The sequence below is a fragment of the Gordonia sp. VNK21 genome (genome assembly GCF_046098115.1).
Lineage (GTDB): Bacteria > Actinomycetota > Actinomycetes > Mycobacteriales > Mycobacteriaceae > Gordonia.
The window spans coordinates 17,308-61,009 of the sequence record NZ_JBJURU010000016.1 but is presented as its reverse complement, the minus strand read 5'-3'; the positions used below and the strand labels follow the sequence as shown (position 1 = coordinate 61,009).

Annotated in this window: 38 protein-coding genes, 1 tRNA gene and 2 pseudogenes; 21 read left to right on the top strand and 20 right to left on the bottom strand. The window is 70.0% G+C overall.

What is annotated here, in order from left to right:
- Positions 1–1,282: pseudogene (locus ACJMNC_RS16160) on the top strand (glutamate synthase-related protein); the annotation flags it as partial.
- Positions 1,283–1,344: 62 nt separating this feature from the next.
- Here the strand turns inward: ACJMNC_RS16160 and ACJMNC_RS16155 are convergent.
- The 7 genes from ACJMNC_RS16155 to ACJMNC_RS16125 all read right to left on the bottom strand — a co-directional run bounded on the left by ACJMNC_RS16155 (position 1,345) and on the right by ACJMNC_RS16125 (position 7,924).
- Complete coding sequence (locus tag ACJMNC_RS16155) at positions 1,345–2,238, bottom strand: vitamin K epoxide reductase family protein (protein WP_408948986.1); 894 nt, start codon at positions 2,236–2,238, stop codon at positions 1,345–1,347.
- Positions 2,239–2,244: 6 nt separating this feature from the next.
- Positions 2,245–2,997 carry a DsbA family protein gene (locus ACJMNC_RS16150; protein WP_408948985.1) on the bottom strand — a complete coding sequence of 251 codons (753 nt, stop codon included), beginning with the start codon at positions 2,995–2,997 and terminating at the stop codon, positions 2,245–2,247.
- A gap of 74 nt (positions 2,998–3,071) precedes the next feature.
- The gene (locus ACJMNC_RS16145) at positions 3,072–3,830 is read right to left on the bottom strand and encodes a DsbA family protein (protein ID WP_408948984.1); all 759 of its coding nucleotides are present in this window, start codon (positions 3,828–3,830) and stop codon (positions 3,072–3,074) included.
- Complete coding sequence (locus tag ACJMNC_RS16140) at positions 3,827–4,330, bottom strand: hotdog fold domain-containing protein (protein WP_408948983.1); 504 nt, start codon at positions 4,328–4,330, stop codon at positions 3,827–3,829. Before ACJMNC_RS16140 ends, ACJMNC_RS16145 begins: the two co-directional genes overlap by 4 nt.
- 30 nt (positions 4,331–4,360) lie before the next feature.
- Positions 4,361–5,134 (bottom strand): succinate dehydrogenase/fumarate reductase iron-sulfur subunit, encoded by a 774-nt coding sequence (locus tag ACJMNC_RS16135; protein WP_408948982.1) that lies wholly within the window; start codon positions 5,132–5,134, stop codon positions 4,361–4,363.
- Between the two features lie 50 nt (positions 5,135–5,184).
- Positions 5,185–7,170, bottom strand: coding sequence for a fumarate reductase/succinate dehydrogenase flavoprotein subunit (locus tag ACJMNC_RS16130; protein ID WP_408948981.1), 1,986 nt, complete (start codon positions 7,168–7,170; stop codon positions 5,185–5,187).
- A 1-nt stretch (position 7,171) separates the two neighbouring features.
- On the bottom strand, positions 7,172–7,924 hold the full coding sequence (locus ACJMNC_RS16125) for a succinate dehydrogenase (RefSeq protein WP_408948980.1): 753 nt from the start codon (positions 7,922–7,924) through the stop codon (positions 7,172–7,174).
- A 151-nt stretch (positions 7,925–8,075) separates the two neighbouring features.
- Here ACJMNC_RS16125 and ACJMNC_RS16120 point away from each other — a divergent pair, with 151 nt between their 5' ends.
- From ACJMNC_RS16120 to ACJMNC_RS16095, 6 genes are all read left to right on the top strand, one after another.
- Positions 8,076–9,581 carry a trypsin-like peptidase domain-containing protein gene (locus ACJMNC_RS16120; RefSeq protein ID WP_408948979.1) on the top strand — a complete coding sequence of 502 codons (1,506 nt, stop codon included), beginning with the start codon at positions 8,076–8,078 and terminating at the stop codon, positions 9,579–9,581.
- A gap of 34 nt (positions 9,582–9,615) precedes the next feature.
- A complete protein-coding gene (locus tag ACJMNC_RS16115) occupies positions 9,616–10,170 on the top strand; it encodes a molybdenum cofactor biosynthesis protein B (protein ID WP_408948978.1) in 555 nt (184 codons plus the stop codon).
- A gap of 447 nt (positions 10,171–10,617) precedes the next feature.
- Positions 10,618–11,247, top strand: a complete 630-nt coding sequence (locus tag ACJMNC_RS16110) for an MspA family porin (protein WP_408948977.1) — start codon at positions 10,618–10,620, stop codon at positions 11,245–11,247.
- 27 nt (positions 11,248–11,274) lie between these two features.
- A complete protein-coding gene (locus tag ACJMNC_RS16105; protein ID WP_408948976.1) occupies positions 11,275–11,907 on the top strand; it encodes an MspA family porin in 633 nt (210 codons plus the stop codon).
- A gap of 48 nt (positions 11,908–11,955) precedes the next feature.
- Positions 11,956–12,645 (top strand): MspA family porin, encoded by a 690-nt coding sequence (locus ACJMNC_RS16100; RefSeq protein ID WP_408948975.1) that lies wholly within the window; start codon positions 11,956–11,958, stop codon positions 12,643–12,645.
- A 282-nt stretch (positions 12,646–12,927) separates the two neighbouring features.
- Positions 12,928–13,611, top strand: a complete 684-nt coding sequence (locus ACJMNC_RS16095; protein WP_408948974.1) for a heme oxygenase (biliverdin-producing) — start codon at positions 12,928–12,930, stop codon at positions 13,609–13,611.
- A 148-nt stretch (positions 13,612–13,759) separates the two neighbouring features.
- Here ACJMNC_RS16095 and mscL read toward each other — a convergent pair whose 3' ends face one another.
- The 3 genes from mscL to ACJMNC_RS16080 all read right to left on the bottom strand — a co-directional run bounded on the left by mscL (position 13,760) and on the right by ACJMNC_RS16080 (position 17,152).
- Positions 13,760–14,722, bottom strand: a complete 963-nt coding sequence (mscL, locus tag ACJMNC_RS16090) for a large conductance mechanosensitive channel protein MscL (RefSeq protein ID WP_408948973.1) — start codon at positions 14,720–14,722, stop codon at positions 13,760–13,762.
- Positions 14,723–14,942: 220 nt separating this feature from the next.
- Complete coding sequence (locus tag ACJMNC_RS16085) at positions 14,943–15,644, bottom strand: SAF domain-containing protein (RefSeq protein ID WP_408948972.1); 702 nt, start codon at positions 15,642–15,644, stop codon at positions 14,943–14,945.
- Positions 15,645–15,901: 257 nt separating this feature from the next.
- Entirely contained in the window at positions 15,902–17,152 is a 1,251-nt protein-coding gene (locus tag ACJMNC_RS16080; protein ID WP_408948971.1) for an IS110 family transposase, read from the bottom strand.
- Positions 17,153–17,388: 236 nt separating this feature from the next.
- Between ACJMNC_RS16080 and nhaA the strand changes: the two genes are divergently transcribed.
- Positions 17,389–18,609 (top strand): Na+/H+ antiporter NhaA, encoded by a 1,221-nt coding sequence (nhaA, locus tag ACJMNC_RS16075; protein ID WP_408948970.1) that lies wholly within the window; start codon positions 17,389–17,391, stop codon positions 18,607–18,609.
- Between the two features lie 95 nt (positions 18,610–18,704).
- Positions 18,705–19,025 (top strand): FmdB family zinc ribbon protein, encoded by a 321-nt coding sequence (locus ACJMNC_RS16070; protein WP_408948969.1) that lies wholly within the window; start codon positions 18,705–18,707, stop codon positions 19,023–19,025.
- 4 nt (positions 19,026–19,029) lie between these two features.
- Here ACJMNC_RS16070 and ACJMNC_RS16065 read toward each other — a convergent pair whose 3' ends face one another.
- Both ACJMNC_RS16065 and ACJMNC_RS16060 read right to left on the bottom strand, forming a co-directional pair.
- Entirely contained in the window at positions 19,030–19,278 is a 249-nt protein-coding gene (locus ACJMNC_RS16065; protein ID WP_408948968.1) for a hypothetical protein, read from the bottom strand.
- A 72-nt stretch (positions 19,279–19,350) separates the two neighbouring features.
- Positions 19,351–19,983, bottom strand: a complete 633-nt coding sequence (locus ACJMNC_RS16060; protein ID WP_408948967.1) for a 5-formyltetrahydrofolate cyclo-ligase — start codon at positions 19,981–19,983, stop codon at positions 19,351–19,353.
- Between the two features lie 132 nt (positions 19,984–20,115).
- On the opposite strand from ACJMNC_RS16060, the gene ACJMNC_RS16055 reads away from it, so the two are divergent.
- The 6 genes from ACJMNC_RS16055 (at position 20,116) to ACJMNC_RS16030 (ending at position 26,031) form a co-directional block, all read left to right on the top strand.
- Positions 20,116–21,006, top strand: a complete 891-nt coding sequence (locus tag ACJMNC_RS16055) for a UTP--glucose-1-phosphate uridylyltransferase (protein WP_408948966.1) — start codon at positions 20,116–20,118, stop codon at positions 21,004–21,006.
- A gap of 119 nt (positions 21,007–21,125) precedes the next feature.
- Positions 21,126–22,430 carry a gephyrin-like molybdotransferase Glp gene (gene glp, locus ACJMNC_RS16050; RefSeq protein WP_408948965.1) on the top strand — a complete coding sequence of 435 codons (1,305 nt, stop codon included), beginning with the start codon at positions 21,126–21,128 and terminating at the stop codon, positions 22,428–22,430.
- 49 nt (positions 22,431–22,479) lie between these two features.
- On the top strand, positions 22,480–23,133 hold the full coding sequence (locus tag ACJMNC_RS16045; protein WP_408948964.1) for a GNAT family N-acetyltransferase: 654 nt from the start codon (positions 22,480–22,482) through the stop codon (positions 23,131–23,133).
- 16 nt (positions 23,134–23,149) lie between these two features.
- A complete protein-coding gene (locus ACJMNC_RS16040; RefSeq protein WP_408948963.1) occupies positions 23,150–24,154 on the top strand; it encodes an SHOCT domain-containing protein in 1,005 nt (334 codons plus the stop codon).
- A 175-nt stretch (positions 24,155–24,329) separates the two neighbouring features.
- Positions 24,330–25,727, top strand: coding sequence for a gephyrin-like molybdotransferase receptor GlpR (glpR, locus tag ACJMNC_RS16035; protein WP_408948962.1), 1,398 nt, complete (start codon positions 24,330–24,332; stop codon positions 25,725–25,727).
- Between the two features lie 130 nt (positions 25,728–25,857).
- Complete coding sequence (locus ACJMNC_RS16030; protein ID WP_408948961.1) at positions 25,858–26,031, top strand: hypothetical protein; 174 nt, start codon at positions 25,858–25,860, stop codon at positions 26,029–26,031.
- A gap of 119 nt (positions 26,032–26,150) precedes the next feature.
- Here ACJMNC_RS16030 and ACJMNC_RS16025 read toward each other — a convergent pair whose 3' ends face one another.
- Entirely contained in the window at positions 26,151–26,939 is a 789-nt protein-coding gene (locus tag ACJMNC_RS16025) for a hypothetical protein (protein WP_408948960.1), read from the bottom strand.
- 179 nt (positions 26,940–27,118) lie between these two features.
- Between ACJMNC_RS16025 and ACJMNC_RS16020 the strand changes: the two genes are divergently transcribed.
- A tRNA-Ala gene (locus ACJMNC_RS16020) sits at positions 27,119–27,194 on the top strand.
- 50 nt (positions 27,195–27,244) lie between these two features.
- Here ACJMNC_RS16020 and ACJMNC_RS16015 read toward each other — a convergent pair.
- Positions 27,245–28,432: pseudogene (locus ACJMNC_RS16015) on the bottom strand (winged helix DNA-binding domain-containing protein).
- Between the two features lie 329 nt (positions 28,433–28,761).
- Here ACJMNC_RS16015 and pgsB point away from each other — a divergent pair.
- The 4 genes from pgsB (at position 28,762) to ACJMNC_RS15995 (ending at position 34,291) form a co-directional block, all read left to right on the top strand.
- Positions 28,762–30,219 carry a poly-gamma-glutamate synthase PgsB gene (pgsB, locus tag ACJMNC_RS16010; protein ID WP_408948959.1) on the top strand — a complete coding sequence of 486 codons (1,458 nt, stop codon included), beginning with the start codon at positions 28,762–28,764 and terminating at the stop codon, positions 30,217–30,219.
- Complete coding sequence (locus ACJMNC_RS16005; RefSeq protein ID WP_408948958.1) at positions 30,216–31,217, top strand: poly-gamma-glutamate biosynthesis protein PgsC/CapC; 1,002 nt, start codon at positions 30,216–30,218, stop codon at positions 31,215–31,217. The genes pgsB and ACJMNC_RS16005 overlap by 4 nt, the downstream gene beginning before the upstream one ends.
- On the top strand, positions 31,214–33,025 hold the full coding sequence (locus tag ACJMNC_RS16000; protein ID WP_408948957.1) for a gamma-glutamyltransferase: 1,812 nt from the start codon (positions 31,214–31,216) through the stop codon (positions 33,023–33,025). The genes ACJMNC_RS16005 and ACJMNC_RS16000 overlap by 4 nt, the downstream gene beginning before the upstream one ends.
- A 105-nt stretch (positions 33,026–33,130) precedes the next feature.
- Entirely contained in the window at positions 33,131–34,291 is a 1,161-nt protein-coding gene (locus ACJMNC_RS15995; RefSeq protein WP_408948956.1) for a lipase family protein, read from the top strand.
- Between the two features lie 592 nt (positions 34,292–34,883).
- Here ACJMNC_RS15995 and ACJMNC_RS15990 read toward each other — a convergent pair.
- The 4 genes from ACJMNC_RS15990 to ACJMNC_RS15975 all read right to left on the bottom strand — a co-directional run bounded on the left by ACJMNC_RS15990 (position 34,884) and on the right by ACJMNC_RS15975 (position 39,600).
- On the bottom strand, positions 34,884–36,662 hold the full coding sequence (locus ACJMNC_RS15990; RefSeq protein WP_408948955.1) for an alpha/beta hydrolase: 1,779 nt from the start codon (positions 36,660–36,662) through the stop codon (positions 34,884–34,886).
- Complete coding sequence (locus tag ACJMNC_RS15985; protein ID WP_408948954.1) at positions 36,659–36,943, bottom strand: hypothetical protein; 285 nt, start codon at positions 36,941–36,943, stop codon at positions 36,659–36,661. Before ACJMNC_RS15985 ends, ACJMNC_RS15990 begins: the two co-directional genes overlap by 4 nt.
- 137 nt (positions 36,944–37,080) lie before the next feature.
- A complete protein-coding gene (locus ACJMNC_RS15980; RefSeq protein WP_408948953.1) occupies positions 37,081–38,577 on the bottom strand; it encodes a 4Fe-4S binding protein in 1,497 nt (498 codons plus the stop codon).
- 9 nt (positions 38,578–38,586) lie between these two features.
- Positions 38,587–39,600 (bottom strand): AurF N-oxygenase family protein, encoded by a 1,014-nt coding sequence (locus ACJMNC_RS15975; protein ID WP_408948952.1) that lies wholly within the window; start codon positions 39,598–39,600, stop codon positions 38,587–38,589.
- A gap of 148 nt (positions 39,601–39,748) precedes the next feature.
- Between ACJMNC_RS15975 and ACJMNC_RS15970 the strand changes: the two genes are divergently transcribed.
- Entirely contained in the window at positions 39,749–41,452 is a 1,704-nt protein-coding gene (locus ACJMNC_RS15970; RefSeq protein ID WP_408948951.1) for a cation:proton antiporter, read from the top strand.
- Between the two features lie 21 nt (positions 41,453–41,473).
- On the opposite strand, the gene ACJMNC_RS15965 is transcribed toward ACJMNC_RS15970, so the two are convergent.
- Together ACJMNC_RS15965 and ACJMNC_RS15960 are read right to left on the bottom strand one after the other, a co-directional pair.
- A complete protein-coding gene (locus tag ACJMNC_RS15965) occupies positions 41,474–42,685 on the bottom strand; it encodes an MFS transporter (RefSeq protein ID WP_408948950.1) in 1,212 nt (403 codons plus the stop codon).
- Positions 42,686–42,821: 136 nt separating this feature from the next.
- Positions 42,822–43,688: a universal stress protein gene (locus ACJMNC_RS15960; protein WP_408948990.1), complete on the bottom strand. Its 867-nt coding sequence runs from the start codon at positions 43,686–43,688 to the stop codon at positions 42,822–42,824.
- Positions 43,689–43,702 lie beyond the last annotated feature (14 nt).

The window sequence follows — 43,702 nt, the reverse complement described above, 5'->3', positions numbered from 1 at the left end:
GGACTCCTACTTCGGTTTCGGGACCGACAACGACGTGGAGAATCTGGACGGGCGCGCGGTGATCAAGCACCGGACCTTCGCCGGGGCCGGCCTGCACAGCCTCGAGGGGCGCCGCTGCCGTCGGCCAAGATCCTGGGGTCCGCGCGCGGCCGCCGGCACGCCTTCCGGCCGTCGTCGGTGGTCAACATCTCCGCCATGAGTTTCGGGGCGCTCTCGCACACCGCGATCGAGGCGCTCAAACGCGGGGCGGCGAGCGCCGGTGCGCTGCACAACACCGGGGAGGGGTCCATCTCGCCGTATCACCGCAACGGCGGCGACCTGGTCTTCCAGATCGGGACCTCGTACTTCGGCTGCCGGGACGAGGCCGGCCGCTTCGATCTGGATCGACTCGCGGCGGTGGTCGCCTCGGCCCCGGTGAAGGCCATCGAGATCAAACTCTCCCAGGGCGCCAAACCCGGCCTGGGCGGTCTGCTGCCCGGCTCCAAGGTCACCCCGGAGATCGCGCAGATCCGCGGCATCCCGGTGGGTGAGGACTGCGCCTCACCGAGTCGGCACACCGCCTTCCACGACATGGACTCCATGCTCGACTTCGTCGAACTCATCGCCGACGCGACAGGACTGCCGGTGGGAATCAAGGCCGCCGTGAGCCACCTCGAGTTCTGGGACGACCTCGTCGCGCTGATGGCCGACGGCACGCGCGGCGTGGACTTCGTGACGATCGGCGGCGGTGAGGGCGGCACCGGTGCGGCGCCGCTGATCTTTGCCGACTCCGTCTCCTATCCGTTCCGGATCGGCTTCACCGAGTTCTACAAGCGGTTCGCCGCGGCCGGTCTCACCGACGCGGTGACCTTCATCGGTGCCGGAAAGCTCGGCATTCCGGAGAACGCGGTTGTGGCCTTCGCGCTCGGGGTGGACATGGTGAACGTCGGCCGCGAGGCGATGCTCTCCGTCGGCTGCATTCAGGCTCAGCGCTGCCAGAGCGGCAAGCCCGGCGGGTGTGGCGACGCAGGACGCGCGCCTGGCCCGCGGGCTCGACCCGGATGTGAAGGCGGTGCGCGCCGAGAACTATCTGGTGGCCCTGCGCCGGGACCTGCTGAAGATCACCGAGGCCGTCGGGGTGGCGCACCCGGTGCTGATCGGTCCCGACGATGTGGACCCGGTGGATCAGACGGTCTCCACCGCGCCGCTGCGGGAGATCTACGGCTACCAGCCCGGCTGGGGTGTTCCCGGGGAGCGGGTGCGCGAGCAGATCACCGCGGTCATGGCGCAGTTCGCGCACTGAGCGGACGCGGCGGCTCAGCAGACGGAGGGCTCAACAGACGGGCGGCTCAACAGACGGGCGGCTCAGAAGAGGGTCTTCCAGTAGTACCAGAAGCGCTCGCCGGCCATCAGGATGATGATCGCGTACCAGACCACCAGCACCACCCAGGCGCCGTCGCGCAGCGCCGTGGAGACCCGGCCCCGGCCGAGAGCCTGCCGGAAGCTGAGCACCAGGATGATCGGGGTGACGGTCCAGACCACCATGCAGTACGGGCACAGCGCGTTGATCCGGTAGATCGACTGGAACGCCAGGTAGTTGACGAAGATGAAACCCAGTGTGGTGGCGAGGGTCTGGCCGATCCAGTACCAGCGCGGCAGCTTCACCCGCCCCAGCGCGAGCACACCGGTGGTGATGATCACCGCGAACGCCGGCAGCCCCAGCACCGTGTTGGTGAAACCGAAGAAGCTGGCCTGCTCGGTCTTCATCACGGTGCCGCACGACAGGATCGGGTTGATGCTGCACGAGGGGACGTAGTTCGGATCCAGGGCCAGCTCGATCCGTTCGAGCACCAGCGCCGACGACGCCACCAGGCCGATGATGCCGCAGGCAAGCATCACCACCGAGGCGGTGATGGAGGTGCGCAGCGGCTCCAGCAGACCGCCGAGCGCCGACGACTCGCCGGCCGGACGCTCACCGGCCGCGGCCTCCGCCGTTACATCCGAAGCCGGTGCATCCGGCCCCGGTGCATCCGACACCGCCGCGGCCTCCACCGGTGCGGTGGCCACCGAGCCGGTCTGCCCCGAGACAGTCTGCTCAGACCCAGTCTGCTCAGACCCGGTCTGCCCCGACCCGGTCTGCCCCGACCCGGTCTCGCGGGACCCGGTCACCGAACTCGCGGCGACCGGTGCATCGCCGGTGGTATCCGGCGCGTCGCCGGTGGTGGCCCGGCGGTCGTCGTCGTTGCTCTGCTCGCTCATGGTCGGTTACTGCGCGGGAGCCGAGGCGGCGGCCAGCACGGCGGCTTCGAAGGCCTCCGGGGTGCTCAGCTCCACCTTCTTGCCGTTGATCTTGACGGTCGGGGTGCCGGCGAAGCTCGAGTCGGAGACCACGGCGTCGTTCTGCTGCTGCAGCCACTGACCGTACGACTTGTCGTCGATGCACGAGTTCACGTCGGGGGCGCCGGCCTCCTTGGCCAGTTCCTTGAGCTTGGCGTTGCTCAGACCCTCGCCGCCCTCGTCGGGCTGGTTCTGGAAGAGCAGGTTGTGGAACTTGAGCCAGGTGCTCATGTCGCCGTCCTTGCCGGTGGCCTCGGCCACGCACAGCGAGGCGTTGGCCGAGCGGCTCGAGTACTTGGTGGTGGAGCCGCCGTTGTCGAGGAAGGTGATGGTCTTGTAGTCGATCGCCACGTTCGGGTTCTCGGCGAGCTTGGCCAGGGTGGGACCGTAGGAGGTCTCGAACTGGTGGCAGGCCGGGCACTGGAAGTCCTCGATCAGGGTCACCACGGCGGCCGGATCGGTGCCGGCCGGAGCCTTGGTGACCCGGATCGCGCCGTCCTTGGTCACCACGGTGGGCACCTCGCTGCCGCCGACCGCGTCGGTGTCGTCGGAATCTTTGTTCACGGCCCAGATGATCACCACGGCGGCCACGGCGATCAGCACGATGGCAGAGATGATCATGATGAGCAGTGACCGGCGCCGCTCGGCGGCCCGCGGGTCGATGACACGGTTCTGACTCACGAATCAGGTCCTTCGGTGTATGGCAGTGCCGGCGCTGCGGCCGGAAAGGTACGCCCCAACAGTACCGGTGCCGATCAGCGCTTGGCCGCGTCGACCGCTTGTTTGAGGTCCTGCGGGCTGCTCAGCTCGTGACGTTTCCCGTTGACGAGCACGGTCGGAGTGCCCTGGAAATCGGAATCGTCGAGCTGCTGGTCGGTGTTCGCGGTGACGGCCGCGCCGAAGCGTTGCTGCTCGACGCAGATGTCCAGACCGGGGAAGTCGCCGTCGGCCAGGGACACCAGCCGGGCGTCGGACAGGCCGTCGCCGCCTTCGCGGGGCTGCTTCTCGAACAGCTCCTCCTGGTAGTCGGTCCAGTCGTCGATCCACTCCGCGTCGCGCGAGTCCGCACCGATCGACCAGGCGCAATAGAGGGCGTTGGCCGCCCGCGAGGAGTACTCGTCGTTGCTCATCCGGTCGAGGAAGGCGATCACCCGGTACTGCAGCTGCACGTCCGGATCGTCGGACAGATCGTCGAGGGTGTCCTCGTAGACCTCGTGGAACTGCTTGCACGCCGGGCAGGCCATGTCCTGCACCACGGTGACGGTGACCGGCGACGACGGATTGCCTGAGACCGGGAACTCGCGCGGGACCTCCGCGGTGCCCGACGGCGTGCTGCTGTCCGGGACGCCCGAGGTGCTCGAGGTGCTCGAGGTCCTGGTATCACCGGTGGTGCCGGTCCGGACCTTGGACAGCTCCGGGACGGCGGTGCCGTCGACGCTGCTGCAGGCGGTCAGGGTCAGGGCGGCCGCCGCCGCCAGAGCTGCCGCGGCGCTACGCCGCCTCGGGGCCCTCATGCCGGGGTCACCCAGGTGGTGATCTCGGCGTGGACCACCTCGGTGCCGGCGGTGTCGCAGATCCGGACCGGGACCACCACGTCGACGCCCTCGGTGATCGCGGAGAAGTCGATCGGCTCGGGCAGTTCGGCTTCGGCGGTGAGCCGGGTGCCGGCCTTGGCCAGATACTGCACGGTCATCCCCTTGGGGATCCACCGGTGCGAGGTGGGTGTGGTGGCCTCCATCAGCATGCCCATCGAGGCCTCGGCCAGGTTGCAGGCGGCGATCGCGTGAAAGGTGCCGATGTGATTGTGCACGCCGAACCAGTTGGGGGAGGTCACCCGGCAGTAGCCGGGACGCATCTCCTGCACCAGCGGCAGCACGGTGCCGAAGTAGGGGACCCGGGCCACCATGCCGAGCGAGAACAGGGTGTTGCCGAGCAGATTGTCGGGCAGCTTCTTGCGCAGCGCATAGGTGGCGCTGGCGCGCTGGGCGGCCGCGGAGTCGGGCTTTCGCGTCATGCCGGTCATCGTAGGCCAGCGCCGGAGCGGTCAGTCGTCTTTGCGGCGCCACCCGCGGCGCAGCCGCTCCCGGCTCACCGCGGCCACCGCCGACAGTTCGATACCGGCCGGGCACACCTGCGCGCATTCCCCGAACGACGAGCACGGACCGAACTCGGCCTCCATGGCGGCGGTCATCGCGCCGGCGCGGCGGCCGCGTTCGGCCCGGGCATAAGTGAGCTCGGCCAGATGCAGCAGTTTGGCGCCGGTGAACAGATGCGCCGAGCCGTTGGGGCAGGCCGCCACGCAGGCGCCGCAGCCGATGCAGGCGGCGAAGTCCAGCGCGGTCTCGGCGCGCTGGTGCGGTACCGCGGTGGCGTCGGCGTCGCCGGCTTGACCGGCGTCCACGGCCACGTGCCCGCCGGTGGCGATCACCCGGTCGAGCGCCGAGCGGTCCACCACCAGATCTTTGACCACCGGGAAGGCCGCCGAGCGCAGCGGCTCGATGCGGAAGACGTCGACGTCGGGGAACTGCCGCAGATGCTGACGGCACGACGGCGTGTTGGCGGTCGGCCCGTGCGGGCGCCCGTTGACGGTGACCCCGCATTCGCCGCAGACGCCCTCACGGCAGTCCGAGTCGAAGGCGATCGGTTCGGTGCCCTCGGCGACGAGCCGGTCGTTGAGCAGGTCGAGCACCTCGAGCAGACTCATCTCGTCGGTCACCCCGTCCACCCGGTAGCTCTCGAAGCGTCCGGGTGCCTGCCCGTGCGCCTGCCGCCACGCCTGGACGGTCACGGTCCGTCCGGCCTGCTGGTCCCCGGTCATCGCGCCCTCCCCGTCATCACTGCGCTGCCTGTCATCGGTGCTTCCCCCGGTCATCGGTAGTTCCGGGTGGCCAGCGGCACCGCGGTGAAGTGCAGGGGTTCGCGGTGCCGCACCGCGGTGCCGTCCGGGCGGGTCTCCCACGCCGAGGCGAAGCACCAGTGCTCGTCGTCGCGCAGGGCCTCGCCGTCGCCGGTCTGATGGTCGACGCGGAAGTGCGCCCCGCACGATTCGTCGCGGTCGAGGGCGTCGACGCACATCAGCTCGGCCAGCTCCAGGAAGTCGGCCACCCGGCCGGCCTTCTCCAGTTCCGGGTTGAGCGTGCCGGGGCTGCCGGTGACCCGCAGCTGCGACCAGAATTGCTCGCGCAGCTCGCCGATCTCGCCGAGGGCGGTGGTGAGCGAGTCGGTGCTGCGGGCCACTCCGCAGCCGCGATAGAGGATCTCGCCGAGCTCCCGGTGGAAGACCCCCGGCCCGACGGTGCCGCCCACGCCGGTCAGCGCGTCGATCCGCTCCTGCACCTGCTGCGCGGTGGTGATCACCGCCTCGTCGTCCTGGGCGAGCGGCGGGGCACCGAGCAGCCCGGCCAGATAGTCCGGCACCGCGTAGGGGAGGGTGAACCAGCCGTCCACGCAGGCCGAGAGCAGCGAGTTGGCACCGAGCCGGTTGGCGCCGTGATAGCCCCAGCCGGCCTCACCGCCCACGAAAAGCCCGGGAATGGTGGTCATCTGGTCGTAGTTCGACCACAGTCCGCCCATCGTGAAGTGGGCGGCCGGGGCGATGCGCATCGGCTGCCGGTAGGGGTCTTCGCCGGTGGCGTCGTGGTACATCGAGAACAGATTCCCGTAGCGTTCGGCGATCGTGTCCCGGCCGTGGCGGGCGAGGGCGTCGGCGAAGTCGAGGTAGACGCTGTTGCGCAGCGGCCCTACTCCGTGCCCGCTCTCGATCTGTTCGCGGGCGGCCCGCGAGGCCACGTCGCGCGGAGTGAGGTTGCCGAAGCGCGGGTATTTGCGTTCGAGGTAGTAGTCGCGTTCGGCGTCGGGGATCTGGCCGGGCGGCCGGTCGTCGCCGGCGGCGGCCGGCACCCAGATGCGTCCGTCGTTGCGCAGCGACTCGCTCATCAGGGTGGTCTTGGACTGCCAGGGCGCGCTCACCGGCAGCGCGGTGGGATGGAATTGCACGAACGACGGCGACGCCAGCAGCGCCCCGCGCCGGTGCGCCCGCCAGGCGGCGGTGGCATTGCACTGCCGGGCGAGGGTGGACTGGTAGAAGACGGTGCCGTAGCCGCCGGTGGCGAGCACCACGGCGTGAGCGGTCTGGGCGCTGAGCTCGCCGGTCACCAGATCCCGCACGACTATGCCCTGGGCCCGCCCGTCGGCGACGATCAGATCGAGCATCTCCTGCCGGGTGTGCAGCGTGACGGTGCCGGCCGCGACCTGCCGCAGCAGCGCCTGACTGGCGGCCACCTGCAGCTGCTGGCCGGTCTGCCCGCGCGTGTAATAGGTGCGCGAGACCTGCACCCCGCCGAAGCTGCGGGTGGCCAGGGTGCCGCCGTATTCGCGGGCGAACGGGGCGCCGATGGCGTCGAGGTGGTCGATCACCCGCACCGATTCCTCGGCGAGGCGGTAGACGTCGGCCTCCCGCGCCCGGTAGTCGCCGCCCTTGACGGTGTCGACCACGAAGCGGTGCAGGGAGTCGTTGTCGACGGTCCGGGCCCGGGCGGCGTTGATGCCGCCCTGCGCGGCCACGCTGTGCGCCCGCCGCGGCGCATCGTGGTAGGTGAACGAGTGCACGGTGTAGCCGAGTTCGCCGAGGGCGGCGGCGCAGCCGGCGCCGGCCAGGCCGGTGCCCACCACGATCACCGTGAAGTTCCGACGGTTCAGCGGGCCGACGAGCCGGTAGTCGTCGCGGCGGCGCTGCCAGGCGGTGGCCGGATCCCCGTCGGGCGCACCGGAGTCGAGCAGGTTGTGGGCGATCCGGTACCCGCCGCCCGGATCGGAGGCGGTGTGGGAGGCGGACGGCTCTGCGGCGTCACTCATCTCAGCTCACCACCCCGGTGAGGACGGCGACCGGAATGCTGATGTTGCCCACGGCCACGGCCCCGGCGATCACCGCACCGGCGAGCGCCCAGTAGCGGCGCACCCGGTGGCCGGTGACGCCGAAGTCGTTGGCGGCGGTGAGCAGTCCGTGCACCAGGTGCAGGCCCAGCAGCACCATCACCACGATGTAGAACAGCGCCATCGGCCAGCGGGAGAGGCTCTCGACCAGATTGTGGTAGGCGTGCGCCGTCTCCGGGGTGGCCGGCTCGAAGTTCTCCGGGGCCACCGGCGCGGTGCCGGTGGTCAGATCCAGGATGTGCACCACGATGAACACCAGCAGCACCAGCCCGGTGTAGGGCATCAGGGTGGCCGGCAGCCGCCGCCAGCCCATGCCGGTGCGCCGGAACCGGCCGCGGGCGCGGCGGGCCCGGACCACCAGCACGATCGACGCCCCCACGTGGGCGAGCAGACAGAGCAGCAGCACGGTGCGCAGGATCCACAGCATCCCCTCGTAGGGCAGCAGCGGCTCGAACAGGGTGCGCAGCCAGTGCGCGTACGGGTCGAAGTGCTCGGCGCCGGTGTAGGCCTTGAGGTTGCCGATCATGTGCACCAGCACGAACAGGGCGAAGACGGTGCCGGTCACCGCCATGGTCACCTTCAGGGCGATACTCGACGGCCGTGGTGCCCGGGCGGGGCTGCGCGGCGCATCCGCGCGCGGTGCCGGGACGACGGCGATCTGGGGAGCTGATCCCATACGCCACTCCTGTGAACTGGTGATCTCCTACTGACCGTAGTACACAGGTGGCGGCCGGGCAGGCCCGGCGCGCCCAGATGTCCGCCGACCAGTGGACTCTCCACAGGACTGCTGAGGAATTCTCACAGGAAAGTCGCTTAGGGTTATCCGCATGACCAATGGCGGAAGCGACAGTTGGTGGGGGCCCGAGGGTTCCGAGGGACGGGATCCGTCCGGGGCCGGCGATCCGACGGGGGAGACGCAGCAGTTCGACACCGGCCAATTCCGGGCGGCGGGGCAGTCCCCGCCCGAATCCGGGGCCGGTAGCGGCTCGGTCCCGACGTCACCCGGATACGGCGCCGGTGCCTCCGGTTCCGATGCTCAGGTGCCGCGCACCACCCCGCAGTCCTATCAGTATCCGTATGCGACGGGCTCGTTCCCGGCCTCGGTGGATCCGGTGACCAGTCCGCAGCCGGTGCCCACCGCGGCGCAGACCGCCCCGTACGGGGCCGCGCCCGGTGCGTCGGGCCAGCCGTACGGCGGTCAGGTGCCGCCGCAGCAGCCCGGCGGATCCGGCTCGGGTTCGGACGGACGGTCGGGCCGACGCTGGCCGATGATCGCCCTCGCCACCCTGCTGGTGGCCCTGGTGGCCGGTGGTGTCGGCGGTGCGATCGGCGTGATGGCCGGTCGCGACGACGACTCGTCGTCCACCCGGTCGGCCGCGCTGCCCACCAAGACCATGACCAACCAGCCCGAGGCCGCGCCGGGATCGGTGCAGGATGTGGCCGCCCAGGTGCTGCCGTCGGTGGTGTCGATCACCGTGGCGGCCGGCAACGAGGTGGGTTCGGGTTCGGGAGTGGTGCTCAGTGAGGACGGCACCATCTTGACCAACAACCATGTGGTGAGCGCCGGCGGCAGCCGCCCGGCCTCCGAGGTGCTGGTGAGCTTCAACGACGGCTCCCGCGCCAAGGCCCGGGTGATCGGTGCCGACTCCACCTCCGACATCGCCGTGCTCAAGGCGGAGAAGACGGGCCTGCGCCCGATCACCGTGGGCACCTCCAAGAACGTGTCGGTGGGCCAGGACGTGATCGCGATCGGTTCGCCGCTGGGCCTGGACGGCACGGTGACCACCGGCATCATCAGCTCGCTGAACCGGCCGGTGTCCACCTCGGGCGCCGACGGCTCGGTGGAGTCGGTGATCGACGCCATCCAGACCGACGCCGCGATCAACCCCGGCAATTCCGGTGGCGCACTGGTCAACTCGTCGGGCGCGCTGATCGGCATCAACACCGCGATCGCCACCCTGGGCGAGTCGTCGGGGTCGGGCGGCTCGATCGGGCTGGGCTTTGCCATCCCCATCGACCAGGCCATGCGAGTGGCCCAGCAGCTGCTCGACGGCGGCAAGGTGACCATGGCCAGCCTGGGGGTGACGGTCCGCGAGAACAGCGACCTCACCTCGCCGGGCGCCCTGGTGAACTCGGTCTCGCGCGGGGGCGCCGCCGCCTCGGCCGGGATTCCGGCGGGCGCACTGATCACCTCGGTGGACGATCGCAAGATCGCCTCCTCGGAGGCACTGATCGCGGCGATCCGCTCCCACGCGCCCAACGATCAGGTGACGATTGGGTACAGCTTCCGCGGTGCGGATAAGACGGTCAGCGTCAAACTCGGCACGGCCTGAGACACTTGAGCGAAGTCGAGGAGAGATGAATACGATGACCGATCTGAATGATCCGGAAGCAGCCCAGGCCGATGCGGCCGCCCGCAGCCTCACCGGGGTGACCGACGATCCCGGTGCCGCCAACCGCGCCCTGGTGGTGGTGGTGGACGACCGCGCCGCGCACGGCGAGGACCAGTCGCTGCTCGGTCCACTGGTGTGCGAACTGCTCGAGGAGGGCGGCTACCACGTGGACGCCACCGTGGCCGTCTCCGGCGACGAGGTGGAGATCCGCAATGCGCTCAACACCGCGGTGATCGGCGGCGTGGACCTGGTGGTCTCGGTGGGCGGCGTGGGCGTGCGCGACCGCGATGTGGCCCCGGAGGCCACCGAGCCCCTGCTGGACCGGCGGCTGGCCGGCATCGAGGAGGCGCTGCGCAGTTCGGGTCTGGCCGCCGGCGCCGCCGACGGCGGACTCTCCCGCGGTCTGGCCGGGGTGTCCGGGCAGACGCTGGTGGTGAATCTGGCCAACTCGCGCGCCGCGGTGCGCGACGGCATGGCCACCCTCATCCCGCTCTCGCACTTCATCGTCGACCAGCTCAGTGAGTTCTGACGGCCCGGTGAGTTCGGACGGCCCGGTGCGCCCTGACGGTTCAGGGCGCACCGGCGGTTCCGGGCCGGACGGGACCGGCACTCCGGAAACCTCTCACACCGACGTAGATGCCACCGAGAAGTGGCGACGTCAGCGCCGGATCGACGAGATCTTCGGCGACGACCTGCCCCGCGATGACTGCAAGCCCAGTGAGAAGCGTCACAGCGGGAAGGGTCGGAGCTGGTACGAGGAGAACCGGCCACCGCATCACGGCTGATAGCAGTGCCAGGGCTTATGCGATTGTGCTCACGATTACCGTAATTCGCAGGACATAGACCGTTTACCGCATGTCATTCAGCTGTAACGAAATGGCTTTGCAACGCGATAGCGCGCTATATCGCGATCCGATAACGTTCTCATCCGACGGGTGGCCGAATGGGTCCCCTTAGTTCAGCGAGGAGAACACATATGCGCAAGCAGATCATGCGCAAGGCCGTGGTCCTGGGGGCCGCTGCAGCGATCGGAATCTCGGGTGCAGCCGTCGGCGCCGGCCACGCAGACGCAGCCAAGCTGCCGGGGGGCAGCAAGACCACCACCGGTATCGACGGCCAGAAGGTCACCATCAAGCGTTCCGGTGAGAGCGCCCGGATTCAGCGCTCGGTGGCCAACAACGGCGCGGGTCGCGCTGCGGCGGTCTCCGGCACCTACTCCGCCACGCTGTCCAAGGGCACCGGCTCGATGACGGTGGGCTACCTGGTGGGTTGCCAGGTGAACATCGACGGCCTCGAAGGCGGACTCTCCGGTGCGATCGACATTCTCGCCAGTAGCGGTTCGCTGAGCGGTGCTCTCTCGATTCCGCTCACGCCCGGAGAAGTGGCGTTCGTGCACTCGGATTCCATGCCCATCAAGAAGAGCAAGGCCACCCTGCTGGTCGACGGCTTCCACCTCGATGTGCAGAAGTGCGGTGGCTACGCCGAAGCCCGCTCCGCGGTCCAGGTGATCGCAGCCGAGGGCCTCTCCACCGAGGACGACGAGCTCTCGGGCGACAGCGGCTTCGTCCAGTCCACCCTCTACGGCAGCAAGTTCAGCCTCGGCTGACCGGCACCAGACGATTAGGAGAACGAGATGACCACGATCAAATCTCGCGTACTGGCCGGCACCGCTCTGGCGAGCGCCGCCGTCATCGGCCTGACCGGTGTGGGCGCCGGCGCCGCGAACGCGGGCAAACTGCCCGGCGTCACTAAGACTAAGAACCTCGGCGAGGCCGGGAGCGTCACCATCAAGCTCACTGACCAGTCGGTGCGCATCACCCGGGCAGTGACCAACGTGCCCACCTCTCGTGAGGTCTGGCTCTCCGGCAAGGTCAAAGTAGGAACCTCCGGGGAAGTGAAGGGCGGCAATGTCGCCGTTGGCTACTTGGTTGGTTGCCAGCTCAATTTCGGTGCTGGCGGGGGGCTAGACGGGACCTTCGATAGCACTGATCCGGATGCTTCGTCGGGTGATACGACGGCGGGGCCGTCGGGGAGCTTCTCGCTCTCGCCGGGTGAGGCGAAGTATGTTTCGGTGATCAAGCTGGGCGAGATCGACAGCTTCAACTTCACCAACGCTCGCGGTGGCGTGGCCTACAGCCAGGAGCGTTTCGGTGTGGACGGTTGCGCCGGCTACGCAGAGGCTATGCCCAAGGTGACTGTTCAGGTCTCCACCGACACCTTCAAGGGCAATGTCACGGCCTACGGCAAGCCCTTCAGTATCGGCTGACCCATGACGGTTAGACACAAGTGCCTGGCACTGGCGGCCTTGGTAGCGGTGACCAGTGCGAGCGCTGCCACGGTGCTCACCGCGGGTGCTGCTGATGCAGCCAGCCTGCCTGGTATCAGCAAGACCAAGAAGGCTGGCGGTGGCAGCGTCAGTATCCGCGTCTACGACCAGAAGTCCTCCATTCAGCAGTCGGTCGCCAACAACCCCTTCTCTCGAGAAGTCTGGCTCTCCGGCAAGATCAAGGTGACCACTGGCGGAGACATCGAGGGTGCGAGTGTTACTCCGGGCTACCTCATTGGCTGTCAGCTGAACTTCGGGGCCCAAGCCGGAGCGGACTCTGGGATCACCGCCGACGGGAATGCCCTGGCCACTGCGCTCGGTGACACCGCGGCCGCTGTCATTGAGGCGGCCTCGGGATCGGCTCCAACGACGGTTCCGGACTTCTCGGACGTGGTTGCGCCGGACGATGACTCGACGAACGGGCCGACGGCTGGCTTCACCCTCTCGCCTGGAGACGCCAAGTTCGTCCCGGTGATCAGGGTGAAGGTGGGTGACGAGGTTACTAACAGCTTCACCTTCGCAAAGGGTGTCGGAGGTGTCACCTACAGTCAGGAACGCTTCGGTGTCGACGGCTGTGCCGGCTTTGCGGAAGCCCGGACGATTGTGAATGTCCAGGTCTCCACCGACACCTTCAAGGGCAATGTGACCCTGTACGGGAAGCCGTTCAGTATCGGCTGACCTGCAGGCCCCGGCGCTGAGCCGGGTAGAATTATCGTCTTGAGCCCGTCGGCCGGTGCCGGCGGGCTCAATACGGTGCGCGGGCCGGTCCGATTACCGGCATGATGGATGTAATGCGCCCGGCCGGAATGCCGGCCGGGGCCGCACCGTTGAGGCAGTGCAGAACGTGCGCACCGCCATATGAGTAGAAATTAGGGTACCCTTAGTAACAGTGTGCGGGGCGGGCAGATCGCAGTACCACCCACCGCACGGGGCACGGGGTAGCCGACCGAAGGAGAAGTAATGACAACCGCATCGCTCGACCGGACCGACGTCGAGAGCTGGTCGCTGTCTGCGGCGATGAAGGACGGCTCCGCGGCCGAACACGACGAGGCCGAGACCTCGCTCTTCGTCTCCGAGCTGCTGGCCGGCCGGGTCAACGAGGCCGGCTACGTGGCCTACCTGACCCGGCTGCGCACCGTCTACGCCACCCTGGAGAACGTCGGCCGCGCGCTGGCCGAGGATCCGCTGGTGGCGCAGGTCTACGACCCGGCGCTCGAGCGGGTCGCGGCCCTCGACGAGGATCTGGCCTTCTGGGCCCCGGACGGTGCGCCCGAGCTCGAGTCGGAGGCCGCCGCTGAATACGCCTCGGCGATCGCCGCCTCGGCGGTCTGGGGCGGGCTGTTCGTCGCCCACCACTACACCCGCTACCTCGGCGACCTGTCCGGTGGACAGGCCATCGGTGCCCTCCTCGACCGCAACTTCGGGCTCGGCGGCAAGGGCGTAGCCTTCTACGCCTTCCCCGAGATCGGGAAGACCAAGCCCTACAAGGACGAGTACCGTCGCCACCTCGATGCCCTCGGTGAGGGCCTGAACGCCGACGAGCGCGACCGCATCGTCGCGGAGGTGAAGAAGGCCTTCACCCTCAACCACGCGCTCTTCGCCGAGCTCGGCCGGGACCTGGAGAGCTACCGCCGCGAGGCCTGAGCCTCCGGCACCGCCGGCCCGGCCTCCCCGCCGGTACCCGGCGCCGGCCAGAAAACCCCGCCGGTACCCGGCCCCAGCCAGAGAACACAGACAGAGAACCGCCGCCCCGCACTCGATGAGTGCGGGGCGGCGGTCGTCGTCGCGGAGGTCAGCGCGAGTGGCGCGGGCCGTCCGGGTTCTCCGGACCGTCGGGTCCGTCCACCGGCGGCTGCTCCACCGGATTCTCGCCCGGGTTGTACTGCACCGGCGGAATGCTGCCGGTGTTGTAGCCGCCCGGCCGGTTCTCCGGCGGGGTGAACTGCTGGTACTGACCCGGCTCGTAGCGCGGCTGCTCGAACGGCGGGCGCTCGTACTGCGGCTGCTCGTACTGGGGCTGCTCGAACTGCGGCGGCTCGTACTGGCCCGGACCCTGAGGCGCCTGACCCTGCGGTGCCTGGCCCTGGGGACCCTGCCCCTGCGGTCCCGGTGCCTGCGGACGCGGACCCAGCGGATCGATCGGACCGGACGCCGGCTCGGTGCGCGGCAGCGGGTCGTTCAGCGGATCCGGCCGCGGCGCGCGCGGTGCGTCGACGGCTCCGGCCCCGGCTGCGCCTGCTGCACCTGCGGCTCCGGCGGCTGCCGCCCCGGCGGTGGAGAACACGGCGGTCGCACCCTCGGTGGCGGGCTCCGGCTTCTTGCCGACCAGCACGTCGCGGATCTCGGTCAGCAGGGTGACCTGAGCCTCCTCGGACTCCTCGCTGGTGTTCAGGCCGCGCAGCTCATTGAGCTTGTTGTAGGGCACGATGATCAGGAAGTAGACCACCGCGGCCACGATGATGAAGTTGATGATCGCCGCGATCAGCGCACCGAAGTCCATCTCGGTGGCCGGCGCACCGTCCTTGATCAGGTACGAGAGACCACAGACCTGCACCGCGGCGGCCTGGGTGGAGTCCGCGCCGGTGGCCATCGTCTGGCCACAGTCCTGGCCGGTGGGAATGGCCGCGAGCAGCGGGCTGATGATCTTGTCGGTGAATGCGGTTACGATCGCAGTGAAAGCGGCGCCGATGATGACCGCGGTGGCCAATTCGACGACGTTGCCCCGGAGGATGAATTCCTTGAATCCCTTGAGCACGTCCGTCCTTTCGAAGAGCGGAGACAACGGATGAAATGGGTCTTCGTGATGTTGCCCTTGCGCGCACGAGTTTAAACCACAGATTGAGTGTGCGAGCGACTCCAGACGCATTCCCGCAGAAATCCGCAGCCGTTTTGTGACCGAAAGCCGCCGGATTGCGTACTCCGCGAGCCGATTCGCGTGGTTTGCGCCCACCGTCTGCTCGGCCCTCTGCTCACTGTCAGCGGATCACCAGGGCGATCGCCGAGACCAGACCGGCCGCGGCCACCCGCAGCGCCGCCGGCTCTGGCATGGCGATCAGCACCGGGGGAGCGGCCGGGCCGCCGCCGATGCCCGACGACGCCACGGACACCGGCACCGCGACAACGGCTTTGCGGGCCAGTACGGTGCCGTGCTCGTCGAGTACATCCACCACGTCGCCCGTCCGCAGCAGCCCGGCCAGCGCCGGATCGGCGGGCCGCACCGGCACCAGCCGCGCCGACGGCTCGCCGGTGAGCGCCGCCGGCAGCCGCGAGTCCAGCAGCCGGCTCGCCGTGACCGGTTCGCCGGCGCCGAGGGTCCCCGAGAGTCGCCGCCCCACAGCCTGATCGCGGTGGTGCAGCAGCCCGGACAGTCCGCGGGTGTCCATCCGCACCACGGACAGATCGGCCTCGGTGAGCGCCCGGCCCGGCGTCAGCGCTCCTGCGGCCACCACCACCGGCTCCCCGGGATCGCTCCGCCCGGCCGCCAGCAGCACCACCGCCGCGATCAGCAGCGCCGCCGCCAGCACCCGGCGCACCAGCAGCGACCGCAGCCGGCCCGGCCGCAGCCGTTCCCGCAACCGGTCGGGCAGGCTCGTCGCCAGCCGGTCCGGCGATCGGCCGCGATGCCCGGCGGCGCTGCCCGGCCCGTGCCCCGTACTCGTGCGGCTTGGCGTACCCATGGGCCCAGTGCAGTCCGCCGCCGCCCACGCATCCAGCCCGTCGTCCACAGCCGGCGCCCGGGGTGCACGCCCGTCCACAACCCCAGTCCGCAGCCTTTTTGGGCCCCAGATCGTCAGGCCCCAGGCCTCCAGACCCCAGCCCGCTGGTTGACGGACCCGCCCGGCGGTCTGAAACAATGACCGCATGACACCGGGAGCCGCACCGAGACGGACAGCTGCATGAGCGGGGTGCCCGCATGACACTTCCTGAGTCAACCTTATGCGGCGGATTGCAGTGTTTTCGCTGCTCCGTGCAGGGTTGGGTCGTAGGGCTGGTGGTCGTGCCAGCAGCGGTAGATGACGCGGGTCCAGGCTCGAGCGAGGATTCGTATCGCGTGGGGATGGTCGTGCCCGCGGGCCCGGGCTCTGGCGTAGATGTCTGCGGCCCAGGGGCTGGTGTGCCGACTGTTGTCGGCGAAGGTGGTCATCGCGAGGCGGAAGCGTTTGTTACACGCCCAGCGGAAGTGCACGGCGTGGTGTTTACCGGAGGCGTTGGTGACCGGGCTCAGTCCGGCCAGGGCAGCCACGGCGTCGGGGCTGTCGTAGGCTTGACGGGCATCGCCCCACTCGGCGAGCATCTGGGCGGCGTTGATCTGACCCGACCTTGGCAGCGACGTGAAGATCGCGCCGTCCGGGTGTGCCTGCAGATGCTTGATCACGTTCTTGCCGAGATCGGATTCGGCGGCACTGATGGCCTGGAGGATCCTCACCAAAGCCAGGACGCTGTCGCGCAGTCCTTCGCTGAGCACGGGATCGGTGATCCCCGGGGGCGCCTCGCGCAGTCGGGCCAGGACCTCACCGGCAGGGCGGCGCCCGGAGTACCCGTTCTTGGTCAAGAACGCGGCCATGCGTTTCTCGCCGAGGCGCGCAGCGGCGTTCGGGGTCGGATAGGCCAGCAGGAACGCGAGCGCGATCGACGAGTCCAGGTCAGCGAAAACCCTTGTCGCTCCGGGCCATTGCGCTTCGAGCAAGGTGCGGAGCTGGTTGACCACCCGCACTCGCAGGGCAACAACGTCGTCGCGGGTGCGTACGACTGTCCGCAACGCCTTGGTCTGCGGCGAGTACGGCCTCACCGGAGCCAGACGATGCAGACGCATCCGCAAGTACTCGGCAATCACCTGTGCGTCACCGGCGTCGGACTTGGCACCGGAGATCACTTCACCCTCACGCCAGGTCTTGATCGCGTTCGGCGACACCGGCACCACCGGATGCCCTGCTTCCAGGAGCAGGTCGACCAGGCGGCCGTTGGGCCGCTCGATACTCACCGGCGCGTCCCCCGGATCGGGGGCGTAGCCGGCCAGGCGGCGGATCAGCAAGGTGATCCCCTCAGTCGAGTGATCGACTGTGAACCGGGCGGCGACACGGCCGGTCTGGTCCAGGACACAGACGGCGTGATCCGCCGAGGCCCAGTCGATACCGACGAACACCGCCGGCGTGTTTTCAGGTGGACGGTCATCCGAAATGGACATCACAGGTTCTCCAGTTGTTGGCAGCGACAACCCGGCAGCGAGGTCGATCACCGGATGGTCACTAACCGGCGCTCTGCGGCGCGTCTTCCTGAAACCGGTCCACGACCCCGACGAGACCGAGGGCGGCAGTGTCATGCAGGCCCTGCAAGGGCGACCGCCACAGGCCGTCACCTCGATCCCCGTCGAGTTCCTCTCACGAACACCCCGAAGGGGTCCGTAGAAAGCATGGTGCACTAGTGACCGCTGCCCGGCTGCGCGTCCGGATCGATCGGGACACCGGCGGCGGGCTGCTTCTGCTGCTCGCCGCGACCATCGCCCTGGTCTGGGCCAACGTCCCCGGACGCGACAGCTATCACGCGCTGCTCGAGACCACCGTCGGGCCTGCGGCGCTGGACCTGAATCTGACGCTGGCGCACTGGGCGTCGGACGGACTGCTGGCCGTCTTCTTCTTCACCGTCGGCGCCGAACTCAAACACGAGTTCGTCGCCGGAGCCCTGCGCGATCCGCGGCGCGCCGGTGTTCCGATCGCCGCGGCCGTCGGCGGCATGGCCGTCCCGGCGCTGCTGTATCTGGCGGTGGTCGGCCTCGGCGGCGCCGACGGCGCGGCCCACGGCTGGGCCATCCCGTCGGCCACCGACATCGCCTTCGCGCTGGCCGTGCTGGCCGTCTTCGGCCGCGGCCTGCCGATCGCCCTGCGGGTCTTCCTGATGACCCTGGCGGTGGTCGACGACCTGCTCGGCATCCTGGTGATCGCCACCGTCTACACCGAACGGATCGACCTGTGGCCGCTGCTCGGTGCGCTGGCGGTGATCGTCGTCTTCGGGCTGGCGGTGCGCGCCCGGTGGCGGCCCTGGCCGCTGCTGCTGGTGCTGGCCGTGATCGCGTGGGCGCTGATGCACGCCTCCGGGGTGCACGCGACCGTCGCCGGGGTGCTGCTGGGCTTCACCGTCCCGGCCGTCGCCGGTGCCGGCGAGACCCTGCCGCGCACGCTGCAGTACGCGCACCGGGTGACGCCCTATTCGTCGTTCCTCGCGCTGCCGCTGTTCGCCTTCGCGGCCGCCGGGGTCACGGTGGTGGGCGAAGGATCGATGATCGGTCCGGTGAGCATCGCGGCGTTCACCGGTCTGCTGGCCGGCAAGGTGATCGGCGTGCTGGGCACCACCTGGCTGGTCACCCGGCTCACCCCGTTGCGGCTGCCCGACGCGATCGGCCTGCGCGACCTGCTGCCGGTCGGCTTCCTCACCGGCATCGGCTTCACCGTCGCCCTGCTGATCGCCGAACTGTCGTTCCCCGGCGACGAGCACCACGTCGCCGCCGCCAAAGCCGGCGTCCTAGCCGGATCGCTGGCCTCGGCCGTCGTCGGCGCGGCCCTGCTGCGCTGGGATGCGCGGCACCCGCGCTCGCCCGATATGAACGCCGACGGGATACCCGACCGCAACACCCGGGTGATCGGCTGAGAAGAGGCCCGGCGCCCCCTCACTGGCACTCGGGAAGACCGAGTGCCAGCCGGGCGGTACACTGATCATCAGTCTTTGACGTCCCGGAGGTTTCAGTGCCCACCTACAGCTACGCGTGCACCGAGTGCGACAACAAGTTCGACATCGTGCAGTCGTTCTCGGACGACGCCCTCACGCAGTGCCCGCAGTGCCAGGGCAAGCTGCGCAAACTCTTCAACTCCGTGGGCATCGTGTTCAAGGGCAGCGGCTTCTACCGCACCGATTCGCGCTCCGGCTCCAGTTCGGTGGCCGCCGAGAAGTCCGGCGAGTCCAGCAGCTCGTCGTCGGGCGGCGACTCCTCTTCGGGTTCGTCCTCGTCGAGCAGCTCGTCCTCGAGCAGCTCGTCCAGCTCGAGCACCCCGGCCGCCGCCGGCTGATTCCTCAGGACGCCGCGGCGTCCGCGGCCCGCCTGCGCCGACCGAGCAGCAGATACAGCGCCGGCAGCACTCCCAGCGAGTTGATCGTCGACAGTCCTGCCGCCCAGAGCCACTTGGGGCCGTTCACCTCGTGCCGGTTCCGGGCCGCCAGATCGCGGCCGGCCCACAGCCGCAGACCGCCGTCCACGGCGGCCGCAGCGATGATCGCCGCCTTCTGCTGATCGGTCAGGTCGTTCCACTTGGTGCGTGCCATGACCCCAGCGTACGGGCCGTCCGGCGGCCCCGCCGGTGGCGTGTCGTCGCCCCGGCCGCACCCGCAGGGTGGTCAGCCGTCGACGGGGGTGAAGCCCGCACCGGGGGTGAGGATCAGGTTCACCCGCACATCGTTCTCGTCCTCGGGCAGCGGGGCGTCCACCACCTCGGCGTCGTGCACCACGGCGACGATCGGCGCCCGCATGCCGGCCAGCGTCCGGTCGTAGTAGCCGGCGCCGCGGCCCAGGCGCACCCCACGCCGGTCCACGGCCACCGCCGGCACCAGAATCAGCTCGGCCTGCACCAGAGTGTCCGGATCGAGCCGCTGTCCCATCGGTTCGAGCAGATTCCACCGGCCCGGCTCCAGCTCGCGCTCATCGGTGTAGACGCCCCACTGCAGCCGGTCCGGCTCGCCCTCGGGCACGATCGGCAGAATCACCCGCAGGCCCTGATCCGCCAGCGCGTCGAGCATCGCGATGCCGCCCGGTTCGCGGCGGGTGGCCACATAGGCGGCCACGGTGTCGCCGGGCGCCAGCTCCACCGGCAGCCGGTACATCCACTCGGCCAGCTCGGCGATCGACTGGCTGAGGATGAACGGCGACATCGCGTCCCGGGCGGCCAGCAGACCGGTCCGCAGCCGGGCCTTCTCCAGATGCGGTGCTGGACTCGCGTCCGGCCCGTCCGTGCGCGGGGTGTCCGTGCTCATGGTGGGTCCCTACTTCCGGTGTGCCCCCGGCGGCGCCGGGTGCGCACCTGGGCGGCGGCGGTGGGCCGACTCACAGGAACGGCCCAGCCCTCGGACCAGATTCTGCCAGAAGGCCGCACTAAGCTGACTGCCATGTCGATCAAGATCCCGCGCACCGCGGTGGTCCCCGCCGCAGGTCTGGGCACCCGCTTCCTGCCGGCCACCAAGACCGTCCCCAAAGAGCTCCTCCCGGTGGTCGACACCCCGGGCATCGAGCTGGTGGCCGAGGAGGCCAAGTCGGCCGGCGCCGAACGGCTGCTGATCATCACCTCGCCCGGCAAGGACGGCGTCGTCGCCCACTTCGTCGAAGACCTGGTGCTCGAGCACACGCTGGCCGCGCGGGGCAAGGAGTCGATGCTCGCCAAGGTGCGCAATGCGCCGTCGCTGCTCGAGGTGGCCTCGGTGGTGCAGGACAAGCCGCTCGGGCTCGGTCACGCCATCGGCTGCGTGGAGGCCGACCTGGCCGACGACGAGGACGCGATCGCGGTGCTGCTGCCCGACGACCTGGTGCTGCCCGGCGGGGTGCTGAGCCGGATGGCGCAGACCCGCGCCACCTACGGCGGCAGCGTGCTGTGCGCCATCGAGGTGCCCGGCGACAAGATCAGCGCCTACGGCGTCTTCGACGTCGAGGACGCCGACCCGGCCACCCCCGGGGTCAAGCGGGTGCGCGGCATGGTGGAGAAGCCGCCGGCCGATCAGGCGCCGTCCAACCTGGCCGCGGCCGGCCGGTACATCCTCGACCGCAAGATCTTCGACGCGCTGCGCGAGATCACCCCGGGCGCCGGCGGCGAACTGCAGGTGACCGACGCGATCGCGCTGCTGATCGAGAAGGGCGAGCCGGTGCACGTGGTGGTGCACGAGGGCTCCCGGCACGACCTGGGCAACCCCGGCGGCTACCTCAAGGCCGCCGTCGACTTCGCGCTCGACCGCGACGACTACGGTCCGGAACTGCGCGAATGGCTGGTCCGGCGGCTGTCCGACTGAGCTTTCCCGCCGTCGTACTTCGGTGAGCCTGCCCCGCGCGGGGCGCCGGGACCGTTAGCCTCGATCGCGAACCCATCCGGACGATGCCGGCGGGCGGCCGGCACGGGGAGGAGACATTGATGCGCTCAGTGGAGGATCACCTGAGCCTGGTGACCGCATCCGTGGTCGCGCCGCGGCCGGTCCAGGTCGCGATCTCCGAAGCTCAGGGCCTGCTGTGCGCAGAAGAGGTGGTTACCACCGCTCCCATGCCCGGCTTCGACCAGGCCGCCGTCGACGGCTACGCCGTGCGGGCGGTGGACGTGACCCTCGCCGGACAGCCCGCGCCGGACGAGCTCGACGAGGTGGATGCGGCCGGCATCGAGGTGACCGCGCCCGGCGACGGCGCCGAGCTGGTGGTGCATCTGCCGGTGGTCGGCGATCTGCAGCCCGGCTCCCGCACCCCCGTGCGGTTGCAGCCGGGGCAGGCGGTGCGGGTACAGACCGGTGCGCCGATGCCCACCCTGGCCGACGCCGTGGTGCCGGTGCGCTGGACCGACGGCGGCGACGAACGGGTGATGATCGGGCACGCCGTGGAGACCGGCGACTACGTGCGCCGAATCGGCGACGACGTGCAGCCCGGCGACGTGGCCGTGCGCGAGGGCGCGCTGATCGGCCCGGCGCAGGTGGCGCTGCTGGCCGCGGTGGGCCGCACCCGGGTGCTGGTGCACCCGCGGCCGCGGGTGGCGATCATCGCCGTCGGCAACGAACTGGTCGACATCGACCGCGAACCCGGCCCCGGCCAGGTGTTCGACGTGAACAGCTATGCGCTGGCCGCCGCCGCCCGCGACGCCGGCGCCGAGGTGCACCGGGTGGGCGTGACCGCCCGCGACGCCGACCAGCTGCGCGAGGCCGTCGAGGCCCAGCTGATCCGTGCCGAAGTGGTGGTGATCTGCGGCTCCGTCGGCGGCAGCGCCTCCCGCGAGGTGGTCGAGGCGCTGGCCGATCTCGGTGACCTGGAGATCGGCCGGATCGCCATGCATCCGGGTTCGGTGCAGGGCTTCGGGCTGCTCGGCAAGGACGAGATCCCCACCTTCTGGCTGCCGGCCAACCCGGTCACCGCGCTGGTGGCCTTCGAGGTGATGGTGCGCCCGCTGATCCGTATCGCTCTGGGCAAACGCCAGCCCAAGCGGCGGGTGGTCACCGCCCGCACCATCGGCCCGATCGCATCGATTCCCGGCCGGCAGGGCTTTCTGCGCGGCCAGCTGATGCGCGACGAGCGGTCCGGCGAATACCTGGTGCAGGTGGTGGGGGAGTCCGAGACCGGCGGCTCGATGCTGCTCGCCGAACTGGCCGAGGCCAACTGCCTGATCCTGGTGGATCCGGACGTCGAGGAGCACGAGACCGGCGACCGGGTGCGCGTGATGTTTCTCGCGCAGCGCGGCTGAGCCGGTCGAACGACCGCTGAGAACACCTGCGGCTGCATAGAATCCACCCATGCTCTCCTGGCTCGTCGACTCGCCGAACCATCCCGGATGGCCCGCCACGCTCGGGCCGCTGCGGGTGCCCGCGGGCGTGGTGACGGTCCGGCCGATCAAGATGCGCGACGCCAAGCAGTGGAGCGCGCTGCGCATCAAGAACCAGAACACGCTGCTGCCGTGGGAGCCGACGGGGGTGGGGCCGTGGGATGCGCGGCATCAGCCCGGCTCCTGGGCGCCGCTGTTCTCGGTGCTCAAGGCCGAAGCCAAGCGCGGCACCGTGCTGCCCTTTGTGATCGAGCTGGATGGCAGGTACGTCGGCCAGTTGACGGTGGGCAATGTGCAGCGCGGAGCTGTCCGCAGCGCGTGGATCGGCTACTGGATCGACGCCGGGCACACCGGTCAGGGCATCACCACCGCCGCGGTCGCGCTCGGGGTGGACCACTGCTTCGGGCCGGTGGGACTGCATCGCCTCGAAGCGACGGTGCAGCCGGAAAACGGTGCCTCCCAGGCGATCCTGCGCAAACTCGGGTTCCGGGAAGAGGGACTGCTGCGGCGGTACATGGACGTGAACGCACGGTGGCGCGACCACCTGCTGTTCGCGATCACCACCGAGGAGATCGTCGGCAGCGCCGTGGAGACCCTGGTCCGATCGGGCAAGGCCGTCGGCTGACCCTTAATCTGTTCGTATGACAGAGCCTTCCGCGCGTCCGGGTTCGCTCCCGGCCGGTGACTCCCTCGGCAGCCAGGTGGCCGACTTCCTCAAGATCCTGGGATTCGTCCTGCTCTGCGGGCTGGTCGGTCCGGCCTTCCTGGTCTGCTACCTGCTGCTCGACGAGCCGGGGACCGAGTGGATGCTCTGGACCGGGATCGGCTTCACCGTGCTGGACGTGCTGATCGCAGTGGGACTGTTCGTCGCGGTCCAGACGAGCAGGAGCGCGGCCTCGGACCGGCGCCTGCACGGGCAGCTGCTGCTCGCCGGCGTCGAATCGGTGCAGCAGACCGGCACCTACATCAACGAGGAACCGGTGATGCGGTTCCGGCTGCGGGTGGACGACGGCCAGACCGAGCCGTTCACCGCCCAGGTCAAGGCGCGGGTGCCGGTGCTGCGGCAGCCGCTGGTGCACCTGGGTTCGCTGGTGGTGCTGATGGATCCGGGCAGCCGCAAACTGCACATCGACTGGGACGCCAGTGCGCTGGTCGGCGGTCTGGCGCCGGCCAAGTTCACCTCGGTGGCCGACGGGCGGACCGTCGACCTGACCGGGCAGTCCGAGCCGCTGCTGGAGATCATCTCCATCCTCTACCGCAACGGGCTGCCGCTCGACGGCGCGCTCGATGTGCGCGACCGCCCCGAGGTTCACCGGCAGGTGATGGACGTCCTGCAGCGCTGGGAGCAGGCCAGTGCCACCGCGCCGCCGCAGGTGGTCACGGATGTTCGTACCGCTGATTTCCGGGCTGCTGCTGCCCGTCCCGGCGCTGCCGGCCCTGCTGCTTCGTGGTCTGGGGCTACTGGTCCTAGCGCTTCCGGTTCGGGCACTAACGGTCCGGGCGCTTCCGGCCCTGCCGATTCCCGGTCTGCCGATTCCCGGTCTGCGGCCGATCGGCTCCGCGAACTCGACGGTCTGCGCGCGGCCGCGGCGATCAGCGACGACGAGTATCAGCGCACCCGGGCCCGGATCCTCGACACCCTCTGACACAGCCATCGGGTCCTCTCCGGGTCTGGCTGCCCGCGGTTGTGTGCTGGAACCTCTCAGGATCTCCGGCGGCGCGCCTGAGCCGCGGCGACGGGTTCTCGCTCTAGATTGAATTCTGGCTGCATTCCGCCCGAATTCGGCCTTCGGACGACCGCAGGACAGGAGGACCAGGAGTATGGCGACGTCATCGGTGTTGTGGATCGCGTTGATCGCGGTGTGGCTGCTCGTGGTACTGCCGATGGTCCTGCGCGGTCGGCCCGAGGTGAAGAAGACCACGGCGGCGGCCGGTAGCACCCGCGTGCTGCACCGCGGCGGTACCGCCACTCCGCAGCGCCGACGGTCGGCCAGCCGGCATCCGTCCAATCCCGACTACGTGGTGAAGCGCTCCGCGCGCTCGGCCGCCGTGCGTTCGGGATCGCAGGGTTCGGCGGAGAAGAAGACCTCGGCAGCGGCGAAGACGGCAGAAGAGAAGGTCTCTGCCGGAAAGGCTGCGGCCGAGAAGACGTCGGCGGCGAAGACTGCTGCCGAGAAGTCGCCTGTCGAGAAGAGTGCGACGGTGACCGTGCAGCGGGTGGCTCCCGAGAAGCACCAGGAGCGCGACGAAGAGAAGTCGCACGGGAATGAGGCGGCGGGCGCCTCGTCGAACGAATCCGGCAAGACCGAAACCAACGCGAACGAGGTGACCGAGGTGATCGACGTGGTGAAGGCTGAGCAGACACCGGACCCGGACTCCGGCGAGGACCGGACCGATTCCACCGCCCCGGCGACCGCCGGCGAGGCGAGCGCGCCCGGCCCGGTGGCCGAGTCCGACGACCTGGAGACCGCAGAGGCTGCGGCCGATGAGGCCGAGATCGATGAGGCCGACGCGGACGACGAGCCGACCGCCGAGGACGACGGCGACGAACTCGTCGACGAAGACGACGACCTGGACGACGAGGACTTCGACGACGAGGGGGACCTCGAGGACGAGGCCGAGCTGGTCGACGAGGACGAGGACGAGGACTTCGACGACGACGAGGCGGACGACCTGGTCGACGACGTCGAGGACGAGGTGGTCGATAAGAAGCCGGCCCGCGCCCCCAAGCCCGTTCCGCGTGAGTTGCGGGGCCGCGGCGGCTACGGCCCGGACCGGCCGACCGAACGCGCACAGATGCGTTACCGCGAACGCCAGCGCGTGGTGGGCGGGCTGTCGCTGCTCACCGTGATCGCGATCGTCCTCTGCTTCGTGTGGACCATCCCGGGCATCGTGCTCACCGCCATTGCGGTCGCCATGCTCGCCACCTACCTGATCTTCTTGCGGCGCACTGCGATCCGTGAGGCCCAGTTCCGGGCGCAGCGGGCGGCGCGGCTCAAGCGGCAGGCAGAGGAGGACGAGAGGCTGCGGCGCGAGCGGCAGGCGCCCACCTACCGTCCGGCACCGGCCCGGCTCCGTCGTCCCGGTGGCGCCGTGGTGCTTGAGGCCGACGACGAGGACCCCGCCTTCGATCACCTGCCGACCTACGACTTCTCGTACGCCGAGCGCGTCGAGGTCGAGGGGGAGTACGACCGCGAGGTGTACCGCACCGCCGGCTGATCGTCGCGGCTGGAGACAACACGAGTACGGCGACGGCGCCTCCCGGTTCTTCCGGGAGGCGCCGTCGCCCGTTCGGCGGGTGTGCCGCGCATCGGCGTCCGGGGCGCGCAGGCCGCCGTAGAGTGAAGTCATGAGCAACAACGACGAGTGGTACTACCAGGTCTCCACCGGCGAGGTGACCCGCGGCAAGACCGCCAACGCCCTCGACCGGATGGGGCCGTACCCGGATGAGGCCACGGCCCGCAATGCGCTGGAGATCGCCAAGGCGCGCAACGCGGCCGCCGACGCCGACGACGAGGACTGACCGCCTCGCCGGCCCGGCCGCCGATGCGGTTGGGCCTTCAAAAGTCGCTGGTCCGCCGGCGATGCCGGTACGAGTGTTCCCGATAGACCGAGCCATCCATCTCAGGTCGATGGTGCGGTCTATCGGGAACTCTGGTGTCCGACTTCGTCGGCACTGATCTCGTCCGTACCGATCCCGTCGGCGCTGATCGCCTCGGGGTGCTCGGTGATCCAGGTGCGGGCGCGGCGTACCGCCGCGCTCAGCCCGATCAGTTCGGCCGCGTAGGTGGCGGGTGCCCCGACCACGGGGATCCAGCTGAGCTTGCGGAACAGTCCGGGAAGCCGGCCCGGGGGTTCGAGAACGTCACTGCGGACCAGCATGGTCAGGTTCCACAGTGCTTTGACCGCTTCGGTCCGGCTCGGCCGGCGCCACAGTTCCGCCCAGGCGGTGGTGCCTTCGGCGGGCAGCGGGGCGGCGGCCAGATCACGGTCGAACAGGGCGGCGGCCAGCAGTGCCAGCTGGTCCCGGCGCTCGGTGACGCCGTACTCCTGGGCGACGGCGAGCACGATGAGCGCCTGGTCGGCCATCCGCAGCACGGGGGTGGCGGGGGAGAGTTTGGCCCAGCCGCCGGCGAAGCCGGGCGCGGCCACACCGAGGGTGTTCAGCGCGCCCACCCGGTGCGTCCACCAGCCGGCCCGCTCGTTCATACTGGCCTCGGCCCAGCTGCCGGTGCCCGGCCAGGAGGCCGCGTCCAGGACCCGGGCGGCCAGTCCGGCGGGGCCGGAGTAGTCGACGACGGGGAAGGTGCGCGGCTTCACGGCGCACGGATCGGCGGTGCGCAGGGTCGTCAGCACCGGCTCGGCCAGGCTGATGGTGCGCGCCAGCAGCTGCGTGATCTCCGCGTCGGAGCCGTGGGCGGATCGGAACATGGTGAACCTCCTTCGGTCGGCCGCGGCGGGCGATCGGCGGCAGCGTCGGCGGGCGAGCCGGCGGTGCCGCGGGCCGCCGCGTGGCGCCGTCGGATGTCAGGTTACCGCCGCACCCGGGCGATTCCCGCCCTCCGGTGGGGCGCTGTTACACTGGTCCACGGTCACTCACCGTGACCCACGGGGCTATGGCGCAGTTGGTAGCGCGACTCGTTCGCATCGAGTAGGTCAGGGGTTCGATTCCCCTTAGCTCCACCATGGTGATGAGCCGCAGCAGCGGTCTCATCTGAGATGCGGCACGCGTGTGGTCAGTATGCGTCGAACTGGACTTCCGAGGCGGATGCGCCACGGAGTGGCGCGACCTGCGCGGCCTCGGTTTCGAGCGATGTCCGGTGCCGGGCCGGCAGCGCGTCGAACGTCGTGATGTTCACGGAGAGCTTTCGGCCCTTCTTGCGGGCGCGCCAGGTGCCGATGATGTCGCCGTCGGCGAGAACGGTTCCGGGGTCGCCCACGGTTCTCCACACCTCGCGGTGGTGCTTCTCGTCCACGATGGTGGTGCGGTCACGCAGCTGCGTGTAGGGATCGCGAGGTGGGAGCAGACGCACGCCCACGGGTGCCGGCGGCGAGCGGAGGGCGTCGAGGTCGTCGGTGAGGAGCCACGTCGTACGGCCGAACTCGACCTGAGTCATCTCGTCATCGAGCAGGCGCCACCACGGGTCGGCGTCGCCGGCGCGCACCCCGAGCCAGGCGGCGAAGTCGGCTCGGGTGGAAGGCCCATAACTGTGCAGGTAGCGGCGAAGCAGTCGGCTCGCGCAACTTTCGGGTCGGCGTCGGGTAAGCGGTGCCCCAGCCACTCGTCGACCAGGACGAACGGTGCCTTGTTGCCGTCGCGTGGCGCGAAGCAGACGACGCCCTGCAAGGTCAGGATGCGAATACAGAAGTGCACGATCGCCTCACCGAGTGGCTGGGGCGGCGTGGGGGCCTTCCTGCTTCCAGATGTCGCGTTGGGAGGCGGACAGGTGCGGCGTGATCCGTTCGGCGAGCTCCCTGCCGAGGGCGTCGATCGCCAACTGTCGGCCGGCGAGTACATCGCCGATCTCGGAGCCGACCAGCTCCACGGTCTCGGTGAGGCTCAAGCCGAGCTTGTCCACCGACGGTCCTGCCCCGAAAATGAACCGGCGCATCGCCTCTTCCGTCGGCGGGAGAACGCCGGTGGTGAACACGGGCGCATCAGCGGTGGGAATGTAGAAGGGCGCGCCGCGCATGCACCAGGTCTGGAGCAGGCTCTTGTCCGTGGCGACCGCATGGTCCAGCCGGTCGGCGCTGACGTCGCGGACCCGCGCATGCAGGGCGAGGAGTGCGGACCCCGGCGGGCTGTTCTGGATACCGCACACAGCGGCCGCGCCCACAATCGCCTTCTGGCCCAGCCGATCCGTGAGGTGATGGGCGTGCAGACGGAAGGCGGCGACGTCGTCCCTCGAAACCTTCACCACCATGGGCTCAGGCTATCGCGGGCCACCGTCACAGGCCTGGCGCTCGGCGTGACGAGGACCGTCGTCGACCATCGCGCACCTGTGCGCCCGGGCGCCGTGAGGAGCCTTGCGTCGACGTGGCCAAGGTCACGGTGCACATTGTGCGCGTAGCGATTTCAGCGCTTGCGCATTGTTCGCAGATCGGGCAGCATGATCGTTGTCCAGAGGACTTCGGTCCCGCGGACTCCGACTCCTCCTCCGGCTGACCCGGTCCGGCTTCGACGCCGCACTGTGACCAGTCCTTCCTCGGCGTACCCACGGTCGCCGAACCTTCTCATGAGGAGATCTCCCACATGCTCGCCTTCACGGCGCTGGCCGGCGCTTCCGCCCTCATCGGCATGGGCGCCTTCAGCCGGCGCGAAACCGCACATCGTGCCCGCACCGCCGGACTCGACGTCAACATCCACGTCAACGGAATCCGCGGCAAATCCACCGTCACCCGCATGATCGGCGGCGTACTCCGCGAAGCCGGCGTACACACCATCGCCAAGACCACCGGCACCTACGCCTGCGTCATCGACACCGACGGCGGCGAACACCCCATCCGGCGCACCGGGCCGGCCAACATCAACGAGCAGTACCGCTTTGTGCGGGACTGGATCGACGACGACGTGACCGCCCTGGTCGTCGAATGCATGGCGGTCAAGCCCAAGCTGCAGAAGATCTGCCAGGACCAGATCCTCCGCTCACCGATCGGCGTCATCACCAACGTGCGCCTCGACCACCAGGACGAACTCGGCGAGACCCTCGAGGAGATCGCCGCCTCCCTGTGCAACACGGTGCCCGAGAACGGGACGGTGGTGACCTCCGAGCGCGATCCGGCGCTGGTGGAGATCATCCGCACCCACTGCGAGGCCCGCGGCTCGCGGCTGATCGTCGCCGAGGCGAGCATCGACTCTCGCGAGCTGCTCGAGCGCTTCGACTACCGGCAGTTCGAGGAGAACGTCGCGGTGGTGCTCGAGGTGGCCCGGCTGCTGAACATCGATCAGCAGGTGGCCGTGCGCGGCATGCTCGGCGCGCACCCGGACCCCGGCACCACCCGGATCGCCACCGTGTCCGACGGGACCGGCGCCGACCTGCACTGGGTGCCGATGTTCGCCATCAACGACTGGCAGTCCACCCTGCAGGTCTTCGACACGGTGGTCACGGAGAACCTGCCGTCGGGCAGCCGCACGGTGATCGCACTGAACAACCGCGCCGATCGCACCGACCGAGCCGCGATGTTCATCGACCTGGTGTCCACCGAGCTCGCCGACCGCATCGACCGGGTCGTGCTCTACGGCGACATCCAGGAAGCGGTGCGCCGCAAGCTGATCGCGCGCGGCCTACCGGCCTCCACGATCGTCACCACCGACGACGTCGACCAGGACGACGGCCGGGCGCTGCTGGCCCGCGCCCGCGAGGGCTTCGCCGCCGGCGACGAGGTAGCGCTGCTCGGGATGGTGAACATCCACACCCCGCAGGTACGGGCGATGGAACGCTACGTCAGCGCGGTGCTCGACGGCTCGTCGGCCACCACCGCACCGACCACCGCCGCACCGGCCACGGCGCCGTACACTCAGCCGCTGGTTCCGGCGACGTCGGAGGACGCCGGAACCGCACCCCTGGGATCGATCGTCGTCACCGGCCGCCCACCGCTGGTGGAGGAACCGGTCACCCTGACCGCGCGCACCCGTCGCCTCTACGGAGCCACCGTGCTGATCGCCGAACCGGTGGAGCTGCGGTCCGAGCGTCAGGTGGTCGCCTCATGATCGGTCCCAGCCTGGGCGACTATCCGTTCATCGTCGAATACACCTACCTGGCCTTCCTGGTGGGCGTGCTGCTCGGCTACCTGTACTTTCGGCAGCGGCAGATCTCGGTGGGCGGCACACTGGCCGTCGGCTATCTGGCCGCCAGCCTCTACCAGCCCGTCAACGCGGTGGTCACCGTGCTGATCTCGCTGGTGGGCTACGCGCTGATCCGCTACGTGATCCTCAAGGCCTTCCTGCCCCGCCCGCGGCAGGTCTTCGGGATCGGCCTGGCCGTCGGCATCGCCTGCGGCGCAGCGTGGCTCGCCGTCGCCCACTGGGTGCTGGGTATGGAGCAGACCGGCGACGCGGTCACCCTGGTCGGGGTGATCGTGCCGGGCATGCTGTGCAACTCGCTGACCAAGCAGGGTGTGGCACGCACGCTGATCCCGCTGGCGGTGATGGTGCCGCTGGCCGGACTCGCCGGCTTCCTGCTGGCACTGCTCAGCACCACGGTGGCGCCGATGGACCTCCAGTATCCGGCCGACGGCCCGGGCGTGGAGGTGCTCTTCGCGGTCAGCGCCGTCTCGGTACTGCTTGCGGTGGTGGTGCAGGAGACCACGTCCGGATCGTGGACGCTGCGCACCGGCGGCTACGTCACCGCCGGCCTGCTGCTGGTCGCGGCCTTCACCGACCCCTGGTACCTGGCGGTGATCGCAGTCGCGACCGCGATCACCCTGGCGGTCTACGTACCGTTCAGCCGTGCGGTGCCGCTGTTCGGCAAGGACCGCTTCATCATCTTGTGCCTGCTCTCACTGTTCCTGGTGACCGGTCAGGAACTGCTGCTCTACGCGTTCACCGACATCCGGCTGGGCGGCCCGGCCGGGCTGGTCTTCGCGATCCTGCCGGCGATCATGGCCAACGACCTGCTGCAGTACGGACTGCGGCGCACCGGCGGCGGAATGGGGCTGGCACTGGCGGGCTGTGCGGTGGTCGCGGTGCCGCTGCTGGGCTTCACGTGAGGCCGGGCGCACCGCTCGCCCTGCTGTCGGTGGTGGCCGCACTGCTCGCTGGCTGCGGCGCCCCGGCGGCCTCCGGGCCGCACCCGCGGCCACTACCGGTGGCGGCCGATCCGGGACAGTGCGACTACCCCAGCGGTTACGACGCGGCACCGGTGGCCGACGATCCGGGCGCCGACGCGGCACTGCTGGCCACCGCCGGCGGGCCCAAGCGCAACCTGGTGGTCACCCCCGACCCCCAGGCCAGTGCCGCAGCCTGCCGGATCCTCGCGGCCGGCGGCACCGCCGCCGACGCGCTGGTGGCGGCGCAGTACGTGCTCGGCCTCACCGAACCGCAGTACTCCGGCCCCGGCGGTGGCGGCCTGGCGCTGTACTACGACGGCCCCAGCGGCACCTTCGAGGCCTACGACGGCACGGTGCACGCCCCGGCCGGCGATCGGGGAGCGGCGCCCCGCTCGGCGCTCTCGTCGGTGGGGGTGCCGCAGACCGATCGGCTGATGGCCACGCTCGGTGGACGTTTCGGCACCATGCCGCTCGCGCAACTGGTGGCCCCTGCGCGGCGGCTGGCCGCCTCCGGGTTCACCGTCAGCGCCCGGTTGTCGTCGGCGATGGCCGCCCGCAGCGAGATCTTCGACCCGGCGGCGCTGCCGCAAGCCGGTGCGGTGCTGACCAATCCCGAGTACGCGGACTATCTGGACCGGCTTCCGGCGGGCCGGCCGCTGACCGGACTGGCCGAACGGCTCGGGCGGCTCGGCGGGCTGGACGAGCAGCCGCAGGTGCAGGCCCTGGTCCAGGACTGGCAGCACGAACACGGAACGCTGGTCGCGGCCGGTGAGCCGCTGTGCATCCCGTACCAGGACCATCGGGTGTGCGGATCACCCTCGACGGCAACGGGTTTCATGATCGTCGCCCAGACCCTGGGAATCCTGGACACGCTCGATCTGGCGCGGCTGAACCCGCGGGTCAACGCGGGCCCGGGGCGGCCGGTGGCGCGGGCCACCGCCGTGCACCTGATCACCGAAGCGCAGCGCCTGGCCTTCACCGACGGCAACACCTGGATGGACGATCCGCAAGCCGATCCAGACCTCGCGCGGGACTACCTGGACCGGATCGTCACCGACCGGCCGGGGCTGGCCGCGCAGGCCGGGCGCATCCGCCAGCGTCACACCCTCGACGATCCGCAGCCGAGCCGTCTGGACCGTCGTGCCGCCCGCTACGCCGACAGCACCGACCAGGGCACCTCGCAGATCACCGTGCGCGACTCGGCCGGCAGCATCGCCACACTGACCACCACGCTGCAGCGCAGCTTCGGCAGCGGGGTGAAGGTGGACGGCTTCTACCTCAACAACTCGCTGGACAACTTCACCGCCGCGGCCGGGCCGGACGGCATCAATGCGCGGGTGCCGGGTGTGCGCCCGCGCACGATGATGTCGCCGGTGATGGTCTTCGACGGGGCCGACGGCCCGCCGCTGCTCGCGCTGGGCTCGCCCGGCGGCCGCAAGATCCCGTCGTACGTGGTCAAAGCCCTTGTGGCGATGATCGATTGGGGATACAGCCCGCTGCAGGCCGTTCAGATGCCGGGCTTCGGGGCCACCAACCGGCGGGCGGTCTACCTGGAGAAGGTCGACGACGGCGGCAGTCGAGACGACCTGCGAAGCATCGCCGCACTGCTCAGGTCGTGGGGGCACACCGGGCTGGACGTGGGCGCCTACGACAGCGGGCTGTCGGTGGTGCGGGTCGACGGCGGCCGGGCCGAGGCGGCGGCCGACTACCGGCGGCACGGTCTCGCCCGCGGCGTGGACGCAAGTTAGGGTGCACTAAGTCTCATGTTAGGCTGCTCTCGGGTCGGCGACCGGGGATGTGCACCCGTGACGCGCCCGTCAGTGCGGACGAGAAAGAACTGGCAGGAGACTGTGGTGCTGAGACGGTTGCTGATCGTGATGACGGCGCTGGTGACTGGTGTGGGACTAGTGGCGTTGTCGCCGGCCGCGGCTCCGGCCGCTCCGGCCGGAGCGCGCGGCTCGCTGGTCAGCGTGAAGGACATCACCGACCAGAAGGATGCCCGGATGGGGCAGGCCGCCAAGGTCTTCGAGGTGGTGTACCTGTCCGAGGACGTGCACGGAGAGCTGGTGCCGGTGCACGGCAGCGTCTCGGTGCCCAAGCGCGCCGCCCGCGCCGGCGGCTACCGGATCCTCGCCTGGAACCACTCGACCGTCGGACTCGGCGACACCTGCGGGCTGAGCACCGTGCTCGGCGAGGGCGGCAAACGCGATCCCTGGCTGGGCAAGTGGCTCGACGACGGCTACGTGATCGCCGCCTCCGATTACGCCGGGATCGACGGCCCGGGGGTGCACGCCTATCTGCACGGTCCCACCGCCGCCAAGAACACCCTGGACATGATCCGGGCCACCCGGACCGTCGTCGCGCAATACGCCGGCGCCCCGATCTCCGAGAAATTCCTCAGCTTCGGCGGCTCGCAGGGCGGCCACACCGCGCTGTGGACGTCGAACCTCGCCGAGGACTACGCGCCCGAACTGACCGACGTGGGCACCGTGGCGCACTCGGTGCCGGTGTACCTCGACGACTACTTCGCCACCATCGAGCCCGGCTTCCCGCCGGTGGCCGCACCCGATCTGACCACCTACTTCACCTACGTGCTGGCCGGTCTCAAGCAGGCCCGCCCGGACGTGCCGGTGGACTCGTACCTCAACGCCCGCGGCCGGTCGCTGGTGAAGAAGGCCGAGACGCTCTGCTACCGGGAGATGGGCCAGGCCACCAAGGGGGTTCCGGTGGGCGAGCTGGTGTCGCGGCCGCTGCGGGAAGGCTCGCTGATGGCGGCTCTGCGCGACTACTCGCGGATCCCGGTGAAGGGCTACACCGCCCCGATCCTGCTCCAGCAGGGCACCGCCGACACGGTGGCCTTCCAGCCGCTGACCGTCCGGTTCGCCGACGAACTGCGCGCCAACGGGGCCAAGCTCGAGTACCGCGAGTACCCCGAGCAGCACGGCCTGAGCACCGCGCGGGTCAATGAGGCCCGCGCCTGGGCGAACGGACTGCCCGGCTGGGGTCGGTCCTAGCCCGGGCAGGGTTCCCGCACACCTTCCGCGGGAGACGACAACACTGGAAGACGAAAACACTCGCGCCGCTTGCCCTGACGGGTAAGCGGCGCGAGTCTCCTCCGACTGTGGTTAATTCAGTTGTGCGTCACGCTCCGATTCCGAGGGTGATGGCGACGTGCAGAAGGTCGCCACCGAAGATGGTCACATCGTTGAAGAACTGGGTCAGGGCGGGGAACATACGCGTTTCCTTTCGTAGGGTTCGCATCGGTTGATGCCCCATAAGATTCACACGAAAACCCGCCTTTTTCTCGTCGTTGTGACGCGCTTATTACCGTCGGGTAGATGTGTCTCAGGACACCTGAATCGATGCGTGCATCTGCATGAAATGCCTGACCACGGCGGTTGTTCCGGGTGGAGGTTGTTCTCGGCGCAGAGGAAATATCCGGTTCACTCTCCGGTAACCATTGCTGTTTCCCGGGTCACTGAGAACGCCCTCGGAACCGATCTCGAGTACAGCTTGAGGTTGATTGTTCGCGCGCCGTTTACCGCGTACCGGAATCCTTCGCGGACGAATACCGGAAACCTCCGATGATCGCCCCGGAAATGGTGGTCAACCGCCCAGTGCGCTGAACAGGCAGCCGATCGCGGCGACCGGATCGTGCAGTGCCGCGACTCCGAGCCGGGAGGCGCCGGTGAAACCGTCCCGGAGGTACGGCAGTTCGGCCTCGATCAACGCCCGCGCCAGCTCGGGATCGCCCAGATCGGGCAGCCGCCGCACGTACGGCGTCACCGGCCGGCCGGACAGGACCGCGCTGAGGTTGGCGAAGGCCGTCGAACCGGGATCGTCCAGATACCGGGAGTGCCCGGCGGTCCCGGCCACGATCTCGCCGGGACTCCCGTCCGGACGGTCCGCGTACAACCCGGTGTCGAGCCGGAGCACTCCCGGTGCCTGGTCGGGATCGCCGCCGTGCACCGCGCCGCCGTACCGCTGCACCCACTGGATCGGATCCTCCGGCGCGGTCAGCGAATACCGGTGCACCTCCGGATTCGGGTTGTGCCACGGCCCGTCGAGCACCCCGGTGCCGGCGGAGGAGGCGTAGACGACGTTGTCGGCCCGCAGCCCGAGCTGCTCGGCGGTGCCGACCACCGAACCGCCGTACGAATGCCCGATGTAGGTGACCGGCGCCTGCGGTGCCGCCCCGTCGGCCTCGACGTCGAGCGCGGCCCCGAAGGCCACCAGCTTTCCGGCCATCTCCGCGGCCGGACGCGGATCGGCCGCGCTGCCCGAGAGCGCCTGATCGGCGGCCAGATAGCCGAAGACGGGCAGCCGGAGCGCCGCGGACGCACCACCGTTCACGATCTCCTGCGGCAGCTCGCCGTCGGCGTAGACGAAGACTGTGGCCCCGCTGTCGCGGGCCAGCGTCACGGCCCGTCCCCGCTCCCGGTCGACGGTGTCGAGTCGGCTGCCGGTGCCGGGGACGAAGACGCCCACCCCGGCGGCCTCGGGCGTCAGCTCACCGATCTGTTCCACATAGCGGCCGTTCCCCTCGTCGGAGAAGACGACGAACTGGCGCGGCCGCAGCGTCCCGTCCGGGCCGGGCGCCGGCGCCAGCATCGATCGCAGTGCGCGCACGCGCGGGCTCTCACCCTCCCCGTCCGCCAGCCGGGCGTCCAGGGCGGTGCGGATCAGGCGCCGGTTGGCGGCGGCGCGCTGGTCGAACGGCACCCCGTCCAGGGCGCCGATCAGCTCGGGCCGCGCGGCGATCAGCTGCTCGGCTTCGGTGCGCGAGAGCGCATCCCAGTAGTCCCGGACCCGATCCGGCGGCAATGCAGCCAGCAGGGCGGCGGCTGCGCCGGGGGAGAGCCGCGCGTGCGGGTCGGCGAAGCCTGCCGGGGCCGGTAGCCGGTCACCGCGGCGGGCGAGCAGCCCGGCCAGGGCCCGCAGCCGGCCGCCGAACTCGGCGTCGGCGGCCAGCAGCCGTTCGAGCAGACCGCCGATCCGGTCCGACAGATAGCCGGCATCGGCCCGGCGTCGCGGATCGGGATGGCGCGCGGTGCCGTCGTCGTCGAGGACGAAGCCCTCGGTCTGCGCGGCGGCCACCGCCTGCAGCAGGGCCGACCGGGCGGCGAGCAACCCGCCGGCCGCCTGCATGCCCACCCCGGCCGCCTCGGTGAGGGTGCGGGCGGTGCGCAGTCCGAGCGCGTTCTGCCGCTGCACGCGCCGCTCGGCCGCATCGTGGGCGGCCCCGCGCCAGCCGTCGTTCCCCACCAGGGCGCCCGCCAGCTGCTGCTGGGCGGCGACGATGCCGTCGGCACCGGCCTCGAGGGCCGCGGCCGCCGGCGCCACCAGCTCCAGCGGCCAGGACCGCACCGCCGCGATCCCGGTCACCGCAGACCTCCCGCCGCGATCTCCGCCGCGACGGCCCGGTCGGCGTCGACGGTCAGCGCGGTGAACCGGGCGAGCGCCTCGGCCAAGCTCTGCACGTCGCCGGCCAGGGCGGCGCTGATCGCTGCGGCGGAGACGGCGCAGTCGTTCAGGGCGCCCATGACGGCGCTGCCCGCCGGATCCGGGGCCGGGGGATAGCCGAGGGCCCCGAGCCGCTCACCGGCCTGCCGCCAGACGGCGACGATGCCTGCGAGGGCGTCCTGGCTGATGCGGAACTCGTTCATGGGTGCTCCCGTCGCCGGATCGGATGAACCCAGTGCACCCGGCGGACGCGTGCTGCCGCATCCCGGCCGTCCACAGACACGCCGCCGCCCGCCGGTTCTCCACAGAGTCCCGGCGGGCGGTTGACGTCAGCGGCGGTTCAGCCCGCGAAGACCGCGCGGGTCGGGGTGTCCAGCAGCCCCGACTGGGCGTCGGCGAGCAGCGCCTCGACCGTCTCCTGCGAATCGGTCTTGTTGGTGCCGATGAACCCGGTGGGGCCGCGTTTGGCCCAGCCGGTCACGTACATCCCGGGCAGCGGTGCGCCGTCGCCGGCCAGCACCCGGCCGCCGTCGTTGCTGACCGTCCCGGAGGCCTCGTCGAAGGGCAGCCCGGGGACCGGTACTCCGTGGTAGCCGATGGCGCTGAGCACCAGCCCCGCATCGAGCTGCACGGTGCTGCCGTCGTCGCGGCGCAACCGCAGACCGGTGGCCCGGGAGGTGCCGAGCACCGCCTCCGGGGTGAGCCCGAAGGTGAGCCGGATATGCGGCTCCGTCGGCCGTTCGCGGCGCGAGATCTCGTACAGCAGCGCGATCTTCTCGGACGCCGTCGACACCGTGGCGCCGCCCACCGCGGGAGGATCCACGGCGGCCAGCTCCTCCGGGTCCACCCACACCCGGGCGGTGCCGTCGGCCAGGCCGACCAGCTCGGGCAGGGTGAACGCGGCGTGCTCGGGGCCGCGGCGCGCGGCCACCACCACCTCGCGGACCGACGAGGCCCGTAGCGCCGCCAGCGCGGTCAGGTCGACGCTGGTCACCGCGAGGCGCTCCGGATCGGCGGTGAGGATACGGGCGACGTCGAGCGCCACATTCCCGTTGCCGATCACCACCACCCGCTCGGTGCTCAGATCCGGTCCGGCCGAAGCGAAGTCGGGATGGCCGTTGTACCAGCCGACCACCGAGGTGGCGCTCTGGGTGCCGGGTAGGCCCATGCCGTCGAGCGCCAGCGGACGGTCCGTGGGGGCGCCACCGGCCCACAGCACCGCGTGGTGCCCGGCGCGCAGCTGGTCGAGGGTCACGTCCCGGCCCACCTGGACGCCGAGCAGGATCTCCAGTCGCGGGTGCCGGGCGATCCGGTCGAACAGATCCATCACCTGCCGGGTGGCCAGATGGTCCGGGGCCACCCCGAACCGCGCCAGCCCGTACGGCTGGGACAGCCGCTCGTAGACGGTGACCCGGGCCTGCCGGTGCTTGAGCAGCTCGTCGGCGGCGTACATGGCGGCCGGGCCGGAGCCGACGATCGCGATCTCCAGCGGATCGGGTGACCGGCGCAGCGCGGCCGGTTTGTCGACCGGCGCCATCGGCAGCCGCCAGCGCTGATTCACCGGGAACCGGACCGCGTCCACCGGCTCGCCGTAGTGGTCGGCGTTGATCTGCGCGAAGCGTTCCTGGGTCTCCGGCAGGCGGTGACCGGGCTTGATCGCGCCGACCGGGCAGGCGCTGACGCAGGCGCCGCAGTCCACACAGGTCGACGGATCCACGTAGAGCATCTCGGCGGTACCGAAGTCGGGTTCGTCGGGTGTGGGATGGATGCAGTTGACCGGGCAGGCGTAGACGCAGGATGCGTCACCGCAGCAGGCCTGGGTGATGACGTGAGGCATGTGAGGGGGTCAGTCGGCCTGATACGTGGGTTCGCTGCGGTACCGGGAGGGCCGTCCGGAGATGCCCAGGATCCGCCACACCTGAGCGGAGACCGGATTCATCAGACCGCACTGGTCGGCCAGCATCCGGACATCGCCGAAGACATTGCGCAGCAGCTTCTTGGACTGAGGTGAACTCCAGAAGATCTCCCTCATCACCTCGCGCGGGACGTCGAACTCCTCGCGGAACTCCTTGGGCGGGACCATGATCGCGCTACACAGCACCCGCATGGTGATCGGCATGGCGATCGACAGCACCAACCGGGTCAGAGCGTTCTTCTCCGGAACCGTCTGACGCAGGTGATTGTGCGCGAACGAGATGTGCCGGGCCTCCTCGGCCACATGCAGCTGCATCACCGCCGCCATCGCCGGATGCAGGTCGTCCGAGGTGCGCAGGAAGTCCTTCTGCACGTGGTCGATCGGCTCCTCGCCGCCGAGCACACCGAAGAAGAACACCGTCGGGAAGATGGTGGAGAACAGCGGCACCAGCGGAGAGATGCGGCGCAGGCTCTTGCGGGCGCCGGGGGTGCGCATGCCGATGCGGTTCACCAGCTCCTGGAACATCAGGGTGTGGTTGCACTCCTCCTTCGACTCGTGGGTGGTGTAGCGGAACCGCTTGTCACCGTTGTCGAGGGCGAACGCGTACTGCATCAGGCCGCGGATGAGGATCGACTCGAACTGCAGACCCACCTTGGCCACGTTGGCCTGACGCCACATGCCGATGGCGATCTGCTTGTCCTGCGGCAGGCTCTGATACCAGGGGTGCTTGCCGATCGGATCCACGTCGTACGAGAGGATCCAGCGTGGATCGTCGGGGACGATCGCCAATTCCGGGCTGTCCCAGGCGATGTCGATGTACGGGTCGAAGTTGCGGTGTACAGAAGCGGATGAGAGATCGTCGAGGACCTGCTGGTAGTCGACGCTGCTGTCGCTCTTGTCGGCGGGCGGCTCGTAGGCGGCCGGCCGGGGCTGTGTCGAGGTCATACATCAACGCTGACACCATCGGCAAACATTGTCAATGGTCAATGGTCAATGTTACATTCGGTGGTGTCGGGGTGGAAAACCCCAGGTGAGTGCCGCCGCTGAGGTACTCGGTGAACACGACTGCCCCGGGTGCGACAGAATCGACCCCGTGGAAACCTCGATGGAGTTCGTCGTCGTGGTGGTCGGCTGTGTGCTGGCCATCGCCGCCGCCAACACCCTGGCGCCCCGAATACGGCTCGCCGCCCCGCTGCTGCTGGTCGCCGTCGGCGTGATCGTCAGCTTCATCCCGCGGGTGCCGGAGATCGAGGTGGACCCGGAGATCATCCTGATGGGCGTGCTGCCGCCGCTGCTGTACGCGGCGGCGGTCGCCATGCCGGTGATGGACTTCCGGCGCGACGTGCAGAGCATCGGGCTGCTGTCGATCGTGCTGGTGATCATCTCGGCGCTGGTGCTCGGCGCGTTCTTCTCGGCGATCCTGCCCGAGGCCGACTATGCGACGGGGGTGGCGCTCGGCGCCATTCTCAGTCCCACCGACGCGGTGGCCACCGGCACCATCAAACGGGTGGGGGCGCCCGCACGCATCACCACGCTGCTGTCCGGTGAGAGCCTGTTCAACGACGCCAGCTCGCTGGTGGTGCTGCGCGCGGCCATCGCCGCCAGCGCGGCCAGCGTCTCCTTCGGCGGCGTCGCCGTCTCCTTCGTCTGGTCGCTGGTCGCCGCTATCGCCGTCGGCGCCGTCATCGGCTGGCTGCACACACGGATCCGCGGACGGCTCAGCAATCCCGCGGTGGCCACCGCGGTCTCGTTCACCGCGCCCTACATCGCCTACATCCCGGCCGAACTCATCGAGTCCTCCGGACTGGTGGCCGCGGTCGCCGCCGGACTGGTCTCCGGTCAGTCGTCCGTGCGCCGGCTGACCGCGGCCGTCCGGCAGTCCGACATGCAGAACTGGCGGATGGTCGAAGTGGTTCTCGAAGGCGCCGTCTTCCTGATCATGGGCCTGGAACTGAAAGCGCTGCTCGCCGACGTGCATGAGGCGCACGAGAGCTGGGTGCACGCGCTCTGGCCGGCGATCGCGGCGTTCGCGATGATCGTCGTGCTGCGGTTGCTGTTCATGGTGCCGCTGATGTGGGTGGTGGACCGGCGGGCGCAACGCCTGATCTCCCGCGAATCGCATCTGTCCGCGGTCAGGGAGTCCCTCGACGGCAAACCCGGGGCGCCCGACACCGCGGCCCGGCGCTACCGGCGCATCATCGACAAACGCCTCGCCGACATCGACTACTACCGGGACGAAGCGCTCGGGCCCAAGGAGTCGCTGGTGGTGGTGTGGGGCGGCATGCGCGGGGTGGTGACCCTGGCCGCGGCCCAGACGCTGCCCGCCGACACCCCGTACCGCTCGCTGCTCATCCTGGTCGCGTTCTTCGTCGCCGTCATCTCGCTGACCGTGCAGAGCGGCACCATCGCGGCCTTCGTCCGCTCGCTGAAGCTGCCCGACCAGAGCGCCCAGGTGCGTCAGGAACGCGCCGAGCTGCGCTACGAGATGCTGCAGGTGGCCCAGCAGGTGCTGCACGACCCCGACGTGGTGGGCCATAACCAGCAGCTGGCCGGCCAGGTGCAGCTGATCCGCGACCTGGAGTCACGCGACAGCGAGGAGGAGGACGGCACCACGCCCGAGGACGCCCTCGACCGCGGGATCGCCATGTCCCGGGAGATGCGCCGGGTGCGCGGCAAGATGCTCGTCGAACAGCGCAAGAAGCTCCTCGAGTTGCGCGACCGCGGCGCCTACAGTTCCGAGGCGCTCACGGCGGAGCTGGCCAAACTCGACGCCGAGGAGATCAGCATCACCGCCTGACCGGCACCGGAAGCCGGGCGGTCAGGATGCGAGGGGTGCGGGTTCGGTGCCGGGCAGGGTTTCGCGGGCCATCACCCACATCACCAGGGCGACGACCAGCACCGCCCCGGTCAGCACGAACGCCGCCTCGAAACCCCAGGCGGTGGCCACTGCGCCGGCGGCGAGCGGACCGATCACCGCGCCCAGATCGGAGGCCATGCCGTAGCCGGCCAGCGCCGACCCGCCGCGCTGGCGGATGCCCAGGACGTCGCCCAGGGCCGCCTGGTGGGTGGGCGCGAACAGTCCCGAACCGAGACCGGCGACAGCGGTGAGCACCAGCGCCACCCAGATATTGGGGGAGAAGCCGAGCAGCAGGGTGCCGAGCGCGGCTACCGTCAGGCCGGGCAGCAGCACCGGGCGCCGGCCGTACCGGTCCGAGAGCCGGCCGGCGGTGAGAATGGCGATCATGTTCCCGGCCGCGTAGGCGGCGAGCACGATCCCCGCCCAGGCGTCGCTCTGGTCCAGCGCCTGCGTCACGAACAGCGGCACCAGCGCGATCCGCACACCCATCGACGCCCAGCCCTGCGCGAAGTTCGAGGCGAGCACGGCCCGGTAGGCGTTGTCGCGCAGGGCTTCCCGGAACGAGATGGCCAGCGGCTCGGACTCATCGGGAATCCCCGGGGCGGGCACCTCGGCGGGCGGCGGTGCCGCCGGCATCATGACGGCGACGACGATCGTGGCGATCACCAGCGCGATCGCATAGACCACGAACGGCAGGGCCAGCCCGGCGCCGACCAGGGCCGCGCCGATCAGCGGACCGGTCAGATTGCCCACCAGGAAGCCGGCCGAGAAGTATCCGGACGCCCGGCCGCGCAGCGCGGGCGGCGCCATCCGGATCAGCAGCGCCATCGCCGAGATGGTGAACATCGTCGACCCGACGCCGCCGGCGGCGCGGAACACCAGCAGCTGCCAGTAGCTGCCCGCGAAGGCGCAGGCCAGCGTCGACGCCGCCACGATCAGCAGACCGGAGAGGTAGATCTTGCGTTCGCCGAGGCGGGTGACCAGCCGGCCGGTGGTGGGGGCGAACAGCAGGCGCATGACGGCGAACGCCGACACCACCGCCGAGACCGCCGTCGTCGACACCCCGAAGGTGTCGGCGAACAGCGGCAGCGCCGGCGCGACGAGGCCGTAGCCGAGTGCGATGACCACATTGGCCGACAGCAGCACCCAGAGACCGCGGGGGAGAGTGTTCATCGGTTCCTGAAACGGGGACTCACGGGACAGACGGTGCGGGCGGAGGACTCATGGTGCGGACCGGGCCGCGACGCACCGAAGGCGCCGCACAACCGCGGCTGCGGTGGCGGCGCCTCCGAGGAGAACAGAACAGGGATCAGGCGCGCACGATCATGACCGGCACCTTGGCGTGGTGCAGCACCTTCTGGCTGCGCGAGCCCAGCAGCAGACCGGTGAAGCCGCCGCGGCCGCGCGAACCCATCACGATCAGCGACGCGGTGTCGCCGGCGGTCTCCAGGATGGCCTTGCCCGGCTCCTCCGGCAGCACCACACGCTTGACCTTCACGTCCGGGTAGTCCTCGCCGTAGCCGGCCATCCGCTCGGCGACCGCCTCGACGGCCTGCTGCGACATCTCCTCGATCTCGTCGGAGGTGAGGCCGTAGCCGTGCAGGGCGTCGGCGTCGAGCGGGGTCCAGGTGTGCACGGCTACCAGTTCCACATTGCGCAGATCCGCCTGGCGGTAGGCCTCGGCGACGGCCGGGTCGCTCACCTTGGAGTCGTCCACACCCACCACCACGGGGCCCTCGGTCAGCTTGGCCTCCGGCGGGATGATCGCCACGCGGCCCTTGGAGTGGGCGGCGACGCTGGTGGACACCGAGCCCAGGAACAGGCCCTTGAAGCCGCCCAGGCCGCGGCTGCCGAGCACGGTCATCTCGGCCTGCTCGCCGAACTCGATCATCACGCGGGCGGCGTCGCCCTCGACGATCGAACCGCTGATCTCGATGTCCGCATCCACTTCGCGGGCCACCTCGGCGGCGCTCTGCACGTACTTGCTCACCTCGCCGCGGATGGCGTCGATGACGTCCTGCGGGATCACCAGGCCGGGCGCGTAGTCGCTCGTCGTGGTGGTGTACGCGGAGACGATCTTCAGGGCGGCGCCTTCGGTCGCGGCGGCGCCGGCGGCCCAGCGCACGGCGTTGATGGATTCGGCGGAACCGGCCACACCGACCAGAATCGTGCTCATCGTGAAATACCCCA

Coding starts and splice junctions, on each gene's coding strand:
- ACJMNC_RS16085 (WP_408948972.1), bottom strand. CDS start 15,644: ATGGGTACGCCAAGCCGCACGAGTACGGGGCACGGGCCGGGCAGCGCC.
- ACJMNC_RS15975 (WP_408948952.1), bottom strand. CDS start 39,600: ATGACCTCGACACAGCCCCGGCCGGCCGCCTACGAGCCGCCCGCCGAC.
- ACJMNC_RS16045 (WP_408948964.1), top strand. CDS start 22,480: ATGCTCTCCTGGCTCGTCGACTCGCCGAACCATCCCGGATGGCCCGCC.
- ACJMNC_RS16155 (WP_408948986.1), bottom strand. CDS start 2,238: ATGAGCGAGCAGAGCAACGACGACGACCGCCGGGCCACCACCGGCGAC.
- ACJMNC_RS16055 (WP_408948966.1), top strand. CDS start 20,116: ATGTCGATCAAGATCCCGCGCACCGCGGTGGTCCCCGCCGCAGGTCTG.
- ACJMNC_RS15965 (WP_408948950.1), bottom strand. CDS start 42,685: ATGAACACTCTCCCCCGCGGTCTCTGGGTGCTGCTGTCGGCCAATGTG.
- ACJMNC_RS16080 (WP_408948971.1), bottom strand. CDS start 17,152: ATGTCCATTTCGGATGACCGTCCACCTGAAAACACGCCGGCGGTGTTC.
- ACJMNC_RS16030 (WP_408948961.1), top strand. CDS start 25,858: ATGAGCAACAACGACGAGTGGTACTACCAGGTCTCCACCGGCGAGGTG.
- ACJMNC_RS15980 (WP_408948953.1), bottom strand. CDS start 38,577: ATGCCTCACGTCATCACCCAGGCCTGCTGCGGTGACGCATCCTGCGTC.
- ACJMNC_RS16105 (WP_408948976.1), top strand. CDS start 11,275: ATGACCACGATCAAATCTCGCGTACTGGCCGGCACCGCTCTGGCGAGC.
- ACJMNC_RS16120 (WP_408948979.1), top strand. CDS start 8,076: ATGACCAATGGCGGAAGCGACAGTTGGTGGGGGCCCGAGGGTTCCGAG.
- ACJMNC_RS16125 (WP_408948980.1), bottom strand. CDS start 7,924: ATGGGATCAGCTCCCCAGATCGCCGTCGTCCCGGCACCGCGCGCGGAT.
- ACJMNC_RS15985 (WP_408948954.1), bottom strand. CDS start 36,943: ATGAACGAGTTCCGCATCAGCCAGGACGCCCTCGCAGGCATCGTCGCC.
- ACJMNC_RS16135 (WP_408948982.1), bottom strand. CDS start 5,134: ATGACCGGGGACCAGCAGGCCGGACGGACCGTGACCGTCCAGGCGTGG.
- ACJMNC_RS16060 (WP_408948967.1), bottom strand. CDS start 19,983: ATGAGCACGGACACCCCGCGCACGGACGGGCCGGACGCGAGTCCAGCA.
- ACJMNC_RS16040 (WP_408948963.1), top strand. CDS start 23,150: ATGACAGAGCCTTCCGCGCGTCCGGGTTCGCTCCCGGCCGGTGACTCC.
- ACJMNC_RS16095 (WP_408948974.1), top strand. CDS start 12,928: ATGACAACCGCATCGCTCGACCGGACCGACGTCGAGAGCTGGTCGCTG.
- ACJMNC_RS16005 (WP_408948958.1), top strand. CDS start 30,216: ATGATCGGTCCCAGCCTGGGCGACTATCCGTTCATCGTCGAATACACC.
- ACJMNC_RS16025 (WP_408948960.1), bottom strand. CDS start 26,939: ATGTTCCGATCCGCCCACGGCTCCGACGCGGAGATCACGCAGCTGCTG.
- glp (WP_408948965.1), top strand. CDS start 21,126: ATGCGCTCAGTGGAGGATCACCTGAGCCTGGTGACCGCATCCGTGGTC.
- ACJMNC_RS16145 (WP_408948984.1), bottom strand. CDS start 3,830: ATGAGGGCCCCGAGGCGGCGTAGCGCCGCGGCAGCTCTGGCGGCGGCG.
- ACJMNC_RS16140 (WP_408948983.1), bottom strand. CDS start 4,330: ATGACGCGAAAGCCCGACTCCGCGGCCGCCCAGCGCGCCAGCGCCACC.
- ACJMNC_RS16065 (WP_408948968.1), bottom strand. CDS start 19,278: ATGGCACGCACCAAGTGGAACGACCTGACCGATCAGCAGAAGGCGGCG.
- ACJMNC_RS15960 (WP_408948990.1), bottom strand. CDS start 43,688: ATGAGCACGATTCTGGTCGGTGTGGCCGGTTCCGCCGAATCCATCAAC.
- ACJMNC_RS16115 (WP_408948978.1), top strand. CDS start 9,616: ATGACCGATCTGAATGATCCGGAAGCAGCCCAGGCCGATGCGGCCGCC.
- ACJMNC_RS16130 (WP_408948981.1), bottom strand. CDS start 7,170: ATGAGTGACGCCGCAGAGCCGTCCGCCTCCCACACCGCCTCCGATCCG.
- glpR (WP_408948962.1), top strand. CDS start 24,330: ATGGCGACGTCATCGGTGTTGTGGATCGCGTTGATCGCGGTGTGGCTG.
- pgsB (WP_408948959.1), top strand. CDS start 28,762: ATGCTCGCCTTCACGGCGCTGGCCGGCGCTTCCGCCCTCATCGGCATG.
- ACJMNC_RS16110 (WP_408948977.1), top strand. CDS start 10,618: ATGCGCAAGCAGATCATGCGCAAGGCCGTGGTCCTGGGGGCCGCTGCA.